59 protein-coding genes (2 of these 59 cut by a window edge) are annotated in these 57,671 nt (G+C 39.9%); 29 read left to right on the plus strand and 30 right to left on the minus strand.

Features of this window, described 5'->3' with window-relative positions:
- The 3 genes from AC1M85_RS01695 to gmk all read right to left on the minus strand — a co-directional run.
- On the minus strand, positions 1-1,231 hold the 5' portion of the coding sequence (locus AC1M85_RS01695) for a RelA/SpoT family protein (protein ID WP_481593371.1). The gene continues 872 nt to the left of window position 1, outside the view; only the first 1,231 of its 2,103 coding nucleotides appear in the window; it begins with the start codon at positions 1,229-1,231; the stop codon falls past the left edge of the window.
- A gap of 203 nt (positions 1,232-1,434) precedes the next feature.
- Positions 1,435-1,716: a DNA-directed RNA polymerase subunit omega gene (rpoZ, locus tag AC1M85_RS01700; RefSeq protein WP_035264331.1), complete on the minus strand. Its 282-nt coding sequence runs from the start codon at positions 1,714-1,716 to the stop codon at positions 1,435-1,437.
- Positions 1,717-1,791: 75 nt separating this feature from the next.
- The gene (gene gmk / locus AC1M85_RS01705) at positions 1,792-2,412 is read right to left on the minus strand and encodes a guanylate kinase (protein ID WP_035264330.1); all 621 of its coding nucleotides are present in this window, start codon (positions 2,410-2,412) and stop codon (positions 1,792-1,794) included.
- Between the two features lie 134 nt (positions 2,413-2,546).
- Here gmk and ispH point away from each other — a divergent pair, with 134 nt between their 5' ends.
- The 12 genes from ispH (at position 2,547) to rplS (ending at position 13,303) form a co-directional block, all read left to right on the plus strand.
- The gene (gene ispH, locus AC1M85_RS01710) at positions 2,547-3,497 is read left to right on the plus strand and encodes a 4-hydroxy-3-methylbut-2-enyl diphosphate reductase (RefSeq protein ID WP_092766665.1); all 951 of its coding nucleotides are present in this window, start codon (positions 2,547-2,549) and stop codon (positions 3,495-3,497) included.
- 153 nt (positions 3,498-3,650) lie between these two features.
- Positions 3,651-4,082, plus strand: a complete 432-nt coding sequence (locus tag AC1M85_RS01715) for a pilus assembly FimT family protein (RefSeq protein ID WP_481590096.1) — start codon at positions 3,651-3,653, stop codon at positions 4,080-4,082.
- On the plus strand, positions 4,082-4,600 hold the full coding sequence (pilV, locus tag AC1M85_RS01720) for a type IV pilus modification protein PilV (protein WP_488213431.1): 519 nt from the start codon (positions 4,082-4,084) through the stop codon (positions 4,598-4,600). The genes AC1M85_RS01715 and pilV overlap by 1 nt, the downstream gene beginning before the upstream one ends.
- Positions 4,600-5,637, plus strand: coding sequence for a PilW family protein (locus AC1M85_RS01725; RefSeq protein ID WP_488213432.1), 1,038 nt, complete (start codon positions 4,600-4,602; stop codon positions 5,635-5,637). Before pilV ends, AC1M85_RS01725 begins: the two co-directional genes overlap by 1 nt.
- Complete coding sequence (locus AC1M85_RS01730) at positions 5,634-6,377, plus strand: pilus assembly PilX family protein (RefSeq protein ID WP_488213433.1); 744 nt, start codon at positions 5,634-5,636, stop codon at positions 6,375-6,377. The genes AC1M85_RS01725 and AC1M85_RS01730 overlap by 4 nt, the downstream gene beginning before the upstream one ends.
- Positions 6,378-6,389: 12 nt before the next feature.
- Positions 6,390-10,061: a PilC/PilY family type IV pilus protein gene (locus AC1M85_RS01735; protein WP_488213434.1), complete on the plus strand. Its 3,672-nt coding sequence runs from the start codon at positions 6,390-6,392 to the stop codon at positions 10,059-10,061.
- A 9-nt stretch (positions 10,062-10,070) separates the two neighbouring features.
- Positions 10,071-10,568: a type IV pilin protein gene (locus tag AC1M85_RS01740; RefSeq protein WP_180028919.1), complete on the plus strand. Its 498-nt coding sequence runs from the start codon at positions 10,071-10,073 to the stop codon at positions 10,566-10,568.
- Positions 10,552-11,016, plus strand: coding sequence for a type IV pilin protein (locus AC1M85_RS01745; RefSeq protein WP_481952176.1), 465 nt, complete (start codon positions 10,552-10,554; stop codon positions 11,014-11,016). The genes AC1M85_RS01740 and AC1M85_RS01745 overlap by 17 nt, the downstream gene beginning before the upstream one ends.
- A 144-nt stretch (positions 11,017-11,160) precedes the next feature.
- Positions 11,161-11,418 (plus strand): 30S ribosomal protein S16, encoded by a 258-nt coding sequence (gene rpsP / locus AC1M85_RS01750; protein ID WP_035264308.1) that lies wholly within the window; start codon positions 11,161-11,163, stop codon positions 11,416-11,418.
- 18 nt (positions 11,419-11,436) lie between these two features.
- Positions 11,437-11,985 carry a ribosome maturation factor RimM gene (gene rimM, locus AC1M85_RS01755; protein ID WP_035264305.1) on the plus strand — a complete coding sequence of 183 codons (549 nt, stop codon included), beginning with the start codon at positions 11,437-11,439 and terminating at the stop codon, positions 11,983-11,985.
- Positions 11,986-12,011: 26 nt separating this feature from the next.
- A complete protein-coding gene (gene trmD, locus AC1M85_RS01760; protein ID WP_092766672.1) occupies positions 12,012-12,752 on the plus strand; it encodes a tRNA (guanosine(37)-N1)-methyltransferase TrmD in 741 nt (246 codons plus the stop codon).
- Between the two features lie 179 nt (positions 12,753-12,931).
- The gene (gene rplS, locus AC1M85_RS01765; RefSeq protein ID WP_004787066.1) at positions 12,932-13,303 is read left to right on the plus strand and encodes a 50S ribosomal protein L19; all 372 of its coding nucleotides are present in this window, start codon (positions 12,932-12,934) and stop codon (positions 13,301-13,303) included.
- A 61-nt stretch (positions 13,304-13,364) separates the two neighbouring features.
- Here rplS and AC1M85_RS01770 read toward each other — a convergent pair whose 3' ends face one another.
- The 7 genes from AC1M85_RS01770 to AC1M85_RS01800 all read right to left on the minus strand — a co-directional run bounded on the left by AC1M85_RS01770 (position 13,365) and on the right by AC1M85_RS01800 (position 21,368).
- Positions 13,365-14,345 (minus strand): lipase family alpha/beta hydrolase, encoded by a 981-nt coding sequence (locus tag AC1M85_RS01770; RefSeq protein WP_488213435.1) that lies wholly within the window; start codon positions 14,343-14,345, stop codon positions 13,365-13,367.
- Between the two features lie 142 nt (positions 14,346-14,487).
- Positions 14,488-15,465: a lipase family alpha/beta hydrolase gene (locus tag AC1M85_RS01775; RefSeq protein WP_488213436.1), complete on the minus strand. Its 978-nt coding sequence runs from the start codon at positions 15,463-15,465 to the stop codon at positions 14,488-14,490.
- 228 nt (positions 15,466-15,693) lie between these two features.
- Positions 15,694-16,668 carry an esterase/lipase family protein gene (locus AC1M85_RS01780; RefSeq protein ID WP_488213437.1) on the minus strand — a complete coding sequence of 325 codons (975 nt, stop codon included), beginning with the start codon at positions 16,666-16,668 and terminating at the stop codon, positions 15,694-15,696.
- A 158-nt stretch (positions 16,669-16,826) separates the two neighbouring features.
- Positions 16,827-17,816: a lipase family alpha/beta hydrolase gene (locus AC1M85_RS01785; protein WP_081403225.1), complete on the minus strand. Its 990-nt coding sequence runs from the start codon at positions 17,814-17,816 to the stop codon at positions 16,827-16,829.
- Positions 17,817-18,037: 221 nt separating this feature from the next.
- A complete protein-coding gene (locus AC1M85_RS01790) occupies positions 18,038-19,021 on the minus strand; it encodes an esterase/lipase family protein (protein WP_488213438.1) in 984 nt (327 codons plus the stop codon).
- A gap of 282 nt (positions 19,022-19,303) precedes the next feature.
- Complete coding sequence (locus AC1M85_RS01795) at positions 19,304-20,290, minus strand: lipase family alpha/beta hydrolase (RefSeq protein ID WP_481596173.1); 987 nt, start codon at positions 20,288-20,290, stop codon at positions 19,304-19,306.
- A 37-nt stretch (positions 20,291-20,327) separates the two neighbouring features.
- Positions 20,328-21,368 carry a lipase secretion chaperone gene (locus tag AC1M85_RS01800; protein ID WP_481590088.1) on the minus strand — a complete coding sequence of 347 codons (1,041 nt, stop codon included), beginning with the start codon at positions 21,366-21,368 and terminating at the stop codon, positions 20,328-20,330.
- Positions 21,369-21,514: 146 nt separating this feature from the next.
- Here AC1M85_RS01800 and truB point away from each other — a divergent pair, with 146 nt between their 5' ends.
- The 3 genes from truB to AC1M85_RS01815 all read left to right on the plus strand — a co-directional run bounded on the left by truB (position 21,515) and on the right by AC1M85_RS01815 (position 23,807).
- Positions 21,515-22,420 carry a tRNA pseudouridine(55) synthase TruB gene (gene truB, locus AC1M85_RS01805; RefSeq protein WP_488213439.1) on the plus strand — a complete coding sequence of 302 codons (906 nt, stop codon included), beginning with the start codon at positions 21,515-21,517 and terminating at the stop codon, positions 22,418-22,420.
- 12 nt (positions 22,421-22,432) lie between these two features.
- A complete protein-coding gene (locus AC1M85_RS01810) occupies positions 22,433-23,200 on the plus strand; it encodes a sulfite exporter TauE/SafE family protein (RefSeq protein WP_488213440.1) in 768 nt (255 codons plus the stop codon).
- A gap of 148 nt (positions 23,201-23,348) precedes the next feature.
- Positions 23,349-23,807, plus strand: a complete 459-nt coding sequence (locus AC1M85_RS01815) for a hemerythrin domain-containing protein (RefSeq protein WP_035264279.1) — start codon at positions 23,349-23,351, stop codon at positions 23,805-23,807.
- A gap of 36 nt (positions 23,808-23,843) precedes the next feature.
- Here AC1M85_RS01815 and AC1M85_RS01820 read toward each other — a convergent pair whose 3' ends face one another.
- The 3 genes from AC1M85_RS01820 to serA all read right to left on the minus strand — a co-directional run bounded on the left by AC1M85_RS01820 (position 23,844) and on the right by serA (position 27,073).
- A complete protein-coding gene (locus AC1M85_RS01820; RefSeq protein ID WP_488213441.1) occupies positions 23,844-24,722 on the minus strand; it encodes an EamA family transporter in 879 nt (292 codons plus the stop codon).
- A gap of 113 nt (positions 24,723-24,835) precedes the next feature.
- Entirely contained in the window at positions 24,836-25,705 is an 870-nt protein-coding gene (locus tag AC1M85_RS01825) for an EamA family transporter (RefSeq protein WP_488213442.1), read from the minus strand.
- Positions 25,706-25,840: 135 nt separating this feature from the next.
- Complete coding sequence (serA, locus tag AC1M85_RS01830) at positions 25,841-27,073, minus strand: phosphoglycerate dehydrogenase (RefSeq protein WP_035264273.1); 1,233 nt, start codon at positions 27,071-27,073, stop codon at positions 25,841-25,843.
- Between the two features lie 352 nt (positions 27,074-27,425).
- Here serA and AC1M85_RS01835 point away from each other — a divergent pair, with 352 nt between their 5' ends.
- The 3 genes from AC1M85_RS01835 (at position 27,426) to AC1M85_RS01845 (ending at position 29,936) form a co-directional block, all read left to right on the plus strand.
- Positions 27,426-28,835, plus strand: a complete 1,410-nt coding sequence (locus AC1M85_RS01835; RefSeq protein ID WP_481954573.1) for an FAD-binding oxidoreductase — start codon at positions 27,426-27,428, stop codon at positions 28,833-28,835.
- Between the two features lie 76 nt (positions 28,836-28,911).
- Positions 28,912-29,340 carry a hypothetical protein gene (locus AC1M85_RS01840; RefSeq protein ID WP_481596176.1) on the plus strand — a complete coding sequence of 143 codons (429 nt, stop codon included), beginning with the start codon at positions 28,912-28,914 and terminating at the stop codon, positions 29,338-29,340.
- A 224-nt stretch (positions 29,341-29,564) separates the two neighbouring features.
- On the plus strand, positions 29,565-29,936 hold the full coding sequence (locus AC1M85_RS01845) for a hypothetical protein (RefSeq protein ID WP_035264384.1): 372 nt from the start codon (positions 29,565-29,567) through the stop codon (positions 29,934-29,936).
- A gap of 61 nt (positions 29,937-29,997) precedes the next feature.
- Here the strand turns inward: AC1M85_RS01845 and AC1M85_RS01850 are convergent, their stop codons facing one another.
- Positions 29,998-30,726, minus strand: a complete 729-nt coding sequence (locus AC1M85_RS01850; RefSeq protein WP_481954572.1) for a YoaK family protein — start codon at positions 30,724-30,726, stop codon at positions 29,998-30,000.
- A 305-nt stretch (positions 30,727-31,031) separates the two neighbouring features.
- Here AC1M85_RS01850 and AC1M85_RS01855 point away from each other — a divergent pair, with 305 nt between their 5' ends.
- Positions 31,032-31,913, plus strand: a complete 882-nt coding sequence (locus tag AC1M85_RS01855; protein WP_488213443.1) for a pirin family protein — start codon at positions 31,032-31,034, stop codon at positions 31,911-31,913.
- Between the two features lie 170 nt (positions 31,914-32,083).
- On the plus strand, positions 32,084-33,307 hold the full coding sequence (gene craA / locus AC1M85_RS01860; protein WP_488213444.1) for a chloramphenicol efflux MFS transporter CraA: 1,224 nt from the start codon (positions 32,084-32,086) through the stop codon (positions 33,305-33,307).
- A gap of 29 nt (positions 33,308-33,336) precedes the next feature.
- On the opposite strand, the gene AC1M85_RS01865 is transcribed toward craA, so the two are convergent.
- From AC1M85_RS01865 to AC1M85_RS01880, 4 genes are all read right to left on the minus strand, one after another.
- Positions 33,337-33,627, minus strand: coding sequence for a DUF3817 domain-containing protein (locus AC1M85_RS01865; RefSeq protein WP_488213445.1), 291 nt, complete (start codon positions 33,625-33,627; stop codon positions 33,337-33,339).
- Between the two features lie 268 nt (positions 33,628-33,895).
- Positions 33,896-34,474, minus strand: a complete 579-nt coding sequence (sodC, locus tag AC1M85_RS01870; protein WP_373687194.1) for a superoxide dismutase [Cu-Zn] SodC — start codon at positions 34,472-34,474, stop codon at positions 33,896-33,898.
- Positions 34,475-34,594: 120 nt separating this feature from the next.
- Entirely contained in the window at positions 34,595-35,704 is a 1,110-nt protein-coding gene (locus tag AC1M85_RS01875; RefSeq protein ID WP_488213446.1) for an AI-2E family transporter, read from the minus strand.
- 126 nt (positions 35,705-35,830) lie between these two features.
- The gene (locus tag AC1M85_RS01880; protein ID WP_180028902.1) at positions 35,831-36,475 is read right to left on the minus strand and encodes a ParA family protein; all 645 of its coding nucleotides are present in this window, start codon (positions 36,473-36,475) and stop codon (positions 35,831-35,833) included.
- Between the two features lie 132 nt (positions 36,476-36,607).
- On the opposite strand from AC1M85_RS01880, the gene AC1M85_RS01885 reads away from it, so the two are divergent.
- Positions 36,608-37,075 (plus strand): Holliday junction resolvase-like protein, encoded by a 468-nt coding sequence (locus AC1M85_RS01885; protein WP_035264256.1) that lies wholly within the window; start codon positions 36,608-36,610, stop codon positions 37,073-37,075.
- A 30-nt stretch (positions 37,076-37,105) separates the two neighbouring features.
- On the opposite strand, the gene AC1M85_RS01890 is transcribed toward AC1M85_RS01885, so the two are convergent.
- Positions 37,106-37,738 carry a class I SAM-dependent methyltransferase gene (locus tag AC1M85_RS01890; RefSeq protein WP_035264378.1) on the minus strand — a complete coding sequence of 211 codons (633 nt, stop codon included), beginning with the start codon at positions 37,736-37,738 and terminating at the stop codon, positions 37,106-37,108.
- 241 nt (positions 37,739-37,979) lie between these two features.
- Here AC1M85_RS01890 and AC1M85_RS01895 point away from each other — a divergent pair, with 241 nt between their 5' ends.
- Positions 37,980-38,549, plus strand: coding sequence for a hypothetical protein (locus AC1M85_RS01895; RefSeq protein ID WP_481588735.1), 570 nt, complete (start codon positions 37,980-37,982; stop codon positions 38,547-38,549).
- A gap of 79 nt (positions 38,550-38,628) precedes the next feature.
- Positions 38,629-39,066, plus strand: a complete 438-nt coding sequence (locus tag AC1M85_RS01900) for a protease inhibitor I42 family protein (protein ID WP_180028899.1) — start codon at positions 38,629-38,631, stop codon at positions 39,064-39,066.
- Between the two features lie 49 nt (positions 39,067-39,115).
- On the opposite strand, the gene AC1M85_RS01905 is transcribed toward AC1M85_RS01900, so the two are convergent.
- The gene (locus AC1M85_RS01905) at positions 39,116-39,691 is read right to left on the minus strand and encodes a hypothetical protein (RefSeq protein ID WP_488213447.1); all 576 of its coding nucleotides are present in this window, start codon (positions 39,689-39,691) and stop codon (positions 39,116-39,118) included.
- Between the two features lie 53 nt (positions 39,692-39,744).
- A complete protein-coding gene (locus tag AC1M85_RS01910; RefSeq protein WP_481610060.1) occupies positions 39,745-40,518 on the minus strand; it encodes a class I SAM-dependent methyltransferase in 774 nt (257 codons plus the stop codon).
- A gap of 121 nt (positions 40,519-40,639) precedes the next feature.
- Between AC1M85_RS01910 and AC1M85_RS01915 the strand changes: the two genes are divergently transcribed.
- From AC1M85_RS01915 to AC1M85_RS01925, 3 genes are all read left to right on the plus strand, one after another.
- Entirely contained in the window at positions 40,640-41,902 is a 1,263-nt protein-coding gene (locus AC1M85_RS01915; RefSeq protein ID WP_488213448.1) for a hypothetical protein, read from the plus strand.
- A gap of 305 nt (positions 41,903-42,207) precedes the next feature.
- Complete coding sequence (locus AC1M85_RS01920; RefSeq protein WP_488213449.1) at positions 42,208-42,948, plus strand: TetR/AcrR family transcriptional regulator; 741 nt, start codon at positions 42,208-42,210, stop codon at positions 42,946-42,948.
- 70 nt (positions 42,949-43,018) lie between these two features.
- Complete coding sequence (locus AC1M85_RS01925; protein WP_488213450.1) at positions 43,019-43,972, plus strand: 2-hydroxyacid dehydrogenase; 954 nt, start codon at positions 43,019-43,021, stop codon at positions 43,970-43,972.
- A 110-nt stretch (positions 43,973-44,082) separates the two neighbouring features.
- Here the strand turns inward: AC1M85_RS01925 and AC1M85_RS01930 are convergent, their stop codons facing one another.
- From AC1M85_RS01930 to glyQ, 6 genes are all read right to left on the minus strand, one after another.
- Positions 44,083-44,715: a hypothetical protein gene (locus AC1M85_RS01930; RefSeq protein ID WP_488213451.1), complete on the minus strand. Its 633-nt coding sequence runs from the start codon at positions 44,713-44,715 to the stop codon at positions 44,083-44,085.
- Between the two features lie 373 nt (positions 44,716-45,088).
- A complete protein-coding gene (locus AC1M85_RS01935) occupies positions 45,089-47,107 on the minus strand; it encodes a CocE/NonD family hydrolase (RefSeq protein WP_488213452.1) in 2,019 nt (672 codons plus the stop codon).
- Positions 47,108-47,580: 473 nt separating this feature from the next.
- Entirely contained in the window at positions 47,581-47,970 is a 390-nt protein-coding gene (locus AC1M85_RS01940) for a hypothetical protein (RefSeq protein ID WP_488213453.1), read from the minus strand.
- A gap of 100 nt (positions 47,971-48,070) precedes the next feature.
- Positions 48,071-49,018: a hypothetical protein gene (locus tag AC1M85_RS01945; RefSeq protein WP_488213454.1), complete on the minus strand. Its 948-nt coding sequence runs from the start codon at positions 49,016-49,018 to the stop codon at positions 48,071-48,073.
- A 67-nt stretch (positions 49,019-49,085) separates the two neighbouring features.
- Positions 49,086-51,155, minus strand: coding sequence for a glycine--tRNA ligase subunit beta (gene glyS / locus AC1M85_RS01950; RefSeq protein WP_488213455.1), 2,070 nt, complete (start codon positions 51,153-51,155; stop codon positions 49,086-49,088).
- Positions 51,155-52,132 (minus strand): glycine--tRNA ligase subunit alpha, encoded by a 978-nt coding sequence (gene glyQ, locus AC1M85_RS01955; protein WP_035264216.1) that lies wholly within the window; start codon positions 52,130-52,132, stop codon positions 51,155-51,157. The genes glyS and glyQ overlap by 1 nt, the downstream gene beginning before the upstream one ends.
- Positions 52,133-52,446: 314 nt before the next feature.
- Between glyQ and AC1M85_RS01960 the strand changes: the two genes are divergently transcribed.
- Together AC1M85_RS01960 and AC1M85_RS01965 are read left to right on the plus strand one after the other, a co-directional pair.
- Positions 52,447-53,274: a transglutaminase-like domain-containing protein gene (locus tag AC1M85_RS01960; protein ID WP_035264213.1), complete on the plus strand. Its 828-nt coding sequence runs from the start codon at positions 52,447-52,449 to the stop codon at positions 53,272-53,274.
- Between the two features lie 198 nt (positions 53,275-53,472).
- Entirely contained in the window at positions 53,473-54,582 is a 1,110-nt protein-coding gene (locus AC1M85_RS01965) for an HPP family protein (protein WP_035264211.1), read from the plus strand.
- A 69-nt stretch (positions 54,583-54,651) separates the two neighbouring features.
- On the opposite strand, the gene AC1M85_RS01970 is transcribed toward AC1M85_RS01965, so the two are convergent.
- From AC1M85_RS01970 to AC1M85_RS01980, 3 genes are all read right to left on the minus strand, one after another.
- Entirely contained in the window at positions 54,652-56,061 is a 1,410-nt protein-coding gene (locus tag AC1M85_RS01970) for an SLC13 family permease (RefSeq protein ID WP_488213456.1), read from the minus strand.
- Positions 56,062-56,158: 97 nt separating this feature from the next.
- Positions 56,159-56,941: a sulfite exporter TauE/SafE family protein gene (locus AC1M85_RS01975; RefSeq protein WP_092766698.1), complete on the minus strand. Its 783-nt coding sequence runs from the start codon at positions 56,939-56,941 to the stop codon at positions 56,159-56,161.
- 147 nt (positions 56,942-57,088) lie between these two features.
- Complete coding sequence (locus AC1M85_RS01980) at positions 57,089-57,352, minus strand: PspC domain-containing protein (RefSeq protein ID WP_481588636.1); 264 nt, start codon at positions 57,350-57,352, stop codon at positions 57,089-57,091.
- A 271-nt stretch (positions 57,353-57,623) separates the two neighbouring features.
- On the opposite strand from AC1M85_RS01980, the gene AC1M85_RS01985 reads away from it, so the two are divergent.
- Positions 57,624-57,671 carry the 5' end (the start) of a hypothetical protein gene (locus AC1M85_RS01985; protein ID WP_051586498.1) on the plus strand. 564 nt of this gene lie beyond the right edge of the window, so 48 of the gene's 612 nt are visible here — the first part of the coding sequence; it begins with the start codon at positions 57,624-57,626; its stop codon lies off the right edge, out of view.

A 57,671-nucleotide genomic window follows, 5' to 3' on the forward strand; every position in this document is an offset into this window, starting at 1 on the left:
CTAAGAACAAGCTTGCAGAGTAGGCGAAATCTACTGCTGTAGCTCCTTGTGGTAACTCATGTAAGTGACCTTGAGGAGTATAGACCCATATTTTTTCTTGATGTAAATAATCCAATAGATCATTAAACGTGGTCTTAGCACAATCGCCACCGACTAAGGTATGCAAATTCTGCATAGATGCTTGAATGGCAGATCGGCATGTTTGAGGGGCATTTTCACCTAATACTACCCCAAATCGCGCAGCCTTACGCATAAGTTCAGTTTGTATGGTGAGCGAAAGCGTTGTTTTCTCGCCTTTCAAACGCAGCATCAAGGATTGATTGCCACCAGGGAGAGGGCGGCGGATATGATCTTGGTAATTTAAAACTTGGAAGTTATCTTTTAGTAACTCAACTAAACGATCGCAATCGGCAATGGTCTGGAGTACGATTTCAAACGCATGACTATGTGTGAGTTCTTGAAGGTTAATTTCGTTTTTAACAAAGTGGCGTAGCAATTCAATGTTATTGTTTTTCTTTTTAATCCGCCCAGGAATATTGGAGTTTTCCAAGAGGTCACTCAAATGCTTTTCCCAAATGGCTTGGTACTTACAGCGCTGCGGTTTGGTTTGCGCCAAAGCATCTTGAACATCATTGAACATATCTAAATCAAGATTTTGATAGCAGAGGTGTTCAAGGTTGTCAGCCATTTCATTCATGCCGACCAAACGCGCCATTGGCACGAATATATCAAAAGTTTCTTGCGCAATACGGGCACGTTTATCCGGTCTTAAAGCTTCCAAAGTCGTCATATTGTGGTAACGGTCTGAAAGTTTAATGATGATCACACGAGGATCTTGCAATGTGGCTTGTAGGATTTTTCGGAATGAGGCTGCTTTATTATATTCTTTGTCACTAGAATGGCTTAATTTCGTAACACCATCGACCAGCTCAGCCACTGTTTTGCCAAATTTTTCAGTAATGTCTTCTTTGCTAAAGTCGGTATCTTCAATAACATCGTGCAGTAGTGCTGCCATTAACGTTTCTGGGTCTAGGCGCATATGCGCCAGAATACAACTTACGGCTATCGGATGCAGAATATAGGGTTCACCGCTTTTGCGTGTAATACCATCATGCGCCATGTCAGCATAATCGCAGGCCACAAGTACTCTGTCGACGTCCTTTTCAGATAAATACGCGTCGATGATGACTTTTAGCTGTTGCTTAGCTTGGCTGACCAATGGGCCTGGCATACTACACCTTTGAATCCGTGGAAGAGAGTAAAAAGTAAAAGACTTTACTAAAAATTCATATTGCTACAATGCTCTATTTTTAAATAGAGAATGGATCTAATTTTTTTAACAAATTTTTTCAATTTTGTCGAATCATTCTCTAAAAAAATTCAATAAAAAAGCCTAGTCATTGGACTAGGCTCTTTTAAATGCAGGGCTTAAGCTTATTGGAAAGAAAAACCATCTAAGTTTAAGTTATTTGCAGAAAGTGCTAAATCTAAGCTAGACGTTTGATAATCTTGCTCACGCTGTTTCAAGATATCTTTAGTGACATGACCTTCAGCGATTTCACGTAAAGCAACCACTGTTGGCTTGTCATTGTCCCATTCTACAGTTGGTTCGATACCTTGACGAGCAAGTTGACGCGCGCGTTTGCTTGCCACTAGTACAAGCTCAAAGCGGTTGTCTACATGGTCTAAACAATCTTCAACGGTTACGCGTGCCATAAGAGTTCTCGTATGTATGAAATTTTTTAACAGACTGCGCAGTATAAAATGCTTTGTCTATAGACTCAAGTTTAATCACGAATTCGGTGTGATTAATTTTTGAATTAAATCTTTATGTCGGTGAGCCTGTTGTGATAATGAAAGACGGTTCGCATTAATGACAGACTCAAGATCATGTAAAGCTTTATTAAAATCATCATTCAAGATGATGTAATCGAAGTTTACGTACTGTTGCATATCTTCTACCGCACAACTTAAGCGATGTTCAATCACTTCAACAGAATCTGTACCGCGGTTTGATAGGCGTTGGCGAAGATCAAATTGAGTAGGTGGAAGAATGAAAATTTGTTTTGATTCAGGAAAAAGTTTGCGAACCTGTTCTGCACCTTGCCAATCAATTTCAAGTAAAACATCATGACCCTTTGCAAGTTGTTCTTTTACAGTCGCTTGTGAAGTGCCGTAGTAGTTACCGAAAACTTCCGCGTATTCGATGAAACCACCTTGATTCACTTGCTCAATGAAAGATTCTTTGCTGGTAAAGTGATAATGCACACCATCTAATTCACCAGGACGTTGACCTCGAGTAGTGTGTGAAACAGAAACGTGTAAATTGCTTACGCGCTCAAGTAGGGCTTTAACTAATGATGTTTTGCCAGTTCCAGAAGCAGCTGAAACGACAAACAAGAGACCCGACATGATATTTTTCCTGATATGATAAAATATCTTCTCTATTTTAGAGCAGAGTGCTTTTAAACTAAATAGCAATTCGCATTTGTTTTAAAAAATATTCTGATTCATTGACCAAATTTTAGCGATCGTTTGAGGGTCTTATGGAAATTGTTTTAGCTAATCCACGTGGTTTCTGTGCTGGTGTAGACCGCGCTATTGCGATCGTTAATCGTGCACTTGAAAGCTTTAATCCTCCGATTTACGTTCGTCATGAAGTGGTACATAACAAATTTGTTGTGGACGATTTACGCCAACGTGGTGCAATTTTTGTAGATGAATTAGATGAAGTTCCTGATGACAATATCGTGATTTTTAGTGCACATGGTGTATCAAAAGCTGTACAACAAGAAGCTGAGCGCCGTGGATTAAAAGTATTTGATGCCACATGTCCTCTCGTGACAAAAGTGCATATCGAAGTAACAAAATATGCGCGTGAAGGGATTGAAGCCATTCTGATTGGTCATGAAGGGCATCCAGAAGTTGAAGGCACCATGGGTCAATATGATCTAAAAAATGGTGGTGCAATTTATCTGGTTGAAGATGAAGATGATGTTGCTGCTTTACAGGTGAATAATCCTAATAAGTTAGCATTTGTCACTCAAACGACACTTTCAATTGATGATACTGCAAAAGTCATTGATGCTTTACGTGCTAAATTCCCAGCCATCCAAGGGCCACGTAAAGATGATATCTGTTATGCAACTCAAAACCGTCAAGATGCGGTCCGTGATTTAGCGACTCAATGTGATGTCGTTTTAGTGGTTGGCTCTCCAAACTCCTCGAACTCTAATCGTCTTCGTGAGTTGGCAGAGCGAATGGGTAAGCATGCTTATCTCGTAGATAATGCGGATGAGCTGAAAAAGGAATGGTTTGCTGAAACCACTAAAATTGGTGTTACCGCAGGTGCTTCAGCACCTGAAATTTTGATTAAACAAGTGATTCAGCGTCTACAAGATTGGGGCGCTACGTCACCACAGGAATTAAATGGGCGAGAGGAGAATATAACCTTTAGCTTGCCTAAAGAATTGAGAATTCAAGTTACTCAAGCTTAATAATGAATTATCAATGACATAGCAGGATAAGTGAACAGATTTCAAAAGTGTGATCTTATCCTCATTTTAATACCATTTGTCATAACTGTGTTGGATTTATAATTATATAATATTACTTTTGTAACATTAATAAATAAATACAAAAGTTTGAATATGAAAGACTTACAACGGGGCTTTACCATTATTGAGCTGTTGATTACCACAATTGTGCTATCAATCACAGCAACCATGGCTATTCCATCTTTTAAAAATATTGTTGCGCAATATCGCCTAAATTCAGATGTGCGTGAATTATCAAGCGTGCTGATGATGGCGCGTAATCAAGCAACATTGTTAAGAAAAGATGTGACTGTAGATCTTAAGTCGAATCAATCAGATAGCAGTACAATCTTTCATTGGACACCCAAAGCGCAAAATAAATTGAATTCATCACAAGAAAAAGTCACATTCTGGATGGATGGGGGAATTTCTGACTTTACATCTGACATAAATTTTTCTATTTGTAATAAGGTGTTAGGTGTTTCTAAAACGATAGCAATTACAAGAATGGGAACACAATATTTAAAAGCAGAGGGGACATGCTAATGCGTGCTGCGCAACAGGGGGTAGGAATGATTGAAATTCTAGTTGCCTTATTGGTTTTGGCCATTGGGGTATTGGGGTTTTCATTTTTACAAATGCGCGCAATTGATGCTTCACATGAAGCAATGTCTAAATTACAAGCCATGAATTTAGCGCGTGACTTATCTGAGAAGATACGTGCGAACTCAAATGCTTATACTCAGTATCAAGCCAGAATAAATGCAGAAACACAAACAACTACAGCCAAATCATGTGTGCAAAAAGGAACGACGAATCCATGTGTTCAAGCAGCCGATTTTGCCCATTATGATGCTGCCCAGATAATAAAAAATGCCAATGATCTTGGTATGAGTATCAAAATGCCGAATTGCCAAGTCAGTAATAATTTGCAATCTCGCCGATGCGTTTACGTAGCCTGGGGAAAAACAAAACCTATCGATGATGCTTCTGCAAAAGATGCATGTACCCATGGTGGAAGTTATTTACCAAAAGCGCAATGCATCGTTATGGAGCTTTATTGATGCAGCATCTTAGGTATACACAAAAAGGTTTGACGCTAGTCGAGCTTATGATCGCTTTGGTGCTTGGATTATTGATTACCGCTGCTGCGGTACATCTGTTTTTTACAGGGCAGATGGGATTCACGATGCAGAAAGGGATGTCGGAGGTTCAAGATAACGGCAACTTCGGTCTGCGCTTTCTTACTTATGAAATTCGTAAAGCAAATTATGGTCAAGTAAATATCATAAATGATCGTTTGACGCATGGTGGCATTGTTATCACTTCAGCTCAGTCTCCAGTGGTGCCTAAATCTGGTGATTTGGCATTTAATGCGACCAATATTCCCGTCAATATTTCACGAAATATTCCAAATACGGAGGTTGTGCCTGTATCGCAATCTGGTATGCCGAGTAATATAGAGTTGGTTTCAGCTGAATCTTCACAACCTGCTCAAGCGGGAATGAGCGACCAATTGGTCATGCAGTTTTATGCTGATACACAAGGTGTGGATTGTGAAGGTAATAATTACGATGCTGGACGATATATTGTTCAACGTTTTTTTCTACGTAAAGATGCAAATGCAAATATTCAAAAAGAACCACACGATGCATTGGTCTTGGCCTGTGAAGCAGGGTGGTACACGCGTAACAGCACTCAAATTTTAAAAAATTTTAATAATAAACAGACTGTCTTTGGAACAACGAATGGTGAAATTTTGATGCATCGTGTTGATCACTTTCACTATCTGTTGGGGATTTCTAATGAGGATAATACGGCACAGCAAAGATATATAAGTATTGAAGATTATAAAAAGCTCAATGTTTATCCACGTCCACGCATCAATTCAATACAGGTCGGTTTATTAGTAAGGTCATCTGAGAATGTAGGTCAAAATCAAGCAATTTCTCCTCATCAAGAATTTGAAGTTCTTGATCAAAAAGTAAAATTAAAAAAAGCACAAAAAACCGTCGCGACTAAATTTATTCGACAAGTCATTACACAAACGATCGCGATTCGAAATGGTATGAGTGTGATGGATTCAGCGGAGGGCTTATGATTCAACATCAACGTGGTGCAACGCTGATTGTGGTACTGATTATGTTAGTTCTGCTCACCATTATTGGTACTTGGGCGATTCGACAAAGTATGGTGAGTTTGAATATCACCACCAACAGCCAAGCGCAACAATTGTTAATGCAATCTTCCGATACTGTTTTTTATCGATTGGGGCATGGCGGCTATGCTGCCTCCAGTGGTAACCCTCTGAGCTTAATTGGTTACTCGATTCAGAATGAAGGTGACGAAGTCGTATTCTGTTTTAGAAACCAATCCAATAGTGCGATGTTTAATGTTTCCAACAGTAGTGTATTGCGTTGGAATGAAGCAATGAGTGATGTCTCAGTCGATGGTGTTTCTGGGTTTTGTTCCTTATCAAACGATGGGGATTATGCCAGTGCTCGTAAGGCGCAACTAACTCAGGTGTCTGTAATCGTAAGCCCTCCATCAGACAGTGATCATGATATCCCACTTTCAAACGCAAACGTTGGAACTGACACTGAAAGTATAGGACAACCTTCTGATACTAAAAAAATAACAGTCTATTCAACATCGCTCTTACCCGCATTGTCTTCGACAGATTTATCGGATGAAATCCATCTTTGTTTGCGCCGACCACATACAGCACCATTGGTGGGTAATGCACAAACCATTTCATCTTGTTTAAAGGATATTGGTGTGCCGTATAACACCCAAATTCAAAGTTACATTTTTGATGCTTATCAGCGCGCTGAATCTTAATGGGGATGTGTTGTGAATAAAAAGATAAAGAATCATTTTACAAAAAAGATGATTGCGCAAAGTATTGCAGTCGTGATGGCATTGGGTGCGATCCCAATGCAAATGAACGCCAGTGATCTACAAATTTATCAAAATCCTGTAGCAAAAAATAATCCGATTATCATGTTGGCGATTGATAACTCGATGAGTATGAGTGCAGTAGATGCAACTTATAAAGGTCAAAGTGTTAGCCGTTTAAATGCCTTAAAAAACTCATTGGTAGATGCCTTAAATGCAAAGGACTTATCAGGAAATTATCGTATTCCAGATAATGTTTATATTGGGGTGTCGGTGTTTACGTCAACGGGTGAAATAGGGACAACAGAAGATTGGTTAAGCTATGGTGAAAATGCTCGTTCATCTAAAATCTTACTAGAAGCAAAACAACTTACACCTGCTCACCGTACGGATTTAATCAATAAAATTAATAGTATTGGAGCCGTAGGTAGTACGCCCACACCCCTATTACTCTCAGAAACTTATGCGTATTTACTAGGAAATCGTACCTTTGGGGCTAACCTAAAAGGCATCGATTTACTTCCTTCATCTAAATATTCTAATTATAGCCGTGGTTTATCTGGAGCATCATTTGCGCCAGCGGACATTCGCAAAGCGGATGGTAGTTATAGAGCGCCACTCAACAAGTTGAATAACAGTGATGCCCAATGTAGTACGCAAGGTGTTTTTTTCTTAACAGATGGGGCGCCAGTTGGTTTGAGACCAAAGACGGTACTCCCTGTCATGCAAAATGCGTTGGCAGATGACAGCTTTACTTGTGAAGGCTCGCCCTTAAAAGATGTCTATTACAATTACGGTAATGCCAAAGGTGCCAGTGGTGCCGCGACCTTCAATGGCGAGTTTAAGGAAATGGCGACGCAGCCATATCGTTTTTATGAAGATGATATTGGTAATGCTGTGTCAGCCAATCAAACCACCTGGCAAAACCGTAGTTCATGGGCTTGCGTAGGTAAGATGGTTCAGCGTTTGGCAAATCAAACACAGATGACCAGCGATGCGAATCAGAAGCGTGTTTATACATCTACTGTAGGTTTTGGTCCCTTATTCCAAAAGCATCCACGAGAAACCTGTCGTGATTATGACAATGACGGGCTATACGATCATTGTACTTTTGATAGTAGCTATACAGGTTCTGGAAATGACATTTCCAATAGTATGAATGCTCAAGCATTAAAACAGTTGGGGAATGTGATTGGTAAAGGGGATACCTACGGGACTCGCCAAGAAATTGGGGGGTATACCCAAGCGACTTCTGGTGAAGATATTCAGAATGCATTAAATACCTTCTTGGTTGCGGTCTCTCACGGTAACTTTGAGGCTGCTAGTTTTGGTACTTATGTGGTGCCATTTGACCGTTTATCAACAAGTTCAGCATATCCTTATGTGTTCGCACCGCAGTTTCAACCACAGGTGAGCACAGCAAATTCGGTATTGGCTTCCACACATCAATTATGGTTAGGGAACTTAAAGAAATACAGTATTAACGCTCAAGCTGTGATGATTGATCGTGCGGGGAAAGAGGTACTTGATCGATCAGGTGCAATACGAACCAATACGCAGGATTTTTGGAACAATACTGGAATAGATGATGGTTTGAGTGCAATTCAAGGGGGCGTGTTCTCTCGGATTGTCACACCTTCACCGCTAGCAGGTGTTACTGCTGCAGACAAAATAAAAACGCGTCCGTTATTCACCAATGCGACGATTGCCACAACGGGTGATCAAGCAAAACGATTGGTAGGTTCTGAGAATGGACAACTGACGAAATTAACGACACAGAATGTGCTGGCCGCGACCTATATTGATTCAACAAAGTCGGGGTGGCGACAAAATGTATATCAACCCTATTTACTGTCGGCTTTGGGTTATCGACTTGATAAAAACTACTTAAGTAGCTTACCTGCTGGATACATTTGGAATGATCTAAATAAGGTTAAAGATCTTAAGGTGATGCAGCAAATGGGAGGCGTTGTTCACTCGGAACCATTGTTGGTGACGCTCGAAGCAAAATATAACGCGGGGGCTGGTACTATATTAGCGAATACCCGTAATGCGACTCATCGAAAAGATTACGTGGTATTTGGGACGATGCAAGGATTATTGCATGTTGTGGATCAAGAAACTGGTGAAGAGGCATTTAGTTTCTTAGCTCATGAAATGGTTCAAGATCCGAGTCGACGTGATGCGTTACTTGAACAGTCCAATACATTATTGTCGTCTGCGCATCCTATTTATGGCATGGATGGATCATGGACATCAGATGTTCAATATAAGATTGATCAGAACAACAATAAGTTTATTGCTGCGAAAGCCAACATTTATGGTGGTATGCGCATGGGTGGGCGTAGTTATTATGCCTTGGATATGAAAAATCCGAACCAACCTGAATTACTTTTCCATGTTGATCCAAGTTCTGGAACGATAAAGAGTAAATCAACATCAGTGAGTGGCACAAATCAATCAGATGCCTTAAAAGCTATGGGATATAGTTGGTCTAAACCTACCATTGCTAAAATTCGTTTTGACGGCAAAGTTAAAACGGTCATGATTGTGGGTGGTGGCTATGATATGGCCTATGAAACGGATGGTTATCAGCCTCAATCTGCATTAACTGGTCAACGAGCTAATCAAGGGGCGGGCGTCTATATTTTTGATGCTGAAACGGGCGAATTATTGTGGAATGCACGCTATGGCAACCAATCGAATCAAACCAGTGTTGATGTTAAGCATGCTGAGATGAAATATAGTGTGGTCAGTCAAATTAAAGCATTTGACCGCAATACGGATGGTTTGATCGATCACCTATATTTTGGTGATTTAGGTGGGCAAGTGTGGCGCGTCGATCTCAATAATCGTCTTGGAACGAATACAACCGCGTTTGGACGAGTGACACGTCTTGCTGATTTTAGTGCGTATCACCAACGTTTTTATGAAATGCCTGCTTTGACCATCCATGATCTGAATGGTGAGCGATTTGGTGCGGTGAGTATTGCGTCAGGAAATCGCAGCTTTCCTTTAAATACCAGCAATATTTATGACAATCGAGTCTATGTGTTACATGATTATGACTTGGCACAACCGAATTTATTTCAAGCGAATTTTGCTAAAACACAAAACCTTACCGAAGCTCATTTAACTGCATGGTCTAATTTATCAGGTACAACAGTGCCACATCTGATGAACCGTAATAAGCGTGGTTGGTTCTATGTGCTGCAACGAACAACGTCTAAAAACGAAACAGCGAATACTGGTACAGTTAAAGCATTAAATGGTTATATTGCGATCGCAAATAGTCCAAGTCATTCAGATTTATATGTGTCTTTATACAATCCAAATGATGCGTCGTCACAACAACCGAACCAATGTACTGGGGGCATTAAAGGAGCAAGTCGTACCTTAAAGCTTTGCTTGCCGTATGGTGTTTGTGGAGATGCTGGATCAACGTCTAATCTTCAAAATAAAATTGTGGCAGAAATCTCAGACACTAAGTCTGATGGGATTAGTAAGCTAAACAGCGTACCTATTGTCCAGAATGGTAAAAAGAAAACGACTTTGCTGGGCGGTGGTTATACCAACTACATCACAACCAAAGTGCTGAAAGCTTATAACTGGTTTGAGCGTCAGTAGGTGGTTACCATGAATCAAAAAGGTTTTACGCTGATTGAGTTGATGGTTGTTGTAGTGATAATTGCCATATTGATGACAATCGCAGTGCCATCTTACCAAAGTTATTTAAAACGTAATGCTGCTGCACAGGCTCAGCAAGAAGTATCCAAAATTATTGAACAACTTGAACGCTATAAAAGTCGTAGTTTTTCCTATCGAGGTTTTGATGCGAAGTATATCTACGATCAAGATACTTCAATGACGAGTATTTCCCTGCCTGATGCGAAGAAACCAAAATATGTGATTAGTATTGCCGATATCAGTGAAAAAACACCTAAAACCTTATTAAGTTCAGATCAGGGCTTGGGACGGGCATGGGGGATTCGAGCTGTACCAACGCAGACAGGCTATGATGCGTTTTTGGCGACGAGTCAGGGTATTCGTTGTAAAACAGAATATTTGGTGGAAAATGACTTAAAAGAAGTCAATGCATATACAGGATGTGGTGCAAATGCAAAACAATGGTAATTCAGGATTTACTTTAGTAGAGATTATGATTGCAGTGGTCATCATTGGAATTTTAGCCATGATTGCCTATCCGTCCTACCAAGAATATGTTCGTAAAACTAAACGTGTCGAAGTAAAAACCACATTGGCAGATATTGCAGCTCGACTTCAGCACTATCAGGTTGCGAATTACAGTTATATTAAACCGGATGGCAAAGCAGTCACGTTGGCTGAATTGGGATTTCAGACCAATGCGCAAAATCGAGTTGAAGTTCCGCATTATGATCCTGTCTATACGGTTGGTATATCAGATGTAACCAACAACAGTTGGGTGTTGAGTGCAGTGCCTGTGAGTGGAAAATTGATGCAAACAGATGGTCACTTTGTCATAAATGAAGCCAATGAAAAATGTTGGGTTAAAGCAGCTTCTTGTACGCCTTCTTCAAGTACAAACTGGGATGGAAAATAAATTTAAATTCAAAAATGTGGATAAATAATTTTTGAGCTTTCAATCGGATCAAAGTTCACGTAAAATACTGCCCTCTATGAAAGGGGTTTGAAATGTATCGATGGTCGGTGCAGGGATAATCCGTAAAAACTATAAGGTTCTATCATGGTTGTTATTCGTCTTGCACGCGGTGGTGCTAAAAAACGTCCGTTCTATCAAATCATCGTGACTGATAGCCGTAATGCACGTGACGGTCGTTTCATCGAACGTATCGGTTTCTTCAACCCTACAGCTCAAGGTAAAGCAGAAAAACTTCGTTTAGATGCTGATCGTTTCGCTCACTGGGTTGCTCAAGGTGCTCAACCTTCTGAACGTGTTGCTTCATTAGCTGCTCAAGCTAAAAAAGCTGCAGCTGCTGTTTAATACGGTAGAAGCTAGCCCATGACACCAACACAGAATGTTCCCGAAGATCGTATTCAGATTGGACAGCTACGTTCAGCTTATGGATTAAATGGGTGGCTCTGGGTCTATTCCAATACAGAACCTATGAGCAACATATTTGACTATCTGCCTTGGTACATCGAGACCAAAGCAGGTTGGCAAATTGTAGATGTGAAACGTTGGAAGCCACATGGCAAAGGCTTAGTTGTTTCGCTGAAAGGTGTGAGTGATCGTACTGCAGCAGACAATTTAGTTGGCGCAAATATCTGGATTTCTAAATCGCAACTGCCTCAACCAGGCGTGGACGAGTATTATTGGTCTGATCTAAAGGGTCTAACAGTGTTAGGTCTGGATGATGAAGAGCAAGAAGTCAATCTTGGTCAAATCCACGAATTGTTTGAAACAGGTGCTAACGATGTGATGGTAGTTCGCGCAACTGCTGACAGTGTCGATGGCGAAGAGCGAATGATTCCATGGCATAAAGATGTGGTGCAACGCGTTGATCTCGAAACTGGTCGTATCTATGTCAATTGGGGCGTAGATTACTAATATTTTCGGAAATACGGGAGTCTGCGATGTTTTTTGCAGTCATTACGCTTTTTCCTGAAATGTTTGAAGCGATTACAAGTTTTGGTATTAGCGGTCGCGCAGCGAAACGCGATTTAATGCAAATTCATTGTATTAATCCTCGTGATTTTGCAACAGGGAACTACAAACGAGTGGATGAGCGTCCATTTGGTGGTGGTCCTGGTATGGTGATGATGGCTGAGCCATTGGCAAAAGCAATTCATCGTGCCAAAGAGCTTGCAACGCAAGCAGGTGCTGTTCATGTACCTGTGGTGTATATGTCGCCACAAGGTAAAACCTTAAATGAACCTTCAGTACAAGATTTCGTGCAATATGACGGATTAATTGTATTGTGTGGTCGTTATGAAGGTGTTGATGAGCGTTTGATCCAAAAATATGTTGATCAGGAATGGTCCATAGGGGATTACGTTTTATCTGGGGGAGAACTGCCTGCGATGGTTTTATTGGACAGTATTATTCGGAGACTTCCGGGTGCAATGTCTGATGAACAATCACACGTTCAAGACTCATTTGTAGATGGTTTACTCGACTGTCCGCAATATACAAAGCCTGATCATTTTGAAGGTTTGGATGTGCCTGAGGTACTAAAATCAGGTCATCATGCAAATATTGAAAAATGGCGTTTTTTGCAGCGCTATCAACGAACGCTTGAACGTCGACCTGAATTGGTTGAAAAAGTTGAGTTGACTAAGCAGCAAAAGAAATGGCTCAAAGATTCGCAAAAATAAATCTTTTAGATTTATTTAAGCAAATATGACCTCAAGCATATTGCTTGAAGTGTTAAATAGGCTCTTTATGCATTGAAGCGGTCAAGCATGAAGGGAAAGTCAATCGGGTCTATGCGCCTTAGCCTCTAGCCCCAGTGGATATCAGACCTCTTCTGACCCACACATATTGGAGATACCCCATGAGCGGTAAGCATCCTTTAGTACAAGCTGTAGAAAATGCTCAGCTTAAACAAGACATCCCAGCTTTTGCACCAGGTGACACAGTAGTTGTCCAAGTAAAAGTAAAAGAAGGCGACCGTGAACGTCTACAAGCGTTCGAAGGCGTTGTAATCGCTAAGAAAAACCGTGGTTTGAACTCTGCGTTCACAGTACGTAAAATTTCTAGCGGTGTTGGTGTTGAGCGTGTTTTCCAAACTCATTCACCAATCGTAGCTAAAATCGAAGTTAAACGTCGTGGTGACGTTCGTCGTGCTAAACTTTATTACCTACGTGAACTTTCTGGTAAAGCTGCACGTATTCGTGAAAAGTTACCAGCTCGTAAACAAGGTTAATTTTAGCCTTGCTTCGAAGCAAAAAAATGCGCCTTTTGGCGCATTTTTTTATGATCAAAACTTACAAACCTTGAATCTTCAAACGATTGGCATGTTGTCTAAAGATTGATACTGGATCAGGAGCAAAGAAGCCTTTAAGCCCAAGTATTTGATTGACTTCATCAAAATGATTTAAGTTGTAATTATCACGAATTACTTTGCCGTATTTAGCACTACAAATAGGCACGAGACCATCGTGATTGCGTTCATTAGGCATAATCGCTGTCCCTAAGACAACAATTGCGGTATCTAAAATATCGAGAACATTGGTCACCTTTGAAGAACCAATCCAAGAATAATGATATACGCCGTTAGCCGTTTGTGATGAACCGTTAGAATTACAGTCTTTCGGGATCGCAGCAGAAGGGAACTTTTGATTAAATTCTAAAGAACCTTTTACAGAAAGATCATACATGGATTGTTCGTAATTAACGCTAAGACTTAGATTACCTTCCATAATTGTAATTGCAGGTGCTAAAATATCACCAATAACTAATTTTGCTACACTATTAAGCACTTTACTATTTACGAAAGTATCTCCTAGGGGAGAGCCCTTAATACTGCCTGCAACAGCAGTTAGAGAAGCAACTTTCTCAGGAGCAATGGCTTCAACGTAACGTACAGTAGGTCCTCCATGACTATGGCCGATCAAATTGACCTTGTCTTTACCCGTAATAGCTAAAGCTGTTTCTACTTGTTGTAACAGTTGCTCACCACGAACCACAGTTGATTCGACAGGAGACATTTGAGCGACAAAAACACGTGCACCATTTCGTGCGAGGTCAGGGGTAATTTGATAGAACTGATCTAAACCGAAATGTTCTGTACCAATGCGGCTAAAACCTAATGCAAAGCCATGGGCCATAACAATAGGGTACTTAGTTTGCGCATAATTGGTATTTACGTATTTAGCTTCGACATCGATCAGGCCGGAAGCATATGTAAGTTGAGATAATCCTACCAGACTTAGCAGAAGTGCTGGGATCATTTTTTTTGTTTTCATTTTTTCTTCCTTAAAAAGACAATATTTATTGTCAAAAAATATTGTAAAGAAAAACTAAACAAAAATAAGATAAATCCGACTAAATGTTAATCATTGTTAAACTGAAAGAAAGGGTGAAAAGCTCACCCTTTGTGTTTAGGTTTTATAGCCCTTGGAGTTTAAGTCGATTTGCATGCTGACGATAAACATCTACAGCGCTTGGTGCAAAAATGCTTTTTAAACCGAGGAGATGGTTAATTTCATCTAAATGATTCCATTTATAATTATCACGAATGACCTTGCCAAATCGAGCGGAGCAACGTCCTACAATTCCATCTCCATCTTTTTCAGCCAAAAGAGAAGAAGCTAACATGCCATAATCAGATGGATCTAAAGCGGTATTAAATGGAGAGTTACCCATAAATGAATAATAATGAGTATTGTTGACACGATAAGCCCCTTCACCACATTGGGTTGTAGGTACACCATTTGGAAAATTCTGACTAAATTTGAGTGATTCTTTCGTTCCTAAACTTTGTAGGGCTGCTTTAGCATCATAAGGAAAGACTTTTGGATCAAGACCAGATGCGAATGTAATCACTGACGATACCAGATTGTCAAAAATCGCGCGAGCAGGTGCTTCTAAAATATTACCTACCAGAACACCTTCTAGTATATCAGCCATTCTTGCTCCTTGATTTCCAGAAGCAATTGTCGTAACAGATGCGACATGATCAGGTATAACACCTGCAATATATCGAACAGTCTGACCACCATGACTATGTCCGATTAAATTCACTTTTTGCTTACCGGTAATGGCAAGTATCTCTTCAACTTGACTCAGTGCTTGTTCGCCTCGCACTTCACTTGAGTTCATCGTTGAAACACGTGTTTGCCAGATGTTTGCACCATTTCGAGCAAGATCAGGAGTGATCTGATAAAAGTAGTCAACACCGACCATACTACCAAAGCCAAATAAGCCATGGGCAAGCACAATAGGGTATTGGGTTTGTGCATAATTTGATTTAGGTGTTTTGACGGTATGGTTAACGGCTAAATCTTTAATTTGCGTTGAGGCTTGTGCAACAGGAAGAAAACATGAACCTATGCATAGGCTCATGACTATTTTTTTTAGTTTCATTTTCGATACTCATTCAGTGATTCGTTTATTTTTATGATTCAGGCGATATCCATCGCCATAATTTAAGATACTAAAATTGTGACTTAAGTCTATAAAAAAGAGATAAAGTGCAAATTTATTGATATAAATTGGATGGGTGACTCATTTATAGGATAGATATGTCATGCTAATGAGGGCTATTTAAACAGTCTGGACCCATCTAGAGATGAGTGCAGACAAAAAAATATATTAGAGACCTTGTTGTTTAAGGCGATTTGCATGTTGACGATACATCGAGACTGGATCTGGCGCAAAGACACTTTTTAAACCAAGCACTTGATTGACTTCATCTAGATGATTCCAATTGAGATCATCACGGATGGTTTTACCGAATTTCGCACTACAGCGTGAAACTAGACCATCATTCTCTTGACCACCATCAATTAATAAACTGGTAATTTTTAAAGCTGAGTCTACATCAAGTGGGTTTGTGACCGTTCCGATACCCGTAAAGGAATAGTTATATATTCCTTGTTCACGATATAAACCTTCAGAGCATGAGTTTTGAGGAACGCCTATAGGATATTTTTGATTAAATATTGCTGATCCTGCTAAGCTCAAACTATTGGCTCCCGCAAGTGAGTCATGAGGGAAGGATGCTGGATCAAGTCCCTGTGCCCAAATAATAGCTTTAGACAGTAGATTGACTACAGCCACAATAGGTGTTTCAAGGATTGGTGCTGTATCACGAATTTTTAATATAAAATCAGACACTGGTGAGCCTTGATGTGGCGCCCCAATCGCTGTCATTGATGCGACTAATTGAGGTCTTACACCTGCGACATATCGAATTGTGGGACCGCCGTGAGAGTGACCGATTAGATTGACCTTAGGCGATCCAGTGAGTGCAATGACTTCTTCAACTTGATGTAAAAGTTGCTCACCCCGAATTTCTGATGAGTTAAATGGCGATACACGGGAAGCCCATACATTTGCACCGTTACGGGCGAGATCAGGTAAAATTTGATACCAATAATCTACACCGAGTGGATCAGTGCCAATACGGATAAAACCAGACATTCCGTGACTAAATACGATTGGATACTGGGTTTTTGCATAAGTAGTTTGAAATTTTGAAGTCACTTGTTCAGGTGCTGTAGCAGCGTAACTCGTGCCAATTAAACATGCGAAAGAGAGGCATGTCCCCAAAATAAATTTTCTCATCTCTATTCCTTAGATGGATTGAAATACTCGACAATTTCCGTTGTCACAATAAGAGTATAGCGAAGCAAAAGGAAAGAAAAGTGGATTTAAACTTTAGGGAACAATTTTTAAGATAAGCCTCCATAATTTCGTGATGAGCGTATGGAGGCTTGAGAAGATTATAGTCCTTGAAGTTTCAAACGATTTGCGTGTTGTCGATAAACTGATACTGGATCTGCTGCAAAAATGCTAGTCATCCCCATCATTTGATTGACCTCATCTAAATGATTCCAACGGTAATCATCCCGAATCGTTTGTCCGAAGCGAGCACTGCAAACTGGGACTAAACCATCATTTGCACCTTCCTTAGATACAATGAAAGATGCCGCTTGCATTGCATAATCCGATGGATCAAGGGCATTGGTAAACGGTGTATTACCAGTAAATGAATACATACGCATGCCATTGACTTGATATGCGCCCTCACCACATTTTGTGGTTGGTACACCCGCAGGGAAACGTTCTGTAAATGCTAATGAGCCTGCTGTAGATAAACTTTTAGCCGAGGCAAGCGAATCATGTGGCAGGCTTTTCGCATTTAATCCTTGTGCCCAAACAATTGCTCCCGAGACAAAATTCATCGCTGTCGCAAGCACAGTATCAAGTCCTGTTCCTTCTGAACGCAAGATAAAGTCTGCCATAGGTGATCCTTTATTCACACCAGCGACAGTGGTCATGGATGCCACATGTTCAGGAATTGTTCCACCAATATAACGTATTGATGGTCCACCTTGACTATGCCCAATTAAGTTCACTTTTTGTGCACCAGTAATGGCTAAAATATCTTCAACTTGTTGAAGCAATTGCTCTCCACGAATTTCGTTGGAGTTGAATGGAGATACTCGTGTAGGCCAGACATTAGCACCATTACGCGCTAGATCTGGCAGGATTTGGTGCCAATAATCTAAACCAAAGCTCTCTGTACCAAGACGGACAAATCCTGTTAGTCCGTGTGCAAATACGATTGGGTATTTAGTTTTTGCGTAGGTATTGTATTTGCCAAGTGTCGAGGTTACAGGTTTCACTTCTAATGCAGAAGCATTAGATAATTGAGTCGTTAAGCAAGCTGCAGACGTAAGTAGGCACGCCATAATTTTGTTGTATTTCATCATCATCCTCAACTTTTTATTATCAAACCCTAATCCTAGAGTTAAATTGATTATAGTGATGTAAATCACATTTTAAATATCGAATAGATGAATGGTAAATTTTTAAGGTTAAAAAAGAGAGGTAGATTTGATCAATGAACTATCTTGATGAAGATTTGAATCTGCTTTCAAATCCAGCCTAATGAATTTGAAAGCAATTACTCAATTAAAGAGCTAGAGATTTAAAGTCCTTGTAATTTAAGGCGGTTGGCGTGCTGTCTATAAACTGCAACTGGGTCAGGAGCAAAAAATCCTTTAATTCCGAACAGCAAGTTCACCTCATCTAAATGATTCCACGGAAAGTCATCACGAATAGTTTTACCAAAATGGGCACTACAAACTGGAACGATGCCATCATTTTTTCCTGCTTTATGAACCGACAAACGGTCAAGTAGAACCATGACAGGGTCACCTAGATCCAAGGCATTCGTAAAAGGCTTGTTTCCTGTCATTGAATATAAATGAATTCCTTTTTCTTGATAAGCACCTTCGCCACAGTGGGTTAATGGTAAACCGAGAGGGAATTTTTGATTAAACAAGGCAGTTCCTTCAACAGATGTACTCACACCAGCGGCCATCGCATCATGTGGGAACGTATCAGCAGGAAGACCTTGCGCCCACATAATGACTTTACCAAAAGTGCTGATGAGAACATTCAGTAGCTCTGATGTTCCTGTTTTATCTGCGATTTTTAATACATCTGACGCGATGATTGTGCCTTTGTTGGCACCGGCTACAGTCATCACCGATGCAACATGTTCAGGTATTACACCTGCGGCATAACGAACAGAGTTTGCACCATGACTATGACCAATCAGATTGAGTTTGTCAGCACCAGTAATCGCCATGACTTCTTCAAGTTGTTGAACATATTGTTCACCTCGGACTTCAGAAGAATTGAAAGGAGACATTCTAGCCGCCCATGTGTTTGCACTGTTTCTCGCTAGATCAGGTAAAATTTGATACCAGTAATCCATGCCTAGACTTTCAGTGCCCAAACGTATAAATCCAACCATTCCATGAGCGAATACAATAGGATATTTCGTTTTGGCATAGTCAGATTTGACACTTGAGACTTTGATCTGTTGAGCTTGAGTAGCATAAGTTGTCGTAGATGTTAGACATAGCGCTGTCACCAGCGAGCCTAGAATGTGTTTTATTTTCATTATTATTCCTAGTTTTTAGTGAATCTATGATGTTCTTCCAGATGAACATACAGAAGACCTTAAAAGATGTTATTGAATGCAACAAGATACAAAAAATGCCAATTTAGCTTGCCGAATTAACATATAAAAAGCAAAAAAGAATCAAAAGTTGAAATAATTAAAGGATTTAATCATTAGCAAATGTGTTCAAAAAGCATTATTTAAATTTTGTCGAGAGTCGCTGATGGTCGGAAAAGCTATTCTGATGAATAGCTTTCCATTTAACTGCGCTATTTTGTGCGTCTAGAGTCCTGTCAGTTTCAAACGATTGGCATGCTGGCGATAAAGTGAAATAGGATCTGGGGCAAATAAACCTTTGAGACCGAACATCATATTAGCTAAATCGGTATGATTTAGTTTGTAATCATCACGAATTACACGTCCTATATGCGTGCTACAGCGCCCAACCATGCCATCATTATCTTTATTGCCATACGCTAAAGGCCCTAGCTGCATTAAAATGGTATCGATATCTAAGAGGTTGGTGGTTTGTGCAACACCAGTCCAAGAATAATAAAAGATTCCGTTGTCTATTGGGCTGCCTAAACGAGTACAACTTGACGCGAGAGCTTTTGTTGGAAAACGTTCATTAAATGCAGCAGAGCCTGTTTCAGTTAATGATTTCATCGAAGCATCAAAGCTGATCGGCATATCAGGACGACCTTGTGCATAAGCAATTAATGGGGGAATGATGTAATCCCCTAAAATATTAAATATTGTTCGAGTTGCTTCATTATTTTGAATTTTATCTGCGACCATAGAACCTCTGAAAGTCCCTCCTACACCAGTAACAGAAGCAACATAGTCGGGTTTTACTGCTGCAACATAACGCACAGTCGGTCCGCCGTGCGAATGACCAATCAGATTGACCTTTTTCTGCCCAGTAATCGCAATTACTTCTTCAACCTGAGAAATTAATTGTTCTCCTCGAAATTCAGTCGTATGAGCAGGTGAGAGTTGTGCTGCAAAAACGCGTGCACCATTGCGCGATAGATCAGGTAAGATTTGATACCAATAGTCAATATTGAATGTTTCATTGCCTATGCGAGACCAGCCTAACCAACCGTGTGTCATCACAATAGGATATTTGGTTTTTGCGTAACTACCGATCTTTGTCTCATTTACTTCGAGTAATCCCGGACCTGCGTGGGCAGTGAATGAGCTTGATAAGCATAGCGTTGTGACGAATGCTAACGTCGTAGGTATCAATTTAAGTTTTAAGTTTTTCATCGTTCTTCCCTGTGAATGAATGTGTTCCTTGAAAAGATTAATCGGCAAAAGGAAGTTGACCGCCTTGATCATGAACTTGCTCAAATGTTTCTACCCGAAGTTGCTCTTGTGAATTATTAAAATGTTGAGAACGGAGGCGTTGTACAGCTTCCTGCTTTGCACTAGGGCTCATATTACTTTTTACAATGCTGTCACGTTCAGATAAATATTGATTGACCTTGCTTTTCCAATTTGAGCGCTGTCCATCAAGATTTTCTAGACGTTGTGTTGCTTCAGGACCCACTAAGCTGAGACGCATTTGACGAATTTCTTCTGCGCTACCACCACGAGCTTTAATTTCTGCAGTTAATTGGCGCAGATCTTCAAGTTGAGAAAGTTGTTTTAAATTTTCTTTCCAATCTTCAGGTAGATCATTGAACAGTTCTTTTAATTTATCGGCTTTTTGTTTTTCAGATAAATTTTTATCTTCCATGACACTCATGCGAGCCAAGGTATAATCATGATATTCATCTTCGATACCAAATAAACCTTCAATTTCATAGTCTGAAAAAAATTGTTTACGCAATGATTTCATCTGATTAAAAATAGCTTTGTAATACTGCGCACTTTCTTTGTCATGGTTTGGTGGTGTTAGGTCACCCATTTTTTCACGATATTGAACATAGCGTGACCATAAATCTGTCAGTTGACCTAGTAATGGTTCTTGATAGGTGCTTTGAGCAAATTTAATAAAATCAGCCTTGATTTGCGGAATCTCTTTTTCGCCGTATTGGGTAATAAAAAACTCAAAACAGTTCTTAGTATTTTCATTCACAATCAAACGGTTGGCGTTATCGGTTTGGATTTGACAATTGATTTGAATATCTTGCTGACTTTTACTTGCAAAGCTAGAACCATTCACGGTTGTACTTTGTTGTAGCGCCATATTTTCTGATTGAATTTCGGCATCTTGTGCTGCTCGTTGTGAGTTTTCAGCAGATTCAGCTGAGTCAGGTTTCAACCATTGAAAGAGAAGGAATAAAACGATCAGACACGCCACAATCAGCAGTGTAATTTTCAATTTAGCTTTTGAATTCATTTCACATCCTATGAAATCATTTAGTTATTATTAATGGTGTAGAATAATTTGCCAGAAATGTCACATTTTATGCATAAAAATTTAATCAATATTCGATAAATGGATTTGATAAAATAGCAGTATTTTACTGATCTGAATATTATCTAATGTCTGCTAAATCTCCAAAAATTACTCGACGTCATATAAGTGGTGTATTTCTACTAAACAAACCTTTGGGGATTAGCTCAAATGCAGCATTGCAAAAAGTGCGTTGGCTCTATCGTGCTGAAAAAGGTGGTCATACTGGCGCTTTAGATCCATTAGCATCAGGCTTACTCCCGATTTGCTTAGGTGAAGCGACCAAGTTTTCACACTTTTTACTGGAATCTACTAAACGTTATCAAACGACGATTCAATTGGGAAATAGTACAACTACAGGTGATGTCGAGGGTGAAGTTTTGCTCGAGGCACAACCGATTGAACTTAACGAAGATAAAATTCAAAGCGTGATTCAGCAATTCGTTGGAGACATTCAACAAGTTCCTCCAATGTATTCTGCTTTAAAGAAAGAAGGTCGTCCTTTGTATGAGCTGGCGCGTAAAGGAATTGAAATCGAACGTGAGGCTCGTCCAATTCATATTTTCGCGATTGAACTGATGTCTTTCACTCAAGATTCAATTACTTTGGATGTGACATGCTCAAAAGGAACGTATATCCGAGTATTGGGAGAGGATATTGCTCAAGCTTTAGGAAGTTATGGGCACTTAACATATTTACATCGTATTCAAACTGGACATTTTGGTATTGTGCCAGAGTACACCATTGAATACTTAGAAAGTCTAACTGAACAACAACGTGAAGCATTGTTGTTACCTGCTTATGCGCCTGTGGATCATTTTCCAAAAGTTCAAGTACCAGAAGGTCGTGCAGAATTTTTTTGTCGTGGGATGGAAAGCAATATTGATCATCCTGCCGAATCTCAAGTCCTCGTTTTTGACGAAAAAAAGTGTTTAGGTTTAGCTGAAATTACTGATAAAAAACGTCTAGTTCCTAAACGTGTATTAAATTTATAAGCGAACTCAATTATGGAATTAGACATCATCCTCAGCCTGATTTTTTTTGCATTTTGCGCAGGCGCAATTGATGCAGCAGTCGGTGGTGGTGGTCTCATTCAGATTCCAGCATTGATGAGTGCTTTTCCTCATATGGCGCCAGCAACATTATTTGGCACCAATAAGCTAGCTGCGGTTGTTGGAACAGCAACATCTGCGTGGACTTTCGCTAAAAAAGTTAAGTTTGAATGGAAGTTATTACTGGTGGTGGCGATATGTGCTGCCATCAGTTCTTTTGCGGGAGCTGCCAGTGTTTCCATGATTCCGAAATCAATCTTGCAGCCCTTTGTCTTGGTGATGCTGATTGTGATGGCAATTTACACATTGTCAAAGAAGGAGTTTGGACAGGTTCATATTGCACAAACGGTAAACACTAAAATTCTGCTCTTGGCTGGAATAGGAAGTTTGGCGATTGGGTTTTATGACGGATTATTCGGTCCGGGAACGGGAAGTTTTTTTATTTTTTATTTTATTCGATATTTACAAGTCGATTTTTTGCATGCAGCAGCTTTGGCCAAGATTGGTAATGTGATGACCAATTTAGCCGCTCTTACATTCTTTATTCCTGCAGGCCACATTTTATTTGCAGTAGGTGCCATGATGGCTGTCGCTAATATGATTGGTTCGATTGTGGGGGTGAAGTTGGCGCTTAAATACGGTAGCGGTTTTATTCGTATTCTGTTTTTAATTCTAGTATCTATTTTAATTGTTCGATTAAGTTATCAGATGTTCTTAATGTAAACCATTCTCAACATTAAACTTTTTTATACAAATCACTTCTTAAACCTATCTCCAAGTTATCGCCTAAGCTCTTATAGTAAGTTGAGTGTTTTGAAGATCATTCAAGTTTTTCTTTTTTCAAATCATATTTATAAGACAGGATAACAAGATGAATATTTTTGAAGCTTTACGTGAAAGTCATGATGTTCAACGTGAACTTGCTGAGAAGCTGGTTCAAACTTCAGGGGACACGCCAGAACGCCGAACATTATTTGAGCAGCTAAAAAATGAATTGTTTGCTCATGCAGTGGCAGAAGACCGTTACTTCTATATTCCACTGATGATGACCGATTCAGGTTTGAATATTACGCGTCATGCATTAGCTGAACATCATGAAATGGACGAATTACTTGAGCAACTCACCGAAACTGAATTCAGTAATCCAGGATGGTTAGCCATCGCGAAAAAATTGTCAGAAACCGTGCATCATCATCTTGAAGAAGAAGAGCATGGCTTTTTTCAGCAAGCAGGAAAAATTCTAGAGGATAAACAAAAAGAGAGTTTGGCTAAAAAATATCAAACTGAATATAAGAAATATAAGAAATTAGATAAAGACAGCTTGGTTTAATTCCATGATAAAAAAGATGGCATGTGCCATCTTTTTTTATGTTTCTATGCCATGTGATTTCATTCTAGCAGCGCGATAAGTAACACCAATTGATGCAATCATAATACAACCCAAAGCAACGGCTTGTAATAAGGTAATGTGTTCATTCAACAGTAACCAACCTGTCAATGCACCTAATGCTGGTGACAAACTTGATAGCGTTCCATAAGACATTTTACTTAAATTCTTTAATGCCAATAAATCCAATGCATAGGGAATGGCTGTAGCCAAAAGCGCAATGACGATGGCTTGTGGCCAATATCCAAATTGAACTAATGCGGATGGATTATGAACCATACTGATCGGTAATAATGTCAATGCTGAGAGGACGATCGCAATGCTGAGAGCATGCATGCCGATATTCTGCCGAACGACTTTCTGTCCAAAATAAATATAGAATGCCCAACAAACGCCCGCACCAATGGCCATAGCAGCACCAAGATATGAAAAGTTAGTCGCATTGGCATCTTGCCAAGGCACCATCAGCACAACACCGAAAATTGCCAGGATGACCCAAATGTAATCACTTCGTTGTTGAATTGACAGTAAAGCCAAGGTGAGTGGTCCTAAGAACTCAAGTCCTACTGCAATCCCTTGCGGTAGTTTTCCTAATGATGCATAAAACAAGACATTCATCAAAGCGACTGAACCACTATAAAAGAGAAGATCTTTCCATTTTAAGTAAGGAAGGCGACGAAGAATTTTCCATGAACGGAACATCAATACAACCATAATTGATGCAAAGCATAGACGTAAAGTGACCACAGTAAATGGATCTAAAACTTCAAAAAGCTGCTTTGCGAAGGATGCACTAATTTGATAGGCGATCATGGATAAGACCATGAACAGCACGGCAGTGAGTTGAGCATTTGGCATTGGGAAAACGAAGCCGAATTAAAAAGAGTGAGACTGCTCAAATTTTAACATTATTATGATGACCACAGTGCTTCAATCCATCATGGAAAATGTAGTTTAAATTAAGTATGAGATCATTTTTGTTTGGCGTGTTGAGTGGTATAGGTACAGCCAATTGAGGCACAAATGATGGTAAACAATGCTAGCCATTGATTCCATAACAATTGCTCACCCAAAAATACAAAACCAGATAATGCGGCAACAGCTGGTTCAATACTCATCAGGGTACCGAAACTTAATGCTGTTAGATTTCTTAGTGCAATCATTTCTAAAGTAAAGGGTAAAGCACTGGCGAGTATCGCTAAAGTGATGAATAAAATTAGATGATTAATTTCAAATACGCTTGCTGGCAAGCCGATACTGAGGGCGATCGGCATAAGAATGATACTTCCAACAAACATGCCTAAACATACGGTGTGATTACCTGAAACTCCCGAAGGCCGCTGACCAGCAATAATATAAAGTGCCCAACATGCGCCAGCTGCCAACGCAAAAAATACACCAAGTAAATCCAAAGGTTGTTTGGCTTGGTCAAAGGGAAATAAAAGGATCAGTCCAATAATGGCCAAACTAACCCAAATAAAATCAAACTTTTGACGCGCATAATATAAGGCCACACTGAGTGGACCAATAAATTCAAATGAAACTGCTAAACCGAGTGGAAGACGATCAATGGCAAGATAGAACAACATATTCATGCCAGCTAATGCGACACCATAACTGACAATGGCTTTCCAGTTAATTTGTTTAAATTGAATTTTCCAAACTTGAAAAATAAGCGCCAAAATCACAGCACTAAATGTCAGACGTAGAGCTGACACAGTAATGATCGGGAATTGTTCAAACAAAACTTTTGCTAATGAACCACTACTTTGTAGACTGATCATGGCGATCAATAACAAACCGAGTGCTTGTAACTGCGGGTTTATTTTTAACAAAGACATGGTTTTAAACGTATGGTGGTTAGATTAGAAAGGGATATCTTTCATCTAAGTTGGCGGAGCCTACGTCAACTCAGATGAAACACCATAAAAAAACCACAGCTCGAAAAAGCTGTGGTTTTCCAAACGTATTAGAGATTAGAACAATACGCGAGCGCGGATTGTACCTTCTACGTTATGAAGTGTATCAAGTGCTTCAGCAGAAGCTGTAGCATCAACGTCCATGACTAAATAACCCACATCACCTTTGGTCATAAGAGACTGACCTGAGATGTTAATGCCGTGTTCAGCAAACAGGTTGTTAATTTTAGACAACACGCCTGGAATGTTTTTGTGAATGTGAAGTAAACGGTGTTTACCTTCAGTCAATGGGAGCGCAATTTCAGGGAAGTTAACTGCTGACAATGTCATACCTTTGTCAGAGTAAGCAACGAATTTCTCTGCAACTTCTAGACCGATGTTTGCTTGAGCTTCCATCGTAGAACCACCCACGTGCGGTGTTAAAATCACGTTCGGGATATTACGTAGTGGAGAGATAAACTCTTCACCGTTCGCTTTAGGCTCTTTCGGGAATACGTCAACAGCAGCACCAGCCAAATGACCTGATTTCAGAGCATCAGCTAAATCTTCAATTACTACACATGTACCACGTGCAGCATTGATGAAGATTGAACCTTGTTTCATCTGAGCAAATTGCTCTTTGGTCATGAAATTACGTGTAGAAGGAACATCTGGCACGTGTAGTGATACAACATCAGCATTTGCAAGAAGTTCGCCCATTGATCCAACTTGGCGAGCATTACCTAAAGGTAATTTTGTTACTGTATCAAAGTAAATCACTTTCATACCCATGCTTTCAGCAAGTACAGAAAGTTGTGAACCAATTGAACCGTAACCCACAATACCTAAAGTTTTACCGCGTGTTTCAAATGAACCTACTGCAGATTTGTTCCAACCACCTGCATGTGTATCTGTAGATTTTTCAGGTACACGACGAAGGAGAAGAATAGCTTCAGCTAATACAAGTTCAGCAACAGAACGAGTATTTGAGTATGGTGCGTTGAACACTGGAATACCACGGCTCATCGCAGCATTCAAGTTCACTTGGTTTGTACCAATACAGAAACAACCGACCGCGATCAATTTATTCGCAGCTTCAAAAACTTCTTCAGTTAATTGTGTGCGCGAACGAATACCGATGAAGTGAGCATCTTTAATCGCTTCTTTCAGCGCTTCACCTTCAAGCGCAGTTTTACGATAGTCGATGTTGGTGTATCCAGCAGCATTCAAAGTGTCGATTGCGTTTTGGTGAACGCCTTCTAACAATAGGAAACGAATTTTATCTTTAGGCAAAGAGAGATGTTGGCTCATTACGGCTCCGCTACAAAGGCCAAATTTAGTGGCAGTATGATAGCATACGTGAGCGTGCTATATACATTTCCTTTATGACTTGAGCTATGGATATTTTTGCAAGATATAGTCCTTATCAGACAAACTGCGGTTGAATTAACTGCATCATATCTAAGTAACATTCGCAAAATGTCTGATTTTATCGGGGTTTCATGGGAAAATGCTTTATAATGCACAATCGTGAAATTGACTCATCCAGTCGTGGTGATATTTTCTTCACATTCGCTTAACAAATACGCTTTTAAAATCTTGATTAAAGGTTTGTTTTTTAAGCAATCTACAACTTGTATCTTTCTTGCTAGGTCTGCAAACGATGAATGCTCCAGTTGCTTTAACCCCAGAGTTATTGACTCAATTAACGTCAATTGTTGGTGAAAACCGTATCAAAACTGATACGGACAGCCTACAAAATTGGGGACGCGATCACACTAAACATTTTGATCCAAATCCATCAGTCATCGTTTTTCCTTCGACGACTGAACAAGTTCAGGCAATTGTGAAACTAGCAAACCAATTTAATGTTGCTGTGACACCGTCAGGTGGTCGTACTGGTCTTTCTGCAGGGGCTGTCGCTGCCAACGGTGAAATCGTGGTCAGCATGGACAAGATGAACCAAATTTTGGAATTCTTCCCAGCAGACCGTATGGTGCGTGTACAAGCAGGTGTGGTGACTGAGCAACTTCAGAACTATGCTGAAGAACAAGGTATGTATTATCCAGTTGATTTCGCTTCAGCTGGTTCATCACAAATCGGCGGTAACATCGGTACTAATGCAGGCGGTATTAAAGTCATTAAATACGGTATGACACGTAACTGGGTACTCGGTCTTACTGTGGTCACTGGTAAAGGTGATGTGCTGCGTTTAAACAAAGGCATGATCAAGAATGCGACAGGTTATGCGTTGCAACACTTATTTATTGGTGGTGAAGGTACGTTAGGCTTAGTGACCGAAGCGGAAATTAAACTTGAGCGTCAACCACAAGATTTGCAAGTGATGGTGCTCGGTGTACCTGACTTTGATGCCGTGATGCCAGTTCTTCACGCGTTCCAAGCGAAAATTGATTTAACTGCGTTCGAGTTCTTCGGTGAACTTGCGATGCAAAAAGTATTGGCAAATGGTCACGTGCAACGTCCATTTGAAACCGAATGCCCATTTTATGTATTGCTTGAGTTTGAAGCGCCATTTGAGCCAATTATGGACAAGGCAATGGAAATCTTTGGGCATTGTATGGAACAAGGTTGGGTACTTGATGGCGTGCTTAGTCAAAGCTTAGACCAAGTAGAAAGCTTATGGCGTCTGCGTGAAGATATTTCTGAGTCAATCGCACCATTTATCCCATACAAAAATGATATTTCAGTGCTCATCACACACGTACCTGCATTCATTAAAGAAATTGATGCAATTGTTGCCGACAATTATCCTGACTTTGAAATCTGCTGGTTTGGTCATATTGGCGATGGTAACTTGCACTTAAATATCTTAAAGCCTGAAAATTTAACCAAAGATGAATTCTTTGCGAAATGTCAGGTGGTGAACAAGTATGTATTTGATACTGTGAAAAAGTATGATGGTTCAATTTCTGCGGAACATGGTGTGGGTATGACGAAGAAGCCATATCTTGAGTACACACGTTCAGCTGAAGAAATTGAATATATGAAAGCACTCAAACAAGTATTTGATCCAAATGGGATTATGAATCCAGGTAAATTATTTGATTTGTGAAACAAAATCTATCTATAAATAAGGCCTAAAAAACAGCATGCTTGTCATGCTGTTTTTTATTTCATGAGAAATTTTAATGTTAAAAAGAATAATTTTTCTAAGTGCAATTGCACTTTCACTTAATGCATGTATAGGTCAAAAACAGTCGAATGAGATCAATACTAAAAATCATAATTCTGAAGCTGGTCAAGTAGAAACGTCGAAACAAAATGCCAATTCTGTTCAAAACTCTCCTTTAGATCAAGTGTATCGGAAAATTCAAAGCTTTGAAGATATGAGAACAGTAGATTTACAACAGGAATTCGATACACCTGAATCTGGAAAATCTCATGCAAAAGTAACTGTCACCTATGGTGGACTAGCGGATGACTCTGTTTCTGCACAACGTGAAACTTACCAATTTGAATACATCAATAGTGAGTGGAAAGAAATATCAAAAGATGAAACTTGGAAATGTGGTCGTGGACCAGATACTACAAACTTTCATAATAAATTATGCCCTTAAAAATTTACTTTCGAAATTTTCCATAAAATTGTTACGAGCGTCATTTGAACTGTTTAAATTCAAAAATGTAGCATCAATATGCTGCATTTTTTATTCGTATTTCTCGTTCTATTAATCATTTTTAATGAGCTTTAGAAAAAATAACATACATATCTGTTCTTTTTTGTCACAACAGTTCAGAACATCATATGTAAAAGATCAATGGCGAACTGAGTAAAACAATGATGATGAAAATAATGACCACAGTTGGTCTAGTTAGTATGATGCTCACGGGGTGTGCTACTACGAAAAATGTTATTTCTAAAGTACATGGGAATGACACTCCTTTAGAGCAAGTCTTGAAGCTACATCCTGAATTACGCAATGAGCTTGCGACTGTTGAATTACGTCAGTATTTTAATCGTGCCGAAGCACCGACCGTAGCCGAAGTCAAAGTGACACAAACAGGCTTGATGGATGACTCAATTGCTGCCGAGCGCTTTATCTATAGTTTTAAATTGAACGATGGTAAATGGCAGCAAGTTAATAAGAAAACGGAATACAAATGTGTGCGAGGAAAAAATACAAAATCTTTCCAAACTGCGCTTTGTCCATGACATCAGACCAGAAATTCGGTTTAAAAAGGCATAGTGAGTTATGCCTTTTTTATTGCATGCACTATTGAGTCGAATAAGGATGAGTAGACGAGAAGCGCCACTCACGATAGCAAATATAGCCCATCGCTAAAATGGGAAAAATCATACATAAGAAGCCAAACAACATATAAGTAATCGCACCTAATATTGCACCTGAACTGAAGGATAAAATAGTCGGTAAGATTTTTAGAATATTTTGTTTGGCAACTTGTTTGCGTTCTTCTGATACATGAGGCGCCCCATAAGCAATAGTACAATCAATGGTCAGTTGAGCAAGATTGCCCGTCATTAAGGTTGAGGTAGCCATTGTAGATAGTAATGTTCGGATAATGGCATTTCGAATTCCCATTGCAGCAATGCCCAATGTTGCGGTAAGTATTGCGCCAAATTCAGCCAAAGTATAAAACGGGCTGAAATTAAGTCCCGCCAGCATGAAGAGCGTTAACAGTATTGTCTCTGCAATAAAGAACCCCAGTAAGATGTTCGGATATTTGTCTTTCCAACGTTGTTCACACCATGCGGTAATACCAATCGTAAATACGAAAATGCCAATAAAAAGAGCCCACAGTCCTAATCCTCCCAGGATCGTTTCTTTGCCTGCAGTCACGATATAGCCAGTAACATGATTGGTATAAATGCCAAATAATGAAATAAATCCAACGGTATTTAGCCAACCACCGACGAGAGATAGAATCGAAGCTTCATGATGATGTCGCCAGCGATTTTTAATTGGTATGTAGCATTTTGACATAGTTCTAAAAGCTCAAGGTGTACTGAGAGATTACATCGACAAAACAAGTGTTTTATTGAGTCTGCAGATCCTTTGCTTTGTGGAATTAGTCCACATGAACATTAAGTAATTAAAAGTTTCATATTTATCACTGGTGAATGTTCAGATTAGATGATTTCTAACATTTTATATGTTTCAAATTGCATCAAATTTTGATGACAAAAATATTTCAATTGATAAAACACAACTGAAAGCATCATAAAATTAACGTAGAGGGAAATCTAAAACCGCATTAAACTAAAGTCATTCAATAAATAAGATAAAAAATGAAAACACTCGCTTTTATCCATCGTAACGACAGTCATTTTTCAGTTGGAGACTTTAATCCGGTCGTGTCTGTTTTTTCACACTATGAACTCGGAAATACAGTATCCCCATTTTTACTTCTCGATCATATTGGTCCCGGTATATTGAAACCCTCTCAACTGCGTAAAGGTGTTGAAGAGCATCCGCACCGTGGTTTTGAGACAGTCACGTTCGTGTATGAAGGTGAGTTAGAGCATTGGGATTCGCAAGGTGGTGGAGGTGTTATTCAGAAAGGTGATGTACAGTGGATGACTGCTGCATCAGGCATTATTCATAAAGAAAAATTTAGTGAGTCATTTTCCCGAGAAGGTGGACGATTTGAAATGATTCAGCTGTGGGTGAATTTGCCAGCAACTGCAAAAAAATCGAATCCGCGTTATCAAAGCTTACTCAAATCTAATATCCCGGTTGTAGAGTTTGCTCATGATGCGGGTACTGCGCGTGTCATTGCTGGAGCCTTTATGCAAGTGAAAGGACCAGCATTAGTCCATAGTCCTTTGCTGGTTTTGGATTTGGATTTAAAAGGAGGTCACACACTCACATTACCAGCAGGACATTTGGATACCACACTGATGTATATGCACCGTGGTAAAGTTGAATTTGGTACAGATGATGAATTACTTACTGATCAGGGAATGGCGGTGTTTTCAAGTCATGGTGAAAATGTTGAATTCACCACATTGTCTGATAGCAAAATTTTATATCTCATGGGGCAGCCGCTGAACGAGCCTTTAGTCGGGCGTGGTTTTTATGTCATGAATACGCAAGATGAGATTGTTGAAGCGATTGAGGAAATGAAGCATGGTACTTTTTTGAAAAGTCATGCAATTGATGCCAAATGATGTCAATGTTTGGGTGAGAAATTGATTTACGATAAAGGCTAAATTTTCGTTTAATTTTCAGACTTTGTTTCGTAGTTCAGGGTTACAAAAACGCAAAACTTTGTCATGGCATTGTGATGCATTTCACGTAAACTACGCTTCCAAAAAATATTCAAACATGTGAAAAAAACATGCAAAAGGTGAGTAAAGCAACCTTAAGTCGGGCAACAATTATGTTTCCTTTGGCATTGGTGCTCTTCGAATTTTCAGTCTATATCTGTAATGATCTTGTACAACCTGCGATGCTTACGATTACACGTGAGTTTGGTGTAGGCAGTGAGTGGGCGCCATCATCCATGTCTTTCTTTTTATTGGGTGGAGCATCTTTGGCGTGGTTTTTAGGACCGTTATCAGATCGCTTAGGTCGTAAAAAAGTACTCCTTGGAGGTGTTTTCTTTTTTGTGGTCTGTTGTTTGCTCATTTTATTCACCCAGTCTATAGAGCAATTTCTTGCATTTCGTTTTTTACAAGGGATTGGGCTGACCATTATTTCAGCTGTGGGTTATGCTGCCATCCAAGAAATTTTTGAAGAAAGAGATGCGATTAAAGTCATGGCTTTAATGGCGAATATTTCATTGATCGCACCATTACTTGGTCCTGTGCTCGGCGCATTTATGATAGACCATGTGTCTTGGCATTGGGGTTTCATTGGGATTGCCTTTTTAGCAGCCTTAAGTTGGTTTGGTCTTAAAGCAAAAATGCCTGAGCAGCATTTGAGTATTCCAAAGCAACCATTAAGTTATGTATGGGATGATTTCAAAGCCATTTTTAAAAATAAAAAATTTATGGGCTTGGCTTTGTCAGTACCCATGGTCTCAATTCCACTGATTTTGTGGATCGCTATGTCACCTGTAATTTTGGTCGAACAGCTCGGTCTGACCAATATGCAATATGGCTATGCACAGGTGCCTGTATTGGGTGGTTTAATTATTGGAAATATTGTCCTGATTCGTGTTATTGATCGCTATGCAGTAGGAAAGACCGTGGTAGTTGCATTGCCGTTGATGTTATTTGGAACGCTTATTGTTTTGGCTGGTGCGATTTGGCAGGATTATTTGTTATGGTGCTTAATTATCGGCATGACCTTAATCAGTTTTGGTGAGGGCTGTAGTTTTTCTGTGATTTATCGTTTCAGTTTAGATGCTTCTGAGGTATCTAAAGGAACTGTTGCTGCCGCAGTAGGCATGATTATGATGATTGCATTCTTTGTTGTGATCGAAATTGTACGCATTATGTATGAATCCTATGGCACGATGGCATATGCATTGGCTTGTTTTATCCTTATTGCACTGTGGTTTAGTGCTCCAAGAAAAATTGTTCATCAGATCATGCAAGAAAGAGCCACTTCAGCGTAAAAAAATCCTCCTTGTGGAGGATTTTTTAATCATTGTATTTTTTCGAGATGTTTGAGTTTACGATCAAAAATAAAAGGCGCAAAGGGTAGAACGGAAGCTATTAGCCCAAGAATAAATACATTGATAGACCACTTTTGCTTCTCGCATACCACAAATAATACGACTAAAAACAACACAAATAGAACGCCATGTCCCATGCCAATATATTTCACATAAATAGGCTGATCTAACATATATTTCATTGGCATGGCAAAAAAAAGCAGTAGTAGGAATGAAATCCCTTCAAGTAAACCAATAATACGTAAGGACTTAATATTCATTCTCAAACCCCACAAAAGAAGACATCCTATTTTACCTAATCGTTGTTGTAGCAAAGTTAGAATCTATGTGGACTAGATCGCATTGTTTAAGGGAAATATAATTTATAATAATCGTTTTTTATGATAGTAGATTTAAAAATAAGCTAATGTGTCAATCATGTCTATAAAGATGAATATGAAGTGATACTCACAACATTTTATAGATCATCAGCGAAATAATAAAAGGACTAAGCTAGAGCTTAATCCTTTGATGAGTCTTGAGTGTAGCTTAGCGTATAACACCACATGCTACACGATCACCCCCACCACCTAGTGGTTTAGGTTGGTCTGAATAATTGTCACCACCTGCATGCACCATGATGGATAGACCTTGAATGTCTGCAAGTGTGAGACGTGGTGCAATCACTTGTGTTTTTGCATTACCTGACGCGTCAACATTTAACACTGGTAAGTCACCTAGATGACCATCGTTTGGCGTACCATGCCCAGGCGCTTGATTTGGATTGTAATGTCCACCAGCGGCAAGCGCAGCACCCATTTTGCCATCTTTTTCAGCAGGTTCACATGAGCCTTTTTCATGGATATGGAACCCGTGATATCCAGGTGATAATTTAGTTAAGTCCGTTGTGATCACAAGACCTTTGTCACTATCTTGGAAGCTAATCGTTCCAATTTGATCATGAACTCCTTGAGCACTCACCGCATTTACAGGAATGGTTTGGATTTTAGTGTTGGATTCTTTGGATGCAGATGTATTTTGCGTTGCTGCACATCCCACAAAGCCTAAACTCAGCAATGCACTGAGCATAGAAATTTTGAATGCTGAAACTTTCGATTGCATTTGCATGCTGTTCTATCCTTGTTCCATGTAAGTGATAACGCATTGAAACAAATTTGGCATTTAGCAACAAGAACGATTTAAGTATTTGATTGTATAGATTTCTTATCAGTAAAAATAAAACACCACTTATGAGAGTGGTGTTTCATTGTCTTGATCGTAGGCCATCGTGGCTTTAGGCACGGGTTCTGGTTCCAGTGTTTCATGTAACCATTCACGCCAAATGGCTAAAAGAATGGCGAGAATTACAGGACCAATAAAGAGTCCAACTAAACCAAAGCTCGCTAAACCACCCAATACACCAAACATGATCAATAAGAACGGAATTTGAGTAGCACCTGAAATGACCAAAGGACGAATGACATTGTCGGCTGTACTCACCACACAAACGCCCCAAGCCATTACGCCAATCGCCTCAACGGTCTGACCTTGTGAAAATAACCACAGTGAAACAGCACCATATGCCACTGGAGGACCAAAAGGAATTAGCGCCATGATAAAGGTCATAATGGTTAGAAGCATTGGATTTGGAACACCAGCAACGTAATAGCTGATTCCTGCCAATATCGACTGTGCAACGGCAGTCAAACCAACACCATATACCACTGCACGCGTTGTTTCAGAGATCGTGTCGATATAATGTTGGATACGTGGACCAATGACTTTCTCCATCGCTTTACTGACCTGTTGAACAATCGTTTGTCCATCACGGTAAAAGAAAAAGAGAGAGAGCATGGCAAAACCAAGTTTGACTAAATTTTTGGTAATTTCGCTAATCACGAATTTACCGTAATTTAGATGTCCTTGAATCCATACACTAATATTACTAAAAAGTGCATTTGGGTTGGCATTGATGTCACGTACAATTCGAGAAACTTCTTTACCTACAATGGGTAACTCACGTATCACGTCAGGAACGGTGATATGACCAGAAGCCAGTTGGCGCTGTAAATCAAAGAATAAGTTTCGGCCTTCATGTTGAAGTAAGAAGATAGCAAAGGTGAACGGTAAACCGACAACGAGTGCCAATAAGAACGTCATAATAGACGCACCCAATGTAGGTCGATTACCACACCAAGCGAGAATACGTTTGTATAAAGGCCAAGTCATATAGGCGATAATACAAGCCCATAACACAGGTACGATAAAGTATTTGACAATGTCATATCCCAAATAAAGCAGAATAAAAAACAAGCCAAATAAAAGTACACGCTGTAAAGTTGGATTAAAATCTTGCACTAAAGTCTCTGATCTATATTCTTGATTTTCAAACGTATCTGCCGCACATCTGATTCATTTCGAGTATGCATTTAACATCATATATGAAAATGAAAAAAAAGTGCGATGACAATCTGTATTCTTTATTTAGAACCAATCACTTGGATCATCAATTAAAACATCTAACAAGGGTTGCCATTGTTGTTGTATTGATAAATAAGTTTTTTGATTTTTATCAAAAATGTTGAGACCCTGCATCGCCAATTGACCATAAGCTGTTCGTTCAGAAATCCAAGCAACAGGTTGTTGATCAATCTTGGCAAAGAACTGTTGAATTTCTTGAGCACTCTGACTATTTGGTTTGACACGATTTGCCACCAAATGAACTTGAACTTTACCTTTTCGAATACGTTTAATGTCATGGATGTGTTTTAAGAAGCGACGCGTGCTGTCGATATCAAAAAAAGAAGGTTGCAGAGGTGTGACCACTGCATGACATTCTGCAATTAATTGTTCTGCGTGTTCGCCTGTTAATGCACCTGGAGCATCAATAATCAGATAATCAAGATTCTTCGGTGCATCACCAATCGATTTTTCATGGCGCCAATCTAAACTTTGAATGTGTGTTGCTGATTCTGGGCGCTGCTTTAACCATTGTAATGCAGATTTTTGATTGTCCGCATCCGCCAATGCAACTTTATAACCTTTCTGTGCGAGTGCTGTCGCCAGCGTAATCGCAGAAATTGTTTTTCCACAGCCACCTTTTTGGTTGGCAATCAGTATCGTTTTCATGAGTTTAAAATTATACATGCTTCAAATAAGGTCTAATCTTAGCTTAGCATTAAAATCAGCCAAAACGCGCATACATGACAAAAGTTTAGTTCTTGTTTAAATTGTCCGCATAACAAGTCATAGAGAACGTCAATGTCCATTTGGATGGCAATGTTAATAGGCGCCTGTATTGGCGTGGTAATCACCACAATGATGTTGAGCTCAACCCGCAATGGCCGTATCAAAGCAGAATATGAACAATATATTGCAGAGCTTGAACTTGAGCATCAACACGCATTAGCTGCTGCTCAAAAACGCAGTGTAAATACCAGTCGTGCGGTACTGAAAGGTAAAATGGCTGAACAATTAGCACCGATTATGCCAGAATTTCAATATTTACCCAGTGATGCTAAATTCTTAGGTGATCCTGTCGACTATGTGGTATTTGATGGATATACAGATTTCCGTGATGGTGATGGCGCGGCAGAAGATATTGAAGTTGTATTGATTGATATTAAAAGTGGTGGAGCACGGCTCACCAAAGGTCAGACGGCAATTGCGAATGCAATTGCCGAAGGGCGTGTGCGTTTTGAGACGATACGTATCGACTTTCAAGACTAGCTTGGATCAATAATCCACTATGTGAAGTGGTCAGTTGGTTTTAGTCGCGCGAGCAAGCATCATGCGACGACCTACTTTGGGCACTTCTTCTGCTTCGAAATAATCGAGTTCAGAAATCTCAAAGCCAGCATCAAGCAGTGCTTGCTCGATATTTCTGTTCAAATGACAACCATCAGCAATCACTTTCTGTACTGGCGTTAAAAGATCTTGAAGACGCTTTAAACTCTTTTGCTGTTGTGCATCGTAAGCGACATGTTCAACCAAATGCAAAGTGCCACCGATGCGTAATACACGTTTAATTTCATGTAGAACTTGTTGAACATGACTCACACTACACAATGTCCATGTGCTGACGACATGTTGAATAGATTGATCTTCAAAAGGTAAATTTTCCGCTTTAGCATGAACATGTTCCACATGGAACGGTGCATCTTGAATACGTTGTTCAGCTAATTTGTATACATCTAGACTCGGTTCAAGCGCATAGAGACTGTCCACAGCTTGATAAAATGGCAGGTTAATTCCTGTACCAAAACCAATTTCTAATACCTCACCTTGAATCGGAAGCAGAAGACGGCGTCTGCTGTCCATCATACTTGGTAACTGCATGACTTGATTCAGAATATGAGGGAATACTCGTTGCTGATAAAATTTATAGATCATTTTTGTTCTTAACATCTTCCATTATTCGATTATTTTACACGTTGATTACACTTTTAACAGTAGACAAAATTGTGACTAAATCACGATAGATTGTTACTGTTCATCAATTTCCTTTTCAGAATGAAGTTCTAAGATAGATCATATAGATTTAGGTTAAATACAATTCAGTCGGATGTTGTCCATAGTAGATGTATGTGCTGCGGTTGAGTTGTTTTTGATACTTAGCAAGAAGGATGGATGTCTGTTGAAAAAGTTAGTTCTCGCATTATGTATCACCCTTGGTGGTGTTTCGGCTTATAGCTCTGCCAGTGTGAAGTCGAGCGACTTTAATATTGCCAATGGTTTGCCGCCAGCTTCGTCAGATCAAAAGATTTCAGTATTGGAACCCTTTGAAGGGGAATTTCGTATTCTTGGTTCAAAAGAATATACCGATGATCCGCAAGCCCAATTTTCACCCATCGACTATGCAGTGACCCGCGGTATTTTCACAGAACCTGAAATTGCACGACAAATTTCGATTAATCAGTATGACCGCTATTTAAATTGGAAAATGGCAAAACCACCGATTCACCCACGCTTAGCAACACAGTTGGTGAGTAACATGCACATTATCCCGGCTAATCCAGAAATTGCGAAAGAGATTAAGAAAGTTCAACGTGGTGATCTGGTGCGCCTAGAAGGGGAATTGGTGCAAATCAATGCCAAAGATTTGGTGTGGAAGTCAGCTTTGGATTGGAATGGTATCGGTGATGGTGCATGCAAATTAATTCGCGTCGAATCGATTGAATGGTTAGAAAAGCGAAATATTTAAACAGGATTTGAGATTGATGAGTTTGAAATGACTTTCAGCTAAAAGTCTTCATCATTAGAGAAATGAGAGAGTGTGGATCATGAGCGTTGGCAAGACATCCTTATGGATAAGTTTATGTATTGGCGTACTCGGGAGTAGTCTTGCCGCATGTCAAAATCCAGTCTCTGAAGTGCAAGCGGAGTCCCATCACTATACTGATCAGCAAAATTGTCCTGCACTATTGGTGATGAAAGTGGGTGAAACCTTAGAATTTAATGCAGCAGAAAATCCAAGTACGGGTTATCAATGGCAAATTATGCAACCGCTTCATCTCTTTAAAGTTGAAGAACAATATTTGGCGACTGAAAAATCAAAAGCGATGGTAGGCGTTGGAGGTGAAAAGACAGTGAAGCTGACTGCGCTAAAGCCTGGTCAGGAACTCATTGAATTGGCGTATGTGCGACCTTGGGAAGTTGCTCAAGACCGTACTCAAACAGATGCCCCAACATCGTGGCAATGTCGAGTACGTATTTCTTAAGCAGGCAGAAGACTGTTTCTAAAATTGTGCTGTACTTTTACTATGTACGCTATTGTTCTTTCGTGACACTAGTATTTTGACTCCAATGTTGGAGTTGGGCTTTCGCAGTATAATAATCACTCATATTTCGAATTGCATCTTTAGGATTTCGAAGCTCATCTTCGGGAGACTGTTCGAGCTCTTGATAGACCTCAATCTGATTTTCCCAGTATTGATAAAATAAGCCTTGAATATATCTACCTTGTTCCGTCTTAAGATCTAAGTCTTTCAACATATTGAGGGAGGACTGAATGAGATCTCGTTTACGCTGAAACTCCATATCCGCATTTAAATTGCCATCTGCTTTTAATTGCTGAAGTTCTGCGTCTAGCTCATCACTTAATTGCTCAAAACTTTGATCATATTGATTCAGCAAAGCAACGTCATGTGCGTCATTTGGAGTGGATTCAAACGATTTGATCGGCTGTGCTTCAATTTGTGTTTTCAATTCAACAGATGGATCAACGGATTCTTTTTGTTCGGTCTGAGGGTTTTGTTCTGTTTTTTGGCATCCAATGAGCATGAAAGGCATACTCAAGCAGAGTGCAAATATCGAAAGTCGAATAGGGTGAAGATTTGCCGTCATGAGAGTCAATCCTCTGTTGGTTTTTTTAATGAATGATCGAGATTAAGTTTAGTTTATCGCGCACGATAGTGATAGGCATAAGTGATATAAGGAAAGGAAACTTCATCATGGAGCATGAGTCCCGTATGTTCAAATACGATCGATTCAAATGCTGTCTTCATTTTTGCTTGGTCTGCCGCTGACATTGCCGCAATAAAACTGGTAGATAAGAGTCGTTTGCTGATGACCTGTTCAACACTGCCGACTTGATGCTGAGTGAAGGTGCTTAAACTTTGGAATTCAAATAATTCTTGCTGCTGAAATACATTTTGCCATTGGTTGCTATGAAAGCGTGGCGTATCGGACTCAAAAGGTGCGATGTAATCTGCCAATGCTTTGACCCAATCCACTGAGATATCTCGTTGGTTCCAGACTAGACCTAAATGTCCTTGAGGTTTAAGAAGGCGATGCATTTCTTGCAATGTTTGGCGTTCAGCAAACCAATGAAATGACTGTGCGCATAAAATAGCATCAACACTATGCGTTGATTGCGCAATTTGATGGCTTGATGCTTGTAGTGTCTTCACCTCAGGATGTACTATTTTCAATTGTTCGAGCATTGCTGGAATCGGTTCAACGGCGATTATGTTCGAGGTGACTTGTTTTAGATAGTGCAGGAATTTTCCTGTCCCCGAACCTAAGTCAATCGCAACTGCATCAGGATGAAGATTCAACTCATCTTTCAACCACGTGACGATAGCCTGTGGATAATTTGGTCGGACTTGTTGATAAAGTTCAGCCGCAGAACTAAACCCATTTTCAGCAGCAGGATGAAGTGAATGTGTCATATTTTGCGCTTTTTAATCTGAACAGTATCTATAAAATATGACACCGACAATGTGATGTAAGCAAGTGAACGATTGATTCATTTTGCAAACCAAATGATGAGAACCCTTTTTCGGAATTGCAATGGATAAGCAAATAGTATTTGAAGACGAACACATCAGAGCAATTTATTTAAAAGGAACAACAGAAACATTGGTTCTCTCTTTTGGTGACTTGATCAGTCGTGCCAAAGGCAATGCCATTAATGCTGAAAAATCCTTAGCCAAATATGACTACAATGTCATAGGTATCATGCCAAAACAAAAGTCATGGTTCCCATCACAGAGCATGCACGCTTTAATCGAGCAAATATTGCCTTTGTTGAATCAATTTCAGCGTGTCGTGGCTTATGGTGGTTCTATGGGCGGCTACGCAGCGATTAAGTACAGTAAGTTATTGGGCGCAGCACGTGTGGTTTCAATGGTGCCGCAATATTCAATTAATCCTGCTGAAATTGAAGACCGCCGTTATACTGATTTTTACGATCCTAAGGTCAATGCTGACATGCAAATTGCCGCGACAGATATTGCGTGCGATGCAGAATATATCGTGGTTTATGATCCTTACTTTGATCTGGATCGCGAGCACTATGAAAAGATTAAGCCACTTATTCCTCAACTCAATACACTTCATTTACCTTATACGGGTCATGATGCGGTTGCTGTATTAGCAAATTCTGCGTTATTGCATGATTTTATTGAACATGAATTTGATGCAACTTACTTTTATCGCCAGATTCGAGCAGTTAAAAAGAACAGTAAATTTTACTATCGAAGCGTGATCGCACATCTGCTTGGCACCCACAATGAAGCATTAGGTAATATTTTAAAAACCATCGATCTACAACTAGACAGTAGCTTTTTTGATGCCAGTCTTAAACAGACGATTACCCGTATTTTACTGACCAACAAACGAGTAGATGAACAAGATCTACAAAAGCTAGGTATTTCGATTCATTTGCCGTTTGAAAATAAAACACAACTTCATGACAGCTTTGGCAAAGTGTTGGTCTTTAACGTGATCACCCAAAAACTAGAAAGCTATGAACAACATGTGATTGATATTAATGGTAAATATATTATTCCATTACATGTGGAAAGTACTGGATTGGCCCAGATTGAAATTAAAAAACAGCACTATCTCATTTGTATGAATGATCGCCGTGTCACCAAATTGATCAAAATGGATGATGCGCTCAGTGCGGATATGAGCCCTTTGATTGTGAAAAAGGGCGAAGGTTTCTTTAGCATCAGTTATAAGCATCTCTATATGCACTGCGATGAGTTAGGAAACTGTATTTTTGAATCAGACACTGTTGGTGAAGCAGAAAAATTTTCAGTGGAGTAAGGCTGAATTTTTCATAGTTATTGATCAAAGCGCTTCGGCGCTTTTTTTATCTTTAAGTAAAAAAATATAGAGTGTGTGATAGGTCTCAATCTGTCGTAAAAAGCGATATTGTTTAAAATTTACCCGTGTTTATTTTGTAACGAAAGCGATGGAATGACTCTGTTTCATTGTTAAGATCAGGCAATATATAACGAATTTGAATGATTCAAATGATGATGTATTTATGAATATCGGAATATTCATGCATCTTTGACGTGTCTACTTGAGCACAAAAAACCCATATAAATGGAATTTAGGTGGGACAGATGAATAAAAAGAAAATTGTAAAAACTGAAACAGGAATGAATCCTCCAAAACAATCGCGTACACATCGCCGTGTTATGCAGGTGATTCAAACTGCTGAAAAACTTTTAGTTAAAATGGGCTTAGAGTCAATTTCAATTCCTGAAATTGCCAATGCTTCAAACATTCCAAGAGCGAGTATTTATCAGTTCTTTCCGACAAAATATGATCTGTTGCATCATATGGCACAGTTGCATTTGCAGAAACTAGTAAGCTTGCTCAAGGAAGCTGGTTTAAACGTCATACGCGAACATCCGCACGAAAGTATGGCGGCTTATGGTCGAATGGTGGCTGCAGCTGTGATTGAAACCACTGCCAAGTTTTATAATGAATCTGCTGTGGCACGATTATTAATATTGTCAGGTCCACTGAACCGACAAGTGTATTTACGTCATCAAATGGAACTCAAACAGTTCAGTCAAGATTTAAGAGATGCACTTAAAGCAATTCGGGTAGATGATTATTTACCGCAACAACCTGACAGTATGTTGATCATTATTGAAATGATCTTTACTTGTATGAAACATGGTTATTACACAGAAGATCGGATTTCTGAACGTATTTGTGAAGAGGCGTATCGTTTGGCGACTGCATATTTAAATGCACTAAAAGAAGATCAATTTTCCCTAAAAGCACAGCGTGCAGCAACGACGCAATCTGAGACAAAAAACCAGTCAAATCAACTATTGTTGACTTACAATTAAGCTTACAATCAGTTGAATTATCATGAAAATCTTGCAGTCGAAATGCAGATAAATATTGCTGAGGTTCAACGTGAAAGCTGTTTTTTTGGATCAATTCTCTCTCGATCAGAATGATTTAGATTTTTCGGGGTGGTATCAAGTCTTTGATGAGGTAACATTCTTTGAGCGCACTGATCCAGATCAAGTGCTTGAACGCATTGCGGATGTAGATGTGGTGGTGACCAATAAAGTGGTGATTACGGCAGACATGATGCAAAAACGACCGCAGCTTAAATTAATTTTAATTTCGGCCACAGGCACCAATAATGTCGATTTAATCCAAGCAAAAGCTCAAAGCATTGTGGTATGTAACTGTCAGGCATATGGTACTGCCGCTGTAGCTCAACATACCATGATGTTGATGCTCAACTTGGCAACGTCTTTTATTCAATATGATCGTGCAGTTCGTGCGGGTGAATGGAATAAAGCATCACAATTCTGTTTATTAGATTTCCCCATTGCTGAATTGAATGGTAAGACCTTAGGGATTTTGGGCTATGGTGAACTTGGTCAAGCAGTAGCGAAATTGGCTGAAGCCTTTGGTATGAAGGTGATTGTGGCTCATTTACCAGGACGACCTGCAGCCGCTGATCGTGTCAGTTTAGAAAGCTTGCTGCGTCAATCAGACTTTATTAGCTTACATTGTCCATTAACTGAAACAACACGCGACTTAATTGATGCAGAAGCATTCAGTCTAATGAAAGAAAGTGCATATTTAATTAATTGTGCCCGTGGTGGCATTGTGAATGAACAAGCATTGGCGGAAGCACTAATCAATCGGAGAATCGCAGGGGCAGCGACTGATGTATTGAGTATAGAACCGCCTCAGCAAGGCAATGTGTTATTGAATTCGGATATCCCTAATCTCATTATTACACCACACAGTGCATGGGGAAGCGTTGAAGCACGTCAACGCATTGTGCAACAAGTACAGGAAAACGCAGCTGCATTTAAAGCGGGTCAACCGATCCGTCACGTCAACTGAAGTTAAGCAATAAAAAAGGTGCTGTGAGAAGCACCTTTTTTATTGAAGAGATATAAATAAACTCAACCTAATAAATAAACTCCACTTAGGTTTGAATAAAACGACATGGGTTAACGTGGGACACCTGCATCACTGTCATCTACAGCTGGACTAGAGGTGGTAGCTCCACTATTAGGTAAAGCAACACTTTGACGCTGAATGGTCGGTTCTGCTTCAGGTGCTTGATTTAGACTTGCTAGCGTGGTGTTGGCTGATTGCGCAGTTTCAAGGTTGACTGAATTTTCTTGAACGGGTAAAGCGACCGATGCAGTAGTTGGAGCAGGGGAGGCTATGACAGCAGGTGCTGTCGTTGGGTTGGGTTGACTCAAACTGCCTCTTTCGATGGGAACACCACCTGCACCGACGAGGTTCTGTTTAGCATGCTGCACAGATTTGACAGTTGTATCTACGCCTTGACGAGCACCGTCACGTAATGCAACCGCTTTTTCATTGGTGAATTCTTTGGTGTTTTGCCAAGCTGAATCGACGGATGGTTTGATTTTAGCAATACCACGCTTGGTCGCATCATCAACGGTGTTGGCTGTATTTTGCAAAGTCTCTTGTGCTTTGACTGCAAGTACTTTGGCTAAATTTGGATTGTCACCGTAAGCAGGATTGTTGCCCGTTAAAGTAGAGTCTTGAGCAAATGTAGTTGCTGAGTATAGCGTAATACAACTTACCAGCATCGTTTTCATTATGTTCATGAAGGATCCTCTTCTCGGTTCTGTATGGGTGGCGCTGTGACTCAATCGCCTCATCTGTACAAAACTTTTGAATTTTTTATCAGTTTCCAAGCAAACTACATGAGCGATGGGGCTGTTTCAATGTTGAAATGTATCTGTAACGTTGTGCTTCGGCAGTTTTAATGATTAACGCTACAATTTTTATTCATCTTGCATCGCTTAAAGGCTTTTAGGATACAACACTACATTGTGTGCATTCGATCGTGGACAATAAAATTAAAAGTAAAGTTTATCCTCCGATTCTAAGACAGGTGTTGATCAAACCAATGTATTCAACATAAAAAAGTCTGAGCATGGATTCATGCTCAGACGCTGTTTATAAGAAATCTAAAAATTAATGCTTCAGATATTGAGTCGGGACTTTTGGTAAAACCACGCTTGATGGGTATTGTGAATTCGAATAGATCGAAATCGATCCCAAAAGCGATGAAGTTAAACTTGGTAATGGGGCAACGCCTTTCCATACATCACTGGAAACCACCGAAATTTGAATACGATGTCCTTTAGGAATAAGCGCAGCAGTTGCTGGAATCTCAACATTGACCAAGACTGGCTTGTTTTTGTCTAAAGGTTGAATATCCGATGCTTTAAATGTATGCCAAGGTTGAATCATTTGTCCTTTGATATAACGAGAACGTGATTCGTCAACTTTACGCATGGATGCTGTGATAATACCCGTGCTTAATGTTTTAGCATTGCCCGTTCTCGGGTCCACATCGGATACACGTACGACTAAACCACTGTCTTTAGAGCTGGATGAAATCCACAAGTCAGCTTGCATCGGCCCATTTAAATAATAGTCTTCAGTTAAAGGTACTGAGTTAAAGACCGAAGCAGGAATATTCGCTAAGTTGCTATTTTCCAGACATGGGAAAGGTAGGATAGACGTTGCACCTATGAGAACTTGTTCAACAGTACTTGAGCATAAACCGAAAGTTGGGGCTTGTAATAAGTAGTTTTCACCAGAGCTTGACGTTGGTCGATCTTTTGCAAGATTTCCACGTGTATTTAAGAATAAACGATCTGGTTCTAATGCTACATGCGGCCAATCCGTACTGACGACATAATCTTCATAACCATGTACCCATTGTGTGACGTTAGGTAGAGTTTCAGCGCCAGTGTTGATACCTTTTAAATATTGATCAAACCATTGAAGTTGCATTTTGTCTAAACGCGGTACATTACCTTTAGGCAAACTTGGGAAAAGTTGTGCGGCTTGAATGTGTGCCCAAGGTCCAATAAAGGTTTTTACTGTGGTATGACCTTTTAATGCTTCATGCCAAAGCGGTTCACTGCGTTGGAACAAATCACGTGTTCCCCCGACAATAAAAGTCGGAACTTTAATATTATTGGCTTGTTCTAACAGCGATCTTTCTTGCCAAAATTCATTATCAAATGCATCAGCTTTGCCTTTTAGAGCATTGGCAAAAAGCGGTATTTGGAATTCTGTACTGTTAATAATTTTATCGAGTGCGGTCAGTTTTCCAGTAATCGGGTCTTGCACCAAGGTATCAATCGGTAAAGTACCCAACAGTGTAATCAAACTCATCCAAAGTGGAATGAAGTTAGTATTTAGCTGTCCGCCATTGAAAAGAATATCACGGTACGCATCACCCATAGGTACGATTGGGAACGCTGCCTTGATCGCTGGATGTTGTGTCGCTGCACCCAGCATCGCCGTGATTCCTAAATAAGAAACGCCATATAAGCCGACATTTCCATCAGAGAAGCTTTGTTTACTTGACCAGTCAATAATTTCATAAGCATCTTGTTGTTCGACTTTGCCAAAAGCTTCCCACTTACCTGTAGAGTTACCTGTTCCACGAACATCTGCAACGACTGTTGCATAGCCACGTTTCACCATTTCAGGGTCTGCACCACCTGCTATTGCTGAAACCTTACCTGCAACCCCTGCGCTATAGGCCGTTTGAATAACAATCACAGGGAATTTTGCATTGATAGGACGACCTGACTCATCCGCAGGGAGCGTGACATAAGTGGCGATTCGCGTTCCATCACGCATGGTAATCCACTGTGCTGGCAAGGTCACCGACTTAGGATATTCAGCAGGTCGATCATACAATTGCCATTGAGCATTGGCATTGGAAAGTGATGGGACTTGAGGTTGACTCGGAGATTGTCTAGTTCCGAGTCGGGTGTTTTTTAATGCAACGGGAGTACCTGGGAGGGTGACATCTGGGGAGGTCACTGGGTCGGGTTGAGGACTTAAATAGCTTAAGTCTGGTGTCACATTTGGTGTTGGATTAATTGTTTTATTTGCTATGCCAATGGTGGTCGCAAGTATCGTGACACCGATGCCAACAGCAGCATAGAAAGAATTTAGCAATTTCATTACATAATTCCTTTTTGTTTTTCATTTTTGTAGTCGTGCTTGAGTGAAGAATGAAATATGCATAAAGCAAAATCGTTCCATTCATTTTATTTTTATGTCTCCTAATCTGATCAAAAAAGATAATTCAGATTAGGCTTTGATGTTGTATCACTGTTTAGTTTAACTAACAAGTTGGGGTCTTGCTGTTTGTCGGATTGGCAATGATGTTTTGATTAAGTATTTTATTTTTAATATAAAAAAAATTGATTGGGTCAGTTTAAAAAATACAACTGTATATAAATTAATCGTAATTTAGAAGATATTTCTTCTATCTGATTTCTAAAGAAAATTATAAATTGTGAGCATTTATGCCAATTAGGTACTGTGATTAAGAAATCATGAAGTAGCTTCATTCCAATTAAAAAAGCACAATTGGTTTTAGCCAATTGTGCTGTCGTAGTTTATGAGTGATCAGATGAATGGTTTTTAGCGTCTTAGAAATGTTCACACTGTTGAAGATTTTGCGCTTTAAAGTGGTTTTTTAGCGCGTTGAAATTGGCTTTTTTAGTTGAATCTTGAATATCAAATACGGTCTGTTTGTTTTCGACATCTGCATCTAAATTTGAATGTGCTGAAATCAGTTTTTCCCCTTGGAAGAACCAGTATTCAGTAGCTTTGCCTGTCTCAAAGTTGCCTGTAAATTCAATGAGGCAGTTGTCTTTTTGTTTAATGAGGCGAGCAATATTGTGTTGAGTTTCAGGTTCAACAGCAATGTTTTTGTGTTGTTCTAGAATGCGAGGGGTATTGAGGTTGGATGGTGTAGTTGTACAAGCGCTAACAAAAAAAGCAGTAAGAGAGATTAGTATTGATCTTTGGATTTCCATAAACTTCTTTCTTGATGAGTGTTGTTAGAGTGAGTATAGGAAATAGAATAAAAATTAACTATAGTCAAAGGGTATAGATAAAAAATACATTAGCAGTTTGTTAATTTTCATGTTTGTTGAATATCTTAGCTTGCATGTCTGTTATAAATTTAACCCAATTTTGTATATCCTTACTATCTAATGTTGTATTGTGGCTAGAGTGAGCTAGCGAGTTTCGAATTCGAATAAGATAGATGAGTTCTTTCGTGTAAGGGTCTGGGATAAGTTGTAGATTAATTAATTGATTAATGATTTTTGCTAAAGACATTTTGCTAGAAGGTGTGCCTGTATACTTAGAGTGAAAATCCCGTATTTGATTTTCAAACTCAGAAAATTTAATAAAAAACTCTCCGAGAGAAGATTGAAGAGTAGTGTGAGGGGTAGTAGATTTTATCTCACCAAATACGTTGGAATCAGATCCTGTAGTATTAACAGTTTGTGAAGTTGCTGGAACATGTTTTGATATGTTTTTTTTCTGGCTAGTATGTGATGGTATCTCAGAAATTAAATCATTTAAGTTATTTTTACTATCTTCAAAAACTTCTTCATTATTCTTTTGTACAGACTCTGGTAAAAATGATCTATGTATAAACTTTAATAAGGCATAGGCAAAGAGAACTAAAGAACTAAAGCTCATAGACATAAAAAAATCTTGAAAAGCAGGATATTTAAAGCTACTAATCACTAGTAAGCTTGATCCTACTGAAAAAACTCCTATGAATAATGTTAATGTTAAATCTATGAAAGCATAATTCTTTGTTCTTGAAATGGCTTCTTCTAGTGTTGGATCACGTTCTTGCTTTTGATTTAATTCTGTATTCAAAAAACTATATGAAACGAGGCTTAATGCAACTAATGCAGATACAACTTGTGCAGAGGTAGCATGCAAATAAAGTATAGAGTCTTCAGTTAGAAATACAGGATAGTAGTTACAAATTGCAATAATTGAACTAGGTATAACGCATATTGCAGAATATGTAAAAATTTGATTTTTTAAGGATGAATTCATCTAATTTTAGTGGAAAAAAACCGCTATCAAGATAGCGGTTTTTTAAATCAATTACAATCTGTAACGATTAATGCTGTAACACCGAAATATCAGCCACTTTCGTAAACAAGTCACGAAGCTGTGCAAGCATACGTAAACGGTTCGCTTTTAATTCAGCATCATCAGCCATGACCATTACACCGTCAAAGAACGCATCCACTGGCGCACGAAGTGCAGCAAGTGCAGACAACGCAGCAGTGTAGTCTTTCGCAGCAAACAACGGCTCAACCACAGGCGTGATTTTTGCAAGTTCAGCGAACAATGCTTTTTCAGCATCTTCAACCAAGTTCGCTTCAATCACTTGACCTTCAGGTGCAGCTTCTTTTGCAAGAATGTTGGCAACACGTTTGTTGGCAGCAGCAAGCGCAGCAGCTTCAGGCAATGCACGGAAGTGATTTACTGCATTTACACGCTTGTCAAAATCAAGTGGTGATTTTGGAGACAACGCTTGAACCGCTTGAATCACATCTACAGCAACGCCTTGGTCTTCGTATTTCGCACGGTAACGGCCTTCAAGGAATGCAACAGCATCATTTAAAGTCTTGTCATGATCTTTCAATACATCGCCATAAGCAGCAAGTGCAAGTTTGATCAAATCTTCAATCGATACATCAAGCTCATTTTCAGTCACTAAACGTAAAATACCAATTGCAGAACGACGCAGTGCAAACGGGTCTTTAGAACCTGTCGGTGCTTGACCAATACCAAAAATACCTGTGAGCGTATCTAAACGGTCAGCAAGGGCAATCGTTGTACCTGTTTTGGTTTTCGGTAAAACGTCACCTGCAAATTTAGGTAAATACTGCTCACCTAAAGACTCAGCCACTTCATCATTTGCGCCTTCAAGACGTGCGTAGTAAGTGCCTGCAATCCCTTGAAGTTCAGGGAATTCACCCACGAGTTCAGAGGTTAAGTCACATTTTGCAAGAAGTGCAGCTTTTTCAGCGTCTTCCGCTTTTGCACCAGTGATAGGCGCGAGTGCTACAGCGAGTTTTGCAATACGTTCAGACTTGTTCCAAAGCGTGCCCAATTCTGCTTGGAAGACCATGTTCGCCAATTTCTCTTTACGAGAAGCAAGCGGTTGTTTTTGGTCTTGTAAGAAGAAAAATTCAGCATCAGACAAACGTGGACGAACCACTTTCTCGTTACCTTCAATAATTTGTGTCGGGTCTTTCGACTCAATGTTTGACACAGTAATGAAGTATGGTTGAAGTTTATTGTCGCTGTTTACTAAGCAGAAGTACTTTTGGTTGTCCTGCATTGTTGTGATGAGTGCTTCTTGAGGAACAGCAAGGAAACGTTCTTCAAAGCTAGCACGAAGCGCAACTGGCCATTCAACCAATGCAGTCACTTCGTCACGAAGGTCACTTGGCACAATCGCAATTGCATTCACTTCATCAGCCAAGGCTTTGACTTGACCGTCAATGATTGCTTGACGCTCTTCAAAGTTTGCCACAACGTAAGCCTCTTTTAACTTCGCTAAGTATTCATCAGCGTGCGTTAAAGTAATTGCTTCAGGCGCATGGAAACGATGACCGAAAGTGACGTTACCTGCTTTGTGATCTTGAATTGTTGCATCAATCACGTCGTTGTCTTTTAACAACACAACCCATTTTACAGGACGTACAAATTCAGTACGGCTTGCAGCAGAACGCATACGTTTAGCGATTGGAAGGTTGTCTAAAGCTGCTTGTAAAACTTGCGGTAAAAGTACGTCTAGGCTTTGACCTTTCACATCTTTTAAGTAGCAAACTTTTTCAACTTTACCTGCTTGGAATGTCGATACTTGATCAACCGTGATGCCTTGACCACGCATAAAGCCTTCTAAAGCTTTCGTTGGGTTGCCTTCAGCATCAAACGCTGCTTGTTTCGCAGGGCCATCAAAACGTTTTTGCGTGTCCGCTTGCGCGCCATCAACGTTTACGATTTTAAGGGCAAGACGACGTGGTGCTGCATAGGCTTCGATCGAGTCGAATGCAAGACCTGCATCTTTTAAGCCTTTTACAGTTTCAGCTTGCAGTGCATCACGTAATTTTTTTAAGCTTTTTGGTGGAAGTTCTTCACAACCTAATTCGAACAAAACGGTATGTTTAGACATTATTTGCTCTCCTCAGATTTTGCTTCTGCTTCAACTTGTGCCTTTAACTGTGCCAATACTTCATCACGTAATGCTGGTTCTGCCATTGGGAAACCAAGTTCCGCACGTGCAGCCACATAAGCATTTGCAATTGAACGTGCCAATGTGCGTACACGTAAGATATAACGCTGACGTTCTGTCACAGAAATCGCACCACGCGCATCGAGTAAGTTAAAGCTATGCGACGCTTTAACCACTTGTTCATACGCAGGAAGTGGAAGTTTTGCTTCGATTAAACGTGTTGCTTCAGTTTCATAGAAGTCGAAGAGTTCAAACAGTTTATCAACAGGTGCGTATTCAAAGTTATAAGTCGACTGTTCAACTTCATTTTGATGGAATACATCACCATAAGTCACTGTACCAAACTGACCTTTAGTCCAAACCAAATCGTAAACTGAGTCTACACCTTGCAAGTACATTGCAAGACGCTCTAAACCGTAAGTGATTTCTCCAGTAACAGGGTAGCACTCAACACCACCGACTTGTTGGAAGTAAGTGAACTGAGTCACTTCCATGCCGTTTAACCATACTTCCCAACCTAAGCCCCACGCGCCAAGCGTTGGAGATTCCCAATTGTCTTCTACGAAACGAATGTCGTGTACCAACGGATCAATTCCGATCGCTTTAAGCGAGTCAAGATACAACTGTTGGATGTTGTCTGGGTTTGGCTTAAGTACCACTTGGAATTGGTAGTAATGTTGCAAACGGTTTGGGTTTTCACCATAACGACCATCTTTCGGACGACGTGAAGGTTGAACGTATGCAGCGTTCCAAGTTTCAGGCCCTAATGCGCGTAGGAAAGTTGCAGTGTGGAATGTACCTGCACCCATTTCCATGTCGTAAGGCTGTAACACGACGCAGCCTTGCTCCGCCCAGTAGTTTTGTAAGGCAAGAATTAAGCCTTGGAAGGTATCAATATGCGATATGGCGCGACTCATGGTCATCCACTTAAAATTAGAGAAAAATTGTGCTTGATTATAAGGATTTTACAGGGGAGTGGCAAAGGGTTAATACGCTGAAAATATTTTGGAAAAAATTAAAATGGTCTTGATTCATGCCAGATTTTGCGCGGCTTTGCTACAATTTTATGCTAGATCAGCAATGGTGTGAGATCTAAAAATCAGGAATAAATCAGATGTATAGCATCCTGTTCACTGAAGCGCGATAAAGTTAAACTGATCTCATACGATTGCGGTCTTAGAATTAGTTCAATCTTCACACAATATAATAATGCCTAATAATAAGGAACTTCATGACCACTTACCAAATTCAGTGTCATTTGAAATACAAGATTGTGCAACCTACCGAATTTATTTTTATGGTTCAGGTCGCCCATCATCCCGATCAGAATATTCTCGAAGAACAGCTCACCATGAATATGCCGGTCAAATGGCATGAATTTCGGGATGCTCAGCATCAAAACCGTCATATCCGGTTGCAACTCGAGCCTTGTGAGGCATTTGAACTGAATTATAGCGCGACAGTTACCCGTCAGCCGTGCATTCCTGTTGATCTGAGACAAAACCTGAATGAAGTCAAAATTCCAGACCTGCCGGATGAAGTACTACCTTATTTGCTGGCCAGCCGCTATTGCAATTCAGATTTATTACTAGAAATGGCGAAACGCTCATTTGGCTGGATGACACCCGGCTATACGCGTGTAAAAGCCATCGAACAGTGGATTTATAACAATATTTTTTATGTCTCTGGCTGCTCTGACCAGTTTACGACTGCGACGGATGTACTGATCCACCGGGCGGGGGTATGCCGTGACTTTGCCCATTTAGGCATTGCGCTGTGCCGTGCTTTAGGAATTCCGGCACGCATGGTAGTCGGTTATGTGGAAATTGAAAAGTTTTTACCTGATTTTCATGCCATTTTTGAAGCCTATCTGGAAGGAGGATGGGTGCAGTTTGATCCGACCCGTTTAGCTCCAGTCGACGAGCTGATTCGCATTGGCACCGGGGTAGATGCCGGAGATGTGGCATTCTCAACCTATTATGGTCAGGTCGAGCTGCTTAAAATCGAGCCTCTGATTAAACCTGAATGCGATAGCGGCGCTGAGGCTAAAATTACCTGACATGAATGATCTTATTGAAAATCCTATGAGGAGTTGAACCGTAAAAGAGAACTAGATGGATGACTGTTGCCTGGAGAGAGACTTGGCTTTTTAAACAGCATCCATTTAAGTGTAATTAAAAGATATAAAATGAATACATCTTTAAAGCGACTAGTTTTATAATGAGCAAAATCTGTAAACATTAAAATCAGGCGCGCCGTGTTCCATTCCAATCTTGACTGGCTCAATACCTTAAAACCGAATTTTAAAGTTCTTCCACTCAAAGACCGTTTACTCTGCGGTATTGGGGCACTACTGGGTCTCACGGTATCGTCATTACTGAGTTTATGGATTCTGGGTGATTTTGAAGCCTGGTATATTGCGCCGATGGGGGCCTCATCTGTGCTGCTGTTTGCAGTTCCGGCCAGTCCCTTGGCACAGCCCTGGAATATTCTGGTAGGTAATACTATTGCTGCGGTAGTGGGTGTGACCTGTGCCTTGTTTATTGCCAGTCCGACTGAAGCTTTTAGTCTGGCGGTGGCCTTGGCCATTATCCTGATGATGACCACAGATTCCCTACATCCACCCAGTGGTGCTGTCGCCATTACGGCGGTACTCGGCGGCAATGCGGTCCATGAACTCGGCTATGCTTTCGTTTTCTATCCGGTGCTGCTGAATTCGATCTTATTGATGGTAATTGCGATCGTCTTTAATCGAATGATTGGCAAGCGTTATCCGCAGCAGGCGCAATTGAATACCCGTTCCAAAGATCCGACCCCGACCCAGAAAGTCACTATTCAGCCGCAAGATATTCAGGAAGTACTAGATCAGCAAACCGAGCTGCTGGACATTAGTGAATATGACCTGCAAAAGATTATTCTGGAAGCGCAGGACCGAGCCAATGCCCGTGCGGTCAACCAGTTTACTTGTCAGGACATTATGACCAAAGACGTGGTGACCTTGCATGCCAATGATGATATTCAGCATGCACTGGACAAGTTTAAGCAGATGAACCTGATGAGCCTGCCGGTGGTTAATGCGGAAGGCAAGCTGGTGGGAACGCTGGCCATGTATCAGGTGGTAGAATGGTTTAAACGTGCTGCAGATGTGCGCAGCAGCTGGGAACATCAGGTCAAACATATTATGACCCGCAAGGTAGTCACAGTGCAGCCATTGCAGCCGATTCAGGATCTGGTGCCCTATTTTGTGGAGCGTTCTTTTAACTATATCCCGGTAGTGAGCGAGCAGCGTCTGGTCGGAATTATTAGCCGTGCAGATATTATCGCTGCCCTGAATCAGGAACTAAACCATTTTAAAATGAGAGCTTAAAACTGTTTTAGATTGTCCTAAAAAAGCACCCAAGGGTGCTTTTTATTTGGAATCTGGATTTATTTAAACTTAGATAAAGAACCAGTAAATAAACAGGGAAACCAAGAAAATACACATGATATTCAGGACAAAGCCGACTTTCATCATTTCACTTTGTTGAATATGGCCAGTACCAAACACAATCGCATTCGGTGGTGTCGCAACAGGAAGCATAAATGCACAAGAAGCACCAATGCCGATCACAATAACTAAAATTTCCTTAGGCATGCCCATTTGATCTGCAATCGCTGCAAATACTGGTACTAACAGTGCAGCTGATGCAGTGTTACTGGTGAATTCAGTCAAGAAGATAATGAAAGTAGCAACGACGAAAATAATGAGGAGTGGGGAGGCATCACCAAAGGCATTGGCAAGCGTTTGACCAAGCACCAATGAGCTGCCTGAATCTTTTAAAATTGCACTGAGGGTTAAACCACCTCCAAATAGAAATAAGACGCCCCAATCTGTATTTTCAGCGACTTGTTTCCATGTTGCAGTACCGATAATCACGACCAAGCATGCTGCCAAAACAGCAATCCAAGTATCAGGTTGTGAAATACCAAAGTTCTCGGTCAGCTTTTTGCTGAAGATCCAAGCAATAGCCGTACAGACAAACAATACCATTGTTGCAATTCGAGTACCCGTCCAAGGAATATCCTCAGTCACAAATTGCACTTTATGATTGAGCTTAGGTCTAAGTACCAAATAAAGACTCAAGAGCATGGCAGGTAAAATAAGCATCATCATCGGTAAACCGATTTTCATCCAATCTGCAAAATCATAGTCTAAAGCCTTAGCCGCGATTGCATTTGGTGGAGAGCCAACCATGGTCCCTAAGCCACCAATACTTGCAGAATAGGCAATACCTAACAGGATAAAAACAAATGTTTTTCGATCTCGACTGACATCTAAATGTGAAAGTAAACCAAGGGCAAGTGGAAGCATCATTGCTGCAGTCGCCGTATTTGAAATCCACATAGATAAAAGTGCTGTTACAGCAAAAATCGCCATTACAGAGATGCCGAGATGACCACCAGACATAGAGATGATCCACATCGCAATTTTTTTATCCAGCTTTTGAATATGCAACGCGGTCGCCAATGCGAAGCCACCAAAAAATAAAAAAATCACAGGATCTGCAAATGTAGCTAATGCCGCTTGTGTTGTGATTGGTATAAGCTCATCGCCTTTAGCCATAGGCATCGCGAGAAGAACCGCGAGTACGGGTACCAATAGGGCGGTAATCGTGATATGGATGGCCTCAGTCAGCCATAAAATGCCGATAAAGCAAAGTAATGCCAACCCTTTATTGGCGTTTTCATCATAGGGTAAGACTTGATAGAGTCCATAAGAAATAAAAGCGGCGATCAGTATCAACCCCCAACCTTTGATCAGCCCTTTTGGCATCATGTTGGTCGGGGTCGCGAGTTGTTCCGTCATATTCGCTCCTTTTGAATATCGCTATAGGTTTTATAGTTGTATGTATTAAACTTCTTAATTCTGAAGAATGAATATCCTTATCACTTTTCAAAATATACTATTCAAACAATGAAATCGATTGCTCTAATAAATTATAGCTTTGCCACAGGGCTTGAATACCGAGCAAAAGTAATAGGATCAATACTGTATTTTTAAAAAACTGTTGAGAGATGTGTTGCCTGATCAGTCCGCCGATCCATACCCCAAATATTGCAAAAACACAGATCAACATGACTAAAAGTTGTTGATGCTCATCAATATTGACCAAAATTGGGTAAAGTAGAAGGAGTTGTATCAATTTGCTGGCGATAAAGCTTAAATTACTCACGATCACAATATCGGTTTTACTCAGCTGACAGCTGAGTAAATACATCATTAGAAATGGTGCCATTGCATTGGTAGCACCACCGATAATGCCTGCTAACAGACCGAATATCAGCATATTGAGCACTGACGGGCTGACGGTGAATGAATGTTGTCGTAATTGATCAATCACATACAGTACCATCACCATGCCAAGTAAAAGCTTTAAATAACCTTCATTGAGCCACAATAAAAGTTTCACCCCAAGCAGACTGCCAACTAAGCTACTTAGAATAAGGGGAAAAAATCTTATGCTGTAGTGTTGAATGCTCTGCCATATTGAATACTGAGGGTGAGCAGTTAGCAGAATTAAATTTAAAATGAGACAGGGAAGAATGACCAAAGTGACAGCGAGGCTGAGCGGGAGTTGAGTAGAGAGTACGGCGGTACTCATCATGGGAAAGCCGAAACCGCTCAGGCCATGTAATAATGCGGCCAGTGCGCATAGCCACAATACCATCCATTCCGACTGTGCCATTGATTGTCCATATTTATTGTTTTGTTCAAGTTAGCGCTATTTTGAGAAAGATGCAAAATGAGAATAAAAAAAACACGATAATTGGGGGAAATTATCGTGTTAAAAAACTCACCCGAGGTTGTGTGGGTGATTGAGGGTAAACTCAAGTTAAAGCGGTGATCTGTCCTGATGTACAGTGCGCATTGGACGATCATAAGCATTTGAATGTTCGTGCTGAACTTTATTTTTTGGCATCACTAACCAAAGAACTAAGTACACTAAAATTCCTGGAAATGCAGCGCTCATCACTGACACTAGAACAAAAATAATTCGTAATAAATTCGCATTCCAACCAAAACGTTCAGCAATACCGCCCATCACACCAGCAATCATGTTAGAGCGGTTTGAGCGATATAAACCAACATTGGCCATTGAGTTCTCCTTTAGAACCAAAAAATAGTCATGAAATAGACTTCGCAATTTCTCTTTAACGTTTGTCTATACATTTTATATGGAGAATAATTTTTAGTTTTAAAGGAGATTATTCACAAAATATCGTAATTTTATGTAATGAAAAAGATAAAACCTTGATGTGGTATAGGTTCTGGATAATTAGACAGAACATGCTAATACTTGTATATCCCTATTTTATAAGGATAATATTTTTATACATCGCAATTTATGAAATGGCTCAAGATATAAAATGATGAATTTAAATTTTAAAGTTCATTCAATCTCAATGTTCAGCATT

The sequence above is a fragment of the Acinetobacter sp. 24-47-64 genome (assembly GCF_057737055.1).

Excerpts from the sequence above, each read along its gene's own strand:
- rpoZ (WP_035264331.1), bottom strand. The coding sequence starts at position 1,716 with ATGGCACGCGTAACCGTTGAAGATTGTTTAGACCATGTAGACAACCGC.
- gmk (WP_035264330.1), bottom strand. The coding sequence starts at position 2,412 with ATGTCGGGTCTCTTGTTTGTCGTTTCAGCTGCTTCTGGAACTGGCAAA.
- ispH (WP_092766665.1), top strand. The coding sequence starts at position 2,547 with ATGGAAATTGTTTTAGCTAATCCACGTGGTTTCTGTGCTGGTGTAGAC.
- AC1M85_RS01715 (WP_481590096.1), top strand. The coding sequence starts at position 3,651 with ATGAAAGACTTACAACGGGGCTTTACCATTATTGAGCTGTTGATTACC.
- pilV (WP_488213431.1), top strand. The coding sequence starts at position 4,082 with ATGCGTGCTGCGCAACAGGGGGTAGGAATGATTGAAATTCTAGTTGCC.
- AC1M85_RS01725 (WP_488213432.1), top strand. The coding sequence starts at position 4,600 with ATGCAGCATCTTAGGTATACACAAAAAGGTTTGACGCTAGTCGAGCTT.
- AC1M85_RS01730 (WP_488213433.1), top strand. The coding sequence starts at position 5,634 with ATGATTCAACATCAACGTGGTGCAACGCTGATTGTGGTACTGATTATG.
- AC1M85_RS01740 (WP_180028919.1), top strand. The coding sequence starts at position 10,071 with ATGAATCAAAAAGGTTTTACGCTGATTGAGTTGATGGTTGTTGTAGTG.
- AC1M85_RS01745 (WP_481952176.1), top strand. The coding sequence starts at position 10,552 with ATGCAAAACAATGGTAATTCAGGATTTACTTTAGTAGAGATTATGATT.
- rpsP (WP_035264308.1), top strand. The coding sequence starts at position 11,161 with ATGGTTGTTATTCGTCTTGCACGCGGTGGTGCTAAAAAACGTCCGTTC.
- rimM (WP_035264305.1), top strand. The coding sequence starts at position 11,437 with ATGACACCAACACAGAATGTTCCCGAAGATCGTATTCAGATTGGACAG.
- trmD (WP_092766672.1), top strand. The coding sequence starts at position 12,012 with ATGTTTTTTGCAGTCATTACGCTTTTTCCTGAAATGTTTGAAGCGATT.
- rplS (WP_004787066.1), top strand. The coding sequence starts at position 12,932 with ATGAGCGGTAAGCATCCTTTAGTACAAGCTGTAGAAAATGCTCAGCTT.
- AC1M85_RS01770 (WP_488213435.1), bottom strand. The coding sequence starts at position 14,345 with ATGAAAACAAAAAAAATGATCCCAGCACTTCTGCTAAGTCTGGTAGGA.
- AC1M85_RS01775 (WP_488213436.1), bottom strand. The coding sequence starts at position 15,465 with ATGAAACTAAAAAAAATAGTCATGAGCCTATGCATAGGTTCATGTTTT.
- AC1M85_RS01780 (WP_488213437.1), bottom strand. The coding sequence starts at position 16,668 with ATGAGAAAATTTATTTTGGGGACATGCCTCTCTTTCGCATGTTTAATT.
- AC1M85_RS01785 (WP_081403225.1), bottom strand. The coding sequence starts at position 17,816 with ATGAAATACAACAAAATTATGGCGTGCCTACTTACGTCTGCAGCTTGC.
- AC1M85_RS01790 (WP_488213438.1), bottom strand. The coding sequence starts at position 19,021 with ATGAAAATAAAACACATTCTAGGCTCGCTGGTGACAGCGCTATGTCTA.
- AC1M85_RS01795 (WP_481596173.1), bottom strand. The coding sequence starts at position 20,290 with ATGAAAAACTTAAAACTTAAATTGATACCTACGACGTTAGCATTCGTC.
- AC1M85_RS01800 (WP_481590088.1), bottom strand. The coding sequence starts at position 21,368 with ATGAATTCAAAAGCTAAATTGAAAATTACACTGCTGATTGTGGCGTGT.
- truB (WP_488213439.1), top strand. The coding sequence starts at position 21,515 with ATGTCTGCTAAATCTCCAAAAATTACTCGACGTCATATAAGTGGTGTA.
- AC1M85_RS01810 (WP_488213440.1), top strand. The coding sequence starts at position 22,433 with ATGGAATTAGACATCATCCTCAGCCTGATTTTTTTTGCATTTTGCGCA.
- AC1M85_RS01815 (WP_035264279.1), top strand. The coding sequence starts at position 23,349 with ATGAATATTTTTGAAGCTTTACGTGAAAGTCATGATGTTCAACGTGAA.
- AC1M85_RS01820 (WP_488213441.1), bottom strand. The coding sequence starts at position 24,722 with ATGCCAAATGCTCAACTCACTGCCGTGCTGTTCATGGTCTTATCCATG.
- AC1M85_RS01825 (WP_488213442.1), bottom strand. The coding sequence starts at position 25,705 with ATGTCTTTGTTAAAAATAAACCCGCAGTTACAAGCACTCGGTTTGTTA.
- serA (WP_035264273.1), bottom strand. The coding sequence starts at position 27,073 with ATGAGCCAACATCTCTCTTTGCCTAAAGATAAAATTCGTTTCCTATTG.
- AC1M85_RS01835 (WP_481954573.1), top strand. The coding sequence starts at position 27,426 with ATGAATGCTCCAGTTGCTTTAACCCCAGAGTTATTGACTCAATTAACG.
- AC1M85_RS01840 (WP_481596176.1), top strand. The coding sequence starts at position 28,912 with ATGTTAAAAAGAATAATTTTTCTAAGTGCAATTGCACTTTCACTTAAT.
- AC1M85_RS01845 (WP_035264384.1), top strand. The coding sequence starts at position 29,565 with ATGATGAAAATAATGACCACAGTTGGTCTAGTTAGTATGATGCTCACG.
- AC1M85_RS01850 (WP_481954572.1), bottom strand. The coding sequence starts at position 30,726 with ATGTCAAAATGCTACATACCAATTAAAAATCGCTGGCGACATCATCAT.
- AC1M85_RS01855 (WP_488213443.1), top strand. The coding sequence starts at position 31,032 with ATGAAAACACTCGCTTTTATCCATCGTAACGACAGTCATTTTTCAGTT.
- craA (WP_488213444.1), top strand. The coding sequence starts at position 32,084 with ATGCAAAAGGTGAGTAAAGCAACCTTAAGTCGGGCAACAATTATGTTT.
- AC1M85_RS01865 (WP_488213445.1), bottom strand. The coding sequence starts at position 33,627 with ATGAATATTAAGTCCTTACGTATTATTGGTTTACTTGAAGGGATTTCA.
- sodC (WP_373687194.1), bottom strand. The coding sequence starts at position 34,474 with ATGCAAATGCAATCGAAAGTTTCAGCATTCAAAATTTCTATGCTCAGT.
- AC1M85_RS01880 (WP_180028902.1), bottom strand. The coding sequence starts at position 36,475 with ATGAAAACGATACTGATTGCCAACCAAAAAGGTGGCTGTGGAAAAACA.
- AC1M85_RS01885 (WP_035264256.1), top strand. The coding sequence starts at position 36,608 with ATGTCCATTTGGATGGCAATGTTAATAGGCGCCTGTATTGGCGTGGTA.
- AC1M85_RS01890 (WP_035264378.1), bottom strand. The coding sequence starts at position 37,738 with ATGATCTATAAATTTTATCAGCAACGAGTATTCCCTCATATTCTGAAT.
- AC1M85_RS01900 (WP_180028899.1), top strand. The coding sequence starts at position 38,629 with ATGAGCGTTGGCAAGACATCCTTATGGATAAGTTTATGTATTGGCGTA.
- AC1M85_RS01905 (WP_488213447.1), bottom strand. The coding sequence starts at position 39,691 with ATGACGGCAAATCTTCACCCTATTCGACTTTCGATATTTGCACTCTGC.
- AC1M85_RS01910 (WP_481610060.1), bottom strand. The coding sequence starts at position 40,518 with ATGACACATTCACTTCATCCTGCTGCTGAAAATGGGTTTAGTTCTGCG.
- AC1M85_RS01915 (WP_488213448.1), top strand. The coding sequence starts at position 40,640 with ATGGATAAGCAAATAGTATTTGAAGACGAACACATCAGAGCAATTTAT.
- AC1M85_RS01920 (WP_488213449.1), top strand. The coding sequence starts at position 42,208 with ATGAATAAAAAGAAAATTGTAAAAACTGAAACAGGAATGAATCCTCCA.
- AC1M85_RS01930 (WP_488213451.1), bottom strand. The coding sequence starts at position 44,715 with ATGAACATAATGAAAACGATGCTGGTAAGTTGTATTACGCTATACTCA.
- AC1M85_RS01935 (WP_488213452.1), bottom strand. The coding sequence starts at position 47,107 with ATGAAATTGCTAAATTCTTTCTATGCTGCTGTTGGCATCGGTGTCACG.
- AC1M85_RS01940 (WP_488213453.1), bottom strand. The coding sequence starts at position 47,970 with ATGGAAATCCAAAGATCAATACTAATCTCTCTTACTGCTTTTTTTGTT.
- AC1M85_RS01945 (WP_488213454.1), bottom strand. The coding sequence starts at position 49,018 with ATGAATTCATCCTTAAAAAATCAAATTTTTACATATTCTGCAATATGC.
- glyS (WP_488213455.1), bottom strand. The coding sequence starts at position 51,155 with ATGTCTAAACATACCGTTTTGTTCGAATTAGGTTGTGAAGAACTTCCA.
- glyQ (WP_035264216.1), bottom strand. The coding sequence starts at position 52,132 with ATGAGTCGCGCCATATCGCATATTGATACCTTCCAAGGCTTAATTCTT.
- AC1M85_RS01960 (WP_035264213.1), top strand. The coding sequence starts at position 52,447 with ATGACCACTTACCAAATTCAGTGTCATTTGAAATACAAGATTGTGCAA.
- AC1M85_RS01970 (WP_488213456.1), bottom strand. The coding sequence starts at position 56,061 with ATGACGGAACAACTCGCGACCCCGACCAACATGATGCCAAAAGGGCTG.
- AC1M85_RS01975 (WP_092766698.1), bottom strand. The coding sequence starts at position 56,941 with ATGGCACAGTCGGAATGGATGGTATTGTGGCTATGCGCACTGGCCGCA.
- AC1M85_RS01980 (WP_481588636.1), bottom strand. The coding sequence starts at position 57,352 with ATGGCCAATGTTGGTTTATATCGCTCAAACCGCTCTAACATGATTGCT.